The 56,897-nt window shown below is 52.9% G+C and carries 56 protein-coding genes, 1 tRNA gene, 3 rRNA genes and 1 other annotated feature (2 of these 61 cut by a window edge); of the genes, 22 read left to right on the plus strand and 38 right to left on the minus strand.

Going from position 1 to position 56,897, the window contains the following annotated elements; translation table 11 throughout:
• The 4 genes in view from tadA to murQ are tightly spaced (at most 24 nt apart) and all read right to left on the minus strand, a layout consistent with a single transcriptional unit that may run on beyond the window.
• Positions 1–193, minus strand: partial view of a tRNA adenosine(34) deaminase TadA gene (gene tadA / locus ACLHV9_RS18375; protein WP_108090923.1) — the 5' end (the start) only. It extends 347 nt beyond the left edge of the window; 193 of the gene's 540 nt are visible here — the first part of the coding sequence; it begins with the start codon at positions 191–193; its stop codon lies beyond the left edge, outside the window.
• Between the two features lie 24 nt (positions 194–217).
• Positions 218–853: a phosphatidylglycerophosphatase C gene (gene yfhb, locus ACLHV9_RS18380; RefSeq protein WP_108090924.1), complete on the minus strand. Its 636-nt coding sequence runs from the start codon at positions 851–853 to the stop codon at positions 218–220.
• Positions 854–856: 3 nt separating this feature from the next.
• Entirely contained in the window at positions 857–2,218 is a 1,362-nt protein-coding gene (locus tag ACLHV9_RS18385) for a PTS transporter subunit EIIC (protein WP_108090925.1), read from the minus strand.
• Positions 2,219–2,229: 11 nt separating this feature from the next.
• Positions 2,230–3,123, minus strand: coding sequence for an N-acetylmuramic acid 6-phosphate etherase (gene murQ, locus ACLHV9_RS18390; protein WP_108090926.1), 894 nt, complete (start codon positions 3,121–3,123; stop codon positions 2,230–2,232).
• 118 nt (positions 3,124–3,241) lie between these two features.
• Here murQ and ACLHV9_RS18395 point away from each other — a divergent pair, with 118 nt between their 5' ends.
• Both ACLHV9_RS18395 and ACLHV9_RS18400 read left to right on the plus strand, forming a co-directional pair.
• Complete coding sequence (locus tag ACLHV9_RS18395) at positions 3,242–4,090, plus strand: MurR/RpiR family transcriptional regulator (protein WP_028016063.1); 849 nt, start codon at positions 3,242–3,244, stop codon at positions 4,088–4,090.
• 46 nt (positions 4,091–4,136) lie between these two features.
• Entirely contained in the window at positions 4,137–4,397 is a 261-nt protein-coding gene (locus ACLHV9_RS18400; protein ID WP_008502177.1) for a YfhL family 4Fe-4S dicluster ferredoxin, read from the plus strand.
• Here the strand turns inward: ACLHV9_RS18400 and acpS are convergent.
• The 12 genes from acpS to rseD all read right to left on the minus strand — a co-directional run bounded on the left by acpS (position 4,394) and on the right by rseD (position 13,785).
• Positions 4,394–4,774 carry a holo-ACP synthase gene (acpS, locus tag ACLHV9_RS18405; protein ID WP_028014094.1) on the minus strand — a complete coding sequence of 127 codons (381 nt, stop codon included), beginning with the start codon at positions 4,772–4,774 and terminating at the stop codon, positions 4,394–4,396. The two genes, ACLHV9_RS18400 and acpS, sit on opposite strands and share 4 nt — an antisense overlap.
• Positions 4,774–5,505 carry a pyridoxine 5'-phosphate synthase gene (gene pdxJ / locus ACLHV9_RS18410; RefSeq protein WP_407220935.1) on the minus strand — a complete coding sequence of 244 codons (732 nt, stop codon included), beginning with the start codon at positions 5,503–5,505 and terminating at the stop codon, positions 4,774–4,776. The genes acpS and pdxJ overlap by 1 nt, the downstream gene beginning before the upstream one ends.
• 31 nt (positions 5,506–5,536) lie before the next feature.
• On the minus strand, positions 5,537–6,244 hold the full coding sequence (gene recO, locus ACLHV9_RS18415; protein ID WP_108090941.1) for a DNA repair protein RecO: 708 nt from the start codon (positions 6,242–6,244) through the stop codon (positions 5,537–5,539).
• Between the two features lie 18 nt (positions 6,245–6,262).
• The gene (gene era, locus ACLHV9_RS18420) at positions 6,263–7,168 is read right to left on the minus strand and encodes a GTPase Era (protein ID WP_049005958.1); all 906 of its coding nucleotides are present in this window, start codon (positions 7,166–7,168) and stop codon (positions 6,263–6,265) included.
• The gene (gene rnc / locus ACLHV9_RS18425; protein ID WP_003860711.1) at positions 7,165–7,845 is read right to left on the minus strand and encodes a ribonuclease III; all 681 of its coding nucleotides are present in this window, start codon (positions 7,843–7,845) and stop codon (positions 7,165–7,167) included. The genes era and rnc overlap by 4 nt, the downstream gene beginning before the upstream one ends.
• Positions 7,846–8,067: 222 nt before the next feature.
• The gene (gene lepB, locus ACLHV9_RS18430; RefSeq protein ID WP_028016059.1) at positions 8,068–9,042 is read right to left on the minus strand and encodes a signal peptidase I; all 975 of its coding nucleotides are present in this window, start codon (positions 9,040–9,042) and stop codon (positions 8,068–8,070) included.
• 15 nt (positions 9,043–9,057) lie between these two features.
• Positions 9,058–10,857, minus strand: a complete 1,800-nt coding sequence (gene lepA / locus ACLHV9_RS18435) for a translation elongation factor 4 (protein WP_028016058.1) — start codon at positions 10,855–10,857, stop codon at positions 9,058–9,060.
• Positions 10,858–11,042: 185 nt separating this feature from the next.
• Entirely contained in the window at positions 11,043–11,519 is a 477-nt protein-coding gene (gene rseC / locus ACLHV9_RS18440) for a SoxR-reducing system protein RseC (RefSeq protein ID WP_108090927.1), read from the minus strand.
• Positions 11,516–12,469 (minus strand): sigma-E factor regulatory protein RseB, encoded by a 954-nt coding sequence (rseB, locus tag ACLHV9_RS18445; RefSeq protein ID WP_028016056.1) that lies wholly within the window; start codon positions 12,467–12,469, stop codon positions 11,516–11,518. Before rseB ends, rseC begins: the two co-directional genes overlap by 4 nt.
• A complete protein-coding gene (gene rseA, locus ACLHV9_RS18450; protein ID WP_014832926.1) occupies positions 12,469–13,119 on the minus strand; it encodes an anti-sigma-E factor RseA in 651 nt (216 codons plus the stop codon). Before rseA ends, rseB begins: the two co-directional genes overlap by 1 nt.
• Positions 13,120–13,150: 31 nt before the next feature.
• Positions 13,151–13,726: an RNA polymerase sigma factor RpoE gene (gene rpoE / locus ACLHV9_RS18455; RefSeq protein WP_006176728.1), complete on the minus strand. Its 576-nt coding sequence runs from the start codon at positions 13,724–13,726 to the stop codon at positions 13,151–13,153.
• Positions 13,723–13,785 (minus strand): rpoE leader peptide RseD, encoded by a 63-nt coding sequence (gene rseD, locus ACLHV9_RS18460; RefSeq protein ID WP_229255512.1) that lies wholly within the window; start codon positions 13,783–13,785, stop codon positions 13,723–13,725. The genes rpoE and rseD overlap by 4 nt, the downstream gene beginning before the upstream one ends.
• Before the next feature lie 363 nt (positions 13,786–14,148).
• Here rseD and nadB point away from each other — a divergent pair, with 363 nt between their 5' ends.
• Positions 14,149–15,768: an L-aspartate oxidase gene (gene nadB / locus ACLHV9_RS18465; protein WP_108090930.1), complete on the plus strand. Its 1,620-nt coding sequence runs from the start codon at positions 14,149–14,151 to the stop codon at positions 15,766–15,768.
• On the opposite strand, the gene trmN is transcribed toward nadB, so the two are convergent.
• Positions 15,753–16,490, minus strand: a complete 738-nt coding sequence (trmN, locus tag ACLHV9_RS18470; protein ID WP_108090931.1) for a tRNA(1)(Val) (adenine(37)-N(6))-methyltransferase TrmN — start codon at positions 16,488–16,490, stop codon at positions 15,753–15,755. The genes nadB and trmN overlap by 16 nt on opposite strands.
• A 132-nt stretch (positions 16,491–16,622) precedes the next feature.
• On the opposite strand from trmN, the gene srmB reads away from it, so the two are divergent.
• Positions 16,623–17,951, plus strand: a complete 1,329-nt coding sequence (gene srmB / locus ACLHV9_RS18475; protein ID WP_028016053.1) for an ATP-dependent RNA helicase SrmB — start codon at positions 16,623–16,625, stop codon at positions 17,949–17,951.
• A 56-nt stretch (positions 17,952–18,007) separates the two neighbouring features.
• Here the strand turns inward: srmB and grcA are convergent, their stop codons facing one another.
• Complete coding sequence (gene grcA / locus ACLHV9_RS18480; RefSeq protein ID WP_008502190.1) at positions 18,008–18,391, minus strand: autonomous glycyl radical cofactor GrcA; 384 nt, start codon at positions 18,389–18,391, stop codon at positions 18,008–18,010.
• Positions 18,392–18,705: 314 nt separating this feature from the next.
• Between grcA and ung the strand changes: the two genes are divergently transcribed.
• Positions 18,706–19,395: a uracil-DNA glycosylase gene (gene ung / locus ACLHV9_RS18485; RefSeq protein WP_108090933.1), complete on the plus strand. Its 690-nt coding sequence runs from the start codon at positions 18,706–18,708 to the stop codon at positions 19,393–19,395.
• A gap of 39 nt (positions 19,396–19,434) precedes the next feature.
• On the opposite strand, the gene ACLHV9_RS18490 is transcribed toward ung, so the two are convergent.
• On the minus strand, positions 19,435–20,535 hold the full coding sequence (locus tag ACLHV9_RS18490) for a tRNA/rRNA methyltransferase (RefSeq protein WP_108090934.1): 1,101 nt from the start codon (positions 20,533–20,535) through the stop codon (positions 19,435–19,437).
• Between the two features lie 203 nt (positions 20,536–20,738).
• Between ACLHV9_RS18490 and trxC the strand changes: the two genes are divergently transcribed.
• The 5 genes from trxC (at position 20,739) to ACLHV9_RS18515 (ending at position 26,459) form a co-directional block, all read left to right on the plus strand.
• Positions 20,739–21,158: a thioredoxin TrxC gene (gene trxC, locus ACLHV9_RS18495; RefSeq protein ID WP_028016050.1), complete on the plus strand. Its 420-nt coding sequence runs from the start codon at positions 20,739–20,741 to the stop codon at positions 21,156–21,158.
• A gap of 69 nt (positions 21,159–21,227) precedes the next feature.
• On the plus strand, positions 21,228–21,926 hold the full coding sequence (gene tapT, locus ACLHV9_RS18500) for a tRNA-uridine aminocarboxypropyltransferase (RefSeq protein ID WP_108090935.1): 699 nt from the start codon (positions 21,228–21,230) through the stop codon (positions 21,924–21,926).
• A gap of 35 nt (positions 21,927–21,961) precedes the next feature.
• Complete coding sequence (locus ACLHV9_RS18505; protein WP_108090936.1) at positions 21,962–24,625, plus strand: bifunctional acetate--CoA ligase family protein/GNAT family N-acetyltransferase; 2,664 nt, start codon at positions 21,962–21,964, stop codon at positions 24,623–24,625.
• 110 nt (positions 24,626–24,735) lie between these two features.
• Entirely contained in the window at positions 24,736–26,091 is a 1,356-nt protein-coding gene (pssA, locus tag ACLHV9_RS18510; RefSeq protein ID WP_108090937.1) for a CDP-diacylglycerol--serine O-phosphatidyltransferase, read from the plus strand.
• A gap of 44 nt (positions 26,092–26,135) precedes the next feature.
• On the plus strand, positions 26,136–26,459 hold the full coding sequence (locus ACLHV9_RS18515) for a YfiM family lipoprotein (RefSeq protein ID WP_049005940.1): 324 nt from the start codon (positions 26,136–26,138) through the stop codon (positions 26,457–26,459).
• Here the strand turns inward: ACLHV9_RS18515 and ACLHV9_RS18520 are convergent.
• From ACLHV9_RS18520 to rluD, 8 genes are all read right to left on the minus strand, one after another.
• Complete coding sequence (locus ACLHV9_RS18520; RefSeq protein ID WP_108090938.1) at positions 26,456–27,751, minus strand: MFS transporter; 1,296 nt, start codon at positions 27,749–27,751, stop codon at positions 26,456–26,458. The two genes, ACLHV9_RS18515 and ACLHV9_RS18520, sit on opposite strands and share 4 nt — an antisense overlap.
• Before the next feature lie 210 nt (positions 27,752–27,961).
• A 5S ribosomal RNA gene (gene rrf, locus ACLHV9_RS18525) occupies positions 27,962–28,077 on the minus strand.
• Between the two features lie 71 nt (positions 28,078–28,148).
• Positions 28,149–31,049 (minus strand): 23S ribosomal RNA (locus ACLHV9_RS18530).
• Between the two features lie 192 nt (positions 31,050–31,241).
• Positions 31,242–31,316, minus strand: a tRNA-Glu gene (locus tag ACLHV9_RS18535).
• Positions 31,317–31,401: 85 nt separating this feature from the next.
• A 16S ribosomal RNA gene (locus ACLHV9_RS18540) occupies positions 31,402–32,937 on the minus strand.
• Together the 16S, 23S and 5S rRNA genes with 1 tRNA gene alongside form the textbook arrangement of a ribosomal RNA operon.
• 429 nt (positions 32,938–33,366) lie before the next feature.
• Entirely contained in the window at positions 33,367–35,940 is a 2,574-nt protein-coding gene (gene clpB, locus ACLHV9_RS18545; protein WP_023308864.1) for an ATP-dependent chaperone ClpB, read from the minus strand.
• Between the two features lie 129 nt (positions 35,941–36,069).
• A complete protein-coding gene (yfiH, locus tag ACLHV9_RS18550) occupies positions 36,070–36,801 on the minus strand; it encodes a purine nucleoside phosphorylase YfiH (RefSeq protein WP_108090942.1) in 732 nt (243 codons plus the stop codon).
• The gene (rluD, locus tag ACLHV9_RS18555; protein ID WP_028016723.1) at positions 36,798–37,778 is read right to left on the minus strand and encodes a 23S rRNA pseudouridine(1911/1915/1917) synthase RluD; all 981 of its coding nucleotides are present in this window, start codon (positions 37,776–37,778) and stop codon (positions 36,798–36,800) included. The genes yfiH and rluD overlap by 4 nt, the downstream gene beginning before the upstream one ends.
• Before the next feature lie 131 nt (positions 37,779–37,909).
• Here rluD and bamD point away from each other — a divergent pair, with 131 nt between their 5' ends.
• The 4 genes from bamD (at position 37,910) to pheA (ending at position 40,677) form a co-directional block, all read left to right on the plus strand.
• A complete protein-coding gene (gene bamD, locus ACLHV9_RS18560) occupies positions 37,910–38,647 on the plus strand; it encodes an outer membrane protein assembly factor BamD (protein WP_023308867.1) in 738 nt (245 codons plus the stop codon).
• A gap of 268 nt (positions 38,648–38,915) precedes the next feature.
• Positions 38,916–39,257 carry a ribosome-associated translation inhibitor RaiA gene (gene raiA / locus ACLHV9_RS18565; protein WP_008502470.1) on the plus strand — a complete coding sequence of 114 codons (342 nt, stop codon included), beginning with the start codon at positions 38,916–38,918 and terminating at the stop codon, positions 39,255–39,257.
• A gap of 103 nt (positions 39,258–39,360) precedes the next feature.
• Positions 39,361–39,486, plus strand: a sequence feature (Phe leader region).
• Positions 39,362–39,409, plus strand: a complete 48-nt coding sequence (gene pheL, locus ACLHV9_RS18570) for a pheA operon leader peptide PheL (RefSeq protein WP_100249759.1) — start codon at positions 39,362–39,364, stop codon at positions 39,407–39,409. It overlaps the preceding feature by 48 nt.
• Before the next feature lie 30 nt (positions 39,487–39,516).
• Positions 39,517–40,677, plus strand: coding sequence for a bifunctional chorismate mutase/prephenate dehydratase (pheA, locus tag ACLHV9_RS18575; protein WP_108090943.1), 1,161 nt, complete (start codon positions 39,517–39,519; stop codon positions 40,675–40,677).
• Here the strand turns inward: pheA and ACLHV9_RS18580 are convergent.
• The 3 genes from ACLHV9_RS18580 to aroF are packed head-to-tail and all read right to left on the minus strand — an operon-like array spanning position 40,674 to position 43,809.
• Positions 40,674–41,546 (minus strand): SMP-30/gluconolactonase/LRE family protein, encoded by an 873-nt coding sequence (locus ACLHV9_RS18580; protein ID WP_108090944.1) that lies wholly within the window; start codon positions 41,544–41,546, stop codon positions 40,674–40,676. The two genes, pheA and ACLHV9_RS18580, sit on opposite strands and share 4 nt — an antisense overlap.
• A gap of 60 nt (positions 41,547–41,606) precedes the next feature.
• On the minus strand, positions 41,607–42,728 hold the full coding sequence (tyrA, locus tag ACLHV9_RS18585) for a bifunctional chorismate mutase/prephenate dehydrogenase (protein ID WP_028016726.1): 1,122 nt from the start codon (positions 42,726–42,728) through the stop codon (positions 41,607–41,609).
• A gap of 10 nt (positions 42,729–42,738) precedes the next feature.
• Entirely contained in the window at positions 42,739–43,809 is a 1,071-nt protein-coding gene (aroF, locus tag ACLHV9_RS18590) for a 3-deoxy-7-phosphoheptulonate synthase AroF (RefSeq protein ID WP_028016727.1), read from the minus strand.
• 214 nt (positions 43,810–44,023) lie between these two features.
• Here aroF and ACLHV9_RS18595 point away from each other — a divergent pair, with 214 nt between their 5' ends.
• From ACLHV9_RS18595 to ACLHV9_RS18610, 4 genes are all read left to right on the plus strand, one after another.
• A complete protein-coding gene (locus tag ACLHV9_RS18595; protein ID WP_028016728.1) occupies positions 44,024–44,398 on the plus strand; it encodes a DUF2799 domain-containing protein in 375 nt (124 codons plus the stop codon).
• A 153-nt stretch (positions 44,399–44,551) separates the two neighbouring features.
• Complete coding sequence (locus tag ACLHV9_RS18600) at positions 44,552–45,091, plus strand: YfiR family protein (RefSeq protein WP_407220936.1); 540 nt, start codon at positions 44,552–44,554, stop codon at positions 45,089–45,091.
• On the plus strand, positions 45,084–46,304 hold the full coding sequence (dgcN, locus tag ACLHV9_RS18605) for a diguanylate cyclase DgcN (protein WP_407220937.1): 1,221 nt from the start codon (positions 45,084–45,086) through the stop codon (positions 46,302–46,304). Before ACLHV9_RS18600 ends, dgcN begins: the two co-directional genes overlap by 8 nt.
• A gap of 12 nt (positions 46,305–46,316) precedes the next feature.
• Positions 46,317–46,802, plus strand: coding sequence for an OmpA family protein (locus tag ACLHV9_RS18610; protein ID WP_049007932.1), 486 nt, complete (start codon positions 46,317–46,319; stop codon positions 46,800–46,802).
• A gap of 2 nt (positions 46,803–46,804) precedes the next feature.
• Here ACLHV9_RS18610 and ACLHV9_RS18615 read toward each other — a convergent pair whose 3' ends face one another.
• From ACLHV9_RS18615 to ffh, 7 genes are all read right to left on the minus strand, one after another.
• Positions 46,805–48,175, minus strand: a complete 1,371-nt coding sequence (locus ACLHV9_RS18615) for a PepSY-associated TM helix domain-containing protein (protein ID WP_407220938.1) — start codon at positions 48,173–48,175, stop codon at positions 46,805–46,807.
• A 38-nt stretch (positions 48,176–48,213) separates the two neighbouring features.
• Complete coding sequence (locus ACLHV9_RS18620; protein ID WP_407220939.1) at positions 48,214–48,618, minus strand: DUF2946 domain-containing protein; 405 nt, start codon at positions 48,616–48,618, stop codon at positions 48,214–48,216.
• A gap of 132 nt (positions 48,619–48,750) precedes the next feature.
• Positions 48,751–49,098 carry a 50S ribosomal protein L19 gene (gene rplS / locus ACLHV9_RS18625; RefSeq protein WP_002914145.1) on the minus strand — a complete coding sequence of 116 codons (348 nt, stop codon included), beginning with the start codon at positions 49,096–49,098 and terminating at the stop codon, positions 48,751–48,753.
• A gap of 43 nt (positions 49,099–49,141) precedes the next feature.
• Positions 49,142–49,909, minus strand: coding sequence for a tRNA (guanosine(37)-N1)-methyltransferase TrmD (gene trmD / locus ACLHV9_RS18630; protein WP_028016734.1), 768 nt, complete (start codon positions 49,907–49,909; stop codon positions 49,142–49,144).
• A gap of 31 nt (positions 49,910–49,940) precedes the next feature.
• Positions 49,941–50,480: a ribosome maturation factor RimM gene (gene rimM / locus ACLHV9_RS18635; protein WP_049007936.1), complete on the minus strand. Its 540-nt coding sequence runs from the start codon at positions 50,478–50,480 to the stop codon at positions 49,941–49,943.
• Positions 50,481–50,495: 15 nt separating this feature from the next.
• Positions 50,496–50,744, minus strand: a complete 249-nt coding sequence (rpsP, locus tag ACLHV9_RS18640) for a 30S ribosomal protein S16 (protein ID WP_003863133.1) — start codon at positions 50,742–50,744, stop codon at positions 50,496–50,498.
• A 116-nt stretch (positions 50,745–50,860) separates the two neighbouring features.
• A complete protein-coding gene (gene ffh, locus ACLHV9_RS18645; protein ID WP_008502496.1) occupies positions 50,861–52,222 on the minus strand; it encodes a signal recognition particle protein in 1,362 nt (453 codons plus the stop codon).
• Between the two features lie 166 nt (positions 52,223–52,388).
• Here ffh and ACLHV9_RS18650 point away from each other — a divergent pair, with 166 nt between their 5' ends.
• Both ACLHV9_RS18650 and ACLHV9_RS18655 read left to right on the plus strand, forming a co-directional pair.
• Positions 52,389–53,180, plus strand: coding sequence for an inner membrane protein YpjD (locus tag ACLHV9_RS18650; RefSeq protein ID WP_032666789.1), 792 nt, complete (start codon positions 52,389–52,391; stop codon positions 53,178–53,180).
• An 18-nt stretch (positions 53,181–53,198) separates the two neighbouring features.
• Positions 53,199–54,485: an HlyC/CorC family transporter gene (locus ACLHV9_RS18655; RefSeq protein ID WP_028016737.1), complete on the plus strand. Its 1,287-nt coding sequence runs from the start codon at positions 53,199–53,201 to the stop codon at positions 54,483–54,485.
• Between the two features lie 53 nt (positions 54,486–54,538).
• Here the strand turns inward: ACLHV9_RS18655 and grpE are convergent, their stop codons facing one another.
• Complete coding sequence (grpE, locus tag ACLHV9_RS18660; RefSeq protein WP_032666780.1) at positions 54,539–55,132, minus strand: nucleotide exchange factor GrpE; 594 nt, start codon at positions 55,130–55,132, stop codon at positions 54,539–54,541.
• 122 nt (positions 55,133–55,254) lie between these two features.
• Between grpE and nadK the strand changes: the two genes are divergently transcribed.
• Both nadK and recN read left to right on the plus strand, forming a co-directional pair.
• On the plus strand, positions 55,255–56,133 hold the full coding sequence (gene nadK / locus ACLHV9_RS18665; RefSeq protein ID WP_008502500.1) for an NAD(+) kinase: 879 nt from the start codon (positions 55,255–55,257) through the stop codon (positions 56,131–56,133).
• An 85-nt stretch (positions 56,134–56,218) separates the two neighbouring features.
• Positions 56,219–56,897, plus strand: partial view of a DNA repair protein RecN gene (gene recN / locus ACLHV9_RS18670; RefSeq protein WP_108090948.1) — the 5' portion only. 983 nt of this gene lie beyond the right edge of the window; 679 of the gene's 1,662 nt are visible here — the first part of the coding sequence; its start codon is at positions 56,219–56,221; its stop codon lies beyond the right edge, outside the window.

The following is a 56,897-nucleotide window of genomic DNA, read 5'->3' on the forward strand; positions in this document are numbered from 1 at the left end:
GATCGTGACGGCCAATCGGGCGATTCCAGCCTTCTCCAATCACCTGGTTGTTGTAAACCAGCACGGCACCCACGGGGACCTCGCCCTCTTCCCAGGCACGTTGAGCCAGCGTTAGCGCGTGGCGCATCCAGTATTCATGATTGTGTTCAGGATTGGACAAGGGTTGATACTCCGGTCTAAAAGCGGGCGGCATTATACACACCCTCCAGAGAGAAGACTATTCGAGTTGCTGAAGTTCTCCCACCGGCGTGACACGCCAGCGATGCTGGCAAAAATAGAGCAGCGGATTGTCCTGTTTGCTGTCACTGTAGCCGCTGTAAAGACGCAGCGGTGTACCGATGCGTTTCTCCAGTTGCACCACTTTTTCATGTCCCAGGCAACGCAGGGTGAGCACCCAACCGCCATAACCGCGAGCAATCTGTGTGGCGATAAGATTCACCCTGGGGAGCCATGGGGTATCAAAATAGACCTGCTCAACCAGCGTCTGCGGTGAACCGGTAATCAGCCAGATATCGGCATCGTTCGCATCGAGATAGCTGGTGAGACGCGCCTGAACGACAGGAAACGCGGCGACATGACCGCGAAACCAGTGTGCAAAATCCTGTTCGAGCTGTTTGAGTCGCGATTCACTGTGGCCAAACGTGCATCCCCACAGCAGCAGACTCATCGGCCATCGCGCTGCCCGGCCTTTCACCAGCAGCGCGATGCCAATCACGGGTAAGAGCGGTAATACGAGCAGTGCATTCAGAGGCTGACGCCGCAACAGGTAGCGCATAAACGTACCAAACATATCCTGCTGATGCAGCGTTCCATCCAGGTCGAAAAAGACAACGCGACGCTCATGATTTGCCAAACTTTACTCCTCTGGATCGTTGAATCCTAACAGCCAGGTAAACAGGAACCCGGCTATCACCGCTACTAAATAGCCTAACAGATAGAGCATCACTTTTCCGGTCACGATGGTCAACGCCAGCGGTAAACCGGACAGTCCAAAAGTGATAACAGTGGCGACTTTCCAGTAGCTGATGAGTGCTCCACCTACCGCACCACCCAGACAGGCAGCGAGGAACGGTTTACCCAGCGGCAGCGTGACGCCAAAAATCAGCGGTTCACCAATGCCAAGCAAACCGACAGGAAGTGCGCCTTTAATCACTTTTTTCAGGCGCATATTGCGGGTTTTCATCAGCACAGCGATGGCCGCACCAACCTGTCCCACGCCTGCCATAGAGAGGATAGGCAGAAGCGCGTTGTAACCGTGCGTCTGCACCAGCTCGACATGGATCGGTACCAGACCCTGATGCAGACCGGTCAGCACTAATGGCAGGAAAGTGCCAGACAGCACCGCCCCGACTAACAGGCCGCCGCGATCGATAGCCAAAGACGCGCCATGGGCAATCGCTTCTGAGATCCAGCCGCCCAGGGGTTGCAGTGCAACAATCGCCACACTGCCGGTGATAAGTGTCGTCAGCAGTGGATTGAGGATAAGCTCAATTGATCCGGGCAAAAGAGCGCGCAATTTTTTCTCGATCCAGCACATCAGGATCACCACCAGCAGTACAGCAATCACCCCGCCGCGTCCCGGCTGAAGCGCCTCGCCAAACAGGGTTATCTGTGCCAGTTGTGGGCTGGATAAAATCCCTGCCATCACCCCGCCCATGGCCAGCGAGCCACCAAATACTTTAGCCGTGTTCACCCCGACCAGAATGTTCATGATGGCAAACACTGCGCTGCCGAAAATCCCGAGAATACCCAGCAGATTCGGATACTGAGTGGCAAAATCCCCAACAATATCCGGGCGCTTGAGGATGTTAATGATCCCGGTGATCAAACCAGAAGCAATGAACGCTGGGATCAACGGAATAAAGACGTTTGCCAGCTGGCGCAGCGCATCGCTCATTGGGGCTTTGTATTTGGCCTTTGCCTGCGCTTTGGTGCGTTCAGCATCCTCAATCGACACGCTTGCTCTGCTGCCCATCAGTGCGCGCATGGCATCGACCACCTGTGCCGCTTTCCCCGGCCCGACGATCAACTGGTGCTGTTGCCCCTGTTTCACGTAGCCGCTGACGCCGGAAAGCTGCTTCAGACGCGGCACATCAAGCTGATCATCGTTATGCACTTCGACCCTCACGCGCGTCATGCAGTTTTCCAGACGCTGAATATTTTCTTCCCCACCAATTCCTTGCAGGATATTGCTGGCGAGCGCTGCTGTTTTATCCATACACGCCTCTGTTAGTTTTCTAATGCCGCCCGTAAGAAACCGTTATGCGCATCGAGTTTGGCTCTCGCGGCCTCAGCGTCCAGCCCACTTAAGATCATCAGAATGGCCGGTTTAACATCGTGATCGGTCTGTTTGAGCACCGCTTCTGCCTCTTCACGCCCTGCGCCCGTCGCCTCCATCACCATGCGGCAGGCTCTGTCCACCAGCTTGACGTTGGTCGCCTGCATATCCACCATCAGGTTCTGGTAAACCTTGCCGAACTTCACCATTGCACCGGTGGAGATCATATTGAGCACCAGCTTTTGCGCGGTCCCGGATTTCAGGCGCGTGGAGCCGGTCAGCGCTTCCGGCCCGACCACCGGAGAGATAGCTATAGCGGCCACCTGTGCAATCGGTGAGCCTGGGTTACAGGAGATGGCGACCGTCGTGCAGCCGGTCTGGTTAGCGTATTCCAGCCCGCCAATGACGTACGGCGTGCGCCCGGATGCCGCCAGCCCGACCACCAGATCCTTCGCTGTCAGATTCAGCGCCTTCAGGTCATCCTCGCCCAGCTGTTTGTTATCTTCCGCCCCTTCAACGGCTTTCAGCAGCGCACCTGGACCACCGGCAATCAACCCGACCACCAGACCGTGTGGAACACCAAACGTCGGTGGGCATTCGGACGCATCCAGTACGCCAAGACGCCCGCTGGTTCCGGCCCCCATATAAATAATACGACCACCCGCCTTCAGTGCTTCCGCCGCGGCATCGACAGCTTTCGCCACCTCAGGTAATGTCTCTTTCACTGCCTGCGCCACCAGCGTATCCTGTTGATTAAAACGGCTAACCAGCTCAAGGGTGGAAAGTGCATCCAGATCCATGGTTTGCGGGTTACGCGTTTCTGAAACAAGTGAGCCAAGATTCATGTTTTGTACCTCAGGAATTTTTAATTCATAATAATCACACTATAATGGAATATAAAATTCATTCAGGCGAGCAAAATTCGTATTTGCGCAGATAATCACATTTTCGCCAGGAGAACCTATGAACTGTTTAATTCGTATTCGCCAGCGGTATGCAGGCTTTGCTCAAAGCGACAAAAAGCTGGCGGATTATCTGCTTTCTCAGCCCGATCGCGCCCGCCATCTCAGCTCGCAGCAGCTGGCGAGTGAAGCCGGTGTGAGTCAATCAAGCGTGGTGAAATTTGCCCAGAAGATTGGCTTTAAGGGCTTTCCCGCCCTCAAACTGGCGATTAGCGAAGCGCTGGTGAGTAACCCCAATCCGCAGTCGATGCCCGTACATAACCAGATCCGTGGTGATGACCCGATGCGTCTGGTTGGGGAAAAGCTGATTAAAGAGAATGTCGCGGCCATGCATGCGACGCTCGATGTGAACACGGAAGAGAAACTGCTGGAGAGCGTGGCGATGCTACGTGCAGCACGGCGTATCATTTTGACCGGAATTGGCGCATCCGGCCTGGTGGCACGTAATTTTGGCTGGAAGCTAACCAAAATCGGTTATAACGCCATTGTCGAGCAGGATATGCACGCCTTGCTGGCGACTGTACAGGCGATGGATCCTGACGATCTGCTGCTGGCAATCTCCTATTCCGGTGAGCGTCGTGAAATCAATATGGCGACCGACGAAGCCCTGCGTGTCGGCGGTAAAATTCTGGCAATCACCGGCTTTACTCCGAATGCCCTGCAACAGCGGGCAACGCGCTGTTTATATACCATTGCCGAAGAGCAGGCTACGCGCAGTGCGGCTATCTCATCCACCAGTGCGCAAATGATGCTGACCGATCTGCTGTTTATGGCGCTGGTGCAGCAGGATCTGGAACACGCACCCGAGCGCATTCGCCACAGCGAAGAACTGGTAAAGAAACTGGTTTGACGCGTATAATGCCCGCCCAGTTTGTGTTGTTTCTGAGAATTTCCTGATGGCGCTGTTAATTACCAAAAAATGCATCAATTGCGATATGTGCGAACCCGAATGCCCGAACCAGGCAATTTCAATGGGCGACAGCATTTATGAAATTAACAGCGACCGCTGCACCGAATGCATCGGTCACTATGAGACGCCGACCTGTCAGAAAGTGTGCCCGATCCCCAATACTATCCTGAAAGATCCGGCACACGTCGAGAGCGAAGAGCAGCTATGGGATAAGTTTGTCCTGATGCATCATGCGGACAAACTTTAACTTTCGATGATCACCGTTGCGCTTGCATAGTGGCGTTCATCCGCGATCGTCACGTGCATGTGGTTCACGCCCAGCTTCTCAGCCAGCTTTTGCGCCTCGCCCCATAAACGCAGGCGCGGTTTACCCAGTTCGTCGTTAAACACTTCAAACTGGTTAAATGCCAGACCATTTCGAATACCCGTACCAAAGGCTTTGGCGGCCGCTTCTTTCACAGCAAAACGCTTGGCCAGAAAACGCACCGGCTGCTGATGCGCTTCCCAGATGGCCCATTCGTTATCGCTTAGCACACGCCTTGCCAGGCGATCGCCGCTACGGGCGATCACCGCTTCAATGCGGGCTATTTCAACGATATCCGTGCCTAAGCCCAGAATGGCCATTACTTGCGCGCTTCCAGCATCAGACGTTTCATCTCTGATACCGCCTCTTTCAGGCCACTCATCACTGCACGGCCAATAATCGCATGGCCGATATTCAGCTCATGCATTTCCGGCAGGGCGGCGATGGCCTTAACGTTGTGGTAGGTGAGGCCATGTCCAGCATTGACCTTCAGGCCCAGGTTTGCGGCATAAGTGGCTGCTTTAGCGATACGCTCCAGCTCTTTGGCCTGCTCAGCATCGCTTTCAGCATCAGCATAACAACCGGTATGAATTTCGATATACGGTGCGCCCGCGTCGGCTGCCGCTTTGATCTGGGCGAAATCGGCGTCGATAAACAGAGAAACCAGGATGCCGGCATCAGCCAGACGTTTGCAGGCATCGCGCATTTTGTCGAGCTGCCCTGCAACATCCAGACCGCCTTCGGTCGTCACTTCCTGACGCTTTTCCGGTACCAGGCAGCAGAAATGCGGTTTAGTCTCGCAGGCAATCGCCAGCATCTCTTCCGTGACGGCCATCTCCAGATTCATACGGGTATCCAGCGTCTGACGCAGAATACGTACGTCGCGATCGGTGATATGGCGACGGTCTTCACGCAAATGAACGGTAATGCCGTCGGCGCCAGCCTGCTCGGCGATAAATGCCGCCTGAACCGGGTCAGGATAAGCCGTGCCGCGCGCATTACGCAGCGTGGCGATATGATCAATGTTGACGCCTAACAGTAATTCAGCCATGACAATCCTCGGTTTTCTTTTGGTTCTGTCTCTAACGTTTCGGCATAAACTGCCTGAATAATTCGCGGCTCTTTAAGGGCTTGCCGCCAAGATACGGCTTGAGGGCAATGCGGGTAAAGCGTTTTGCAGCGCGCAGTGTGTCCTGATCGGGAAACTCGCGCTCATACAGCGCCCGGAGATGACGACCGGTAAATGTGCTGTTATCGATTACGATGCTGGCAATAAAACCTTTTTCTTCCCGATAACGATAGGTCATCGTGTCCTCGACCTCGTCTCCGCTCCCCGCACAATGCAGAAAATCGACGCCATATCCCAGATGTCCCAGCAGCGCCAGTTCGAAACGACGCAGCGCAGGTTCGGGGGTACCGGTGGTACCCGCCAGCGCCTGAATACAGTGCAGATAATCGAAGAAAAGTTCAGAGAAGCGAGTCTCATGTTCAAGAACGCGCGAGATGAGTTCGTTGATATACAAACCGCTGTACAGCGTGATACCAGAAAGAGGAAGTGCCAGAGAGACGGCTTCGGCACTGCGCAGGGTTTTGACCTCCCCTCGCCCACCAAAACGAACCAGTAAGGGAGTGAAAGGCTGTAAGGCACCTTTCAGGTTAGAACGTTTGGAACGTGCGCCTTTCGCAACAAGGCGCACGCGGCCCGACTCTTCCGTGAAGACGTCCAGCATGAGGCTGGTTTCGCTCCAGGGACGACTATGCAGGACAAAGGCACGCTGCCATCCATCCATCATACTCGTCGTCTTGAGTTATTGGTCTTCGCCGTAACCGAGGCTGCGCAGAGCACGCTCATCATCGGCCCAGCCAGATTTCACTTTCACCCACAGTTCCAGGTGAACCGGGGCTTCGAACATCTCCTGCATGTCTTTGCGGGCTTCAATGCCGATGGTTTTGATCTTGGCACCTTTGTTGCCAATCACCATCTTCTTCTGCCCTTCACGCTCAACGAGGATCAGGCCATTGATATCGTAGCCGCCGCGTTCGTTGCTCTGGAAACGTTCGATTTCTACCGTCACGGAGTATGGCAGCTCAGCACCGAGGAAGCGCATCAGCTTTTCACGGATGATCTCAGAGGCCATAAAGCGCTGGGAGCGATCGGTAACGTACTCTTCCGGGAAGTGATGGATCGCTTCCGGCAGATGCTTACGCACGATGCCCGCGATGGTATCCACATTCAGACCGGTCTCGGCAGACAACGGTACGATATCGAGGAAATTCATCTGACTACCGAGCCACTGCAGATGCGGCAGCAGGTCAGCCTTCTCTTGTACGTTGTCCACTTTGTTGACCGCGAGGATGACCGGTGTTTTACCGTCACGCAGTTTATTCAGCACCATTTCGTCGTCCGGCGTCCAGCGGGTGCCTTCAACAACGAAAATGACCAGCTCAACGTCGCCAATCGAGCTGCTCGCCGCCTTGTTCATCAGGCGGTTAATGGCGCGCTTCTCTTCCATGTGCAGGCCCGGAGTATCGACATAAATCGCCTGATACGCGCCTTCTGTATGGATACCCACGATGCGATGACGCGTGGTCTGCGCCTTACGTGAGGTAATAGAAATCTTCTGCCCGAGCAGATTATTCAGCAGCGTAGATTTGCCGACGTTCGGACGTCCGACGATGGCAATAAATCCGCAATAGGTTTTTTCTTCGCTCATTCCAGCTCCAGCATTTTCAACGCCTGTTCGGCGGCAGCCTGTTCAGCCTTACGACGGCTAGAACCTGTGCCCACCACCGGTTCACTCAGGCCACTGACCTGGCAATGGATGGTAAATTCCTGATCGTGCGCTTCGCCACGCACCTGCACCACCAGATAGGATGGCAGCGGGAGATGGCGACCCTGCAAATATTCCTGCAAGCGCGTTTTCGGATCTTTTTGTTTATCGCCCGGACTGATTTCGTCCAGACGGGTCTGATACCAGTTCAGGATCAGCTTTTCTACGGTCTGGATATCGCTGTCCAGGAACACGCCACCGATTAATGCTTCGACCGTATCGGCAAGAATAGATTCACGACGGAAGCCGCCGCTTTTCAGTTCACCCGGCCCAAGACGCAGACATTCGCCCAGTTCAAATTCGCGCGCGATTTCCGCAAGGGTATTGCCCCGAACCAGCGTGGCACGCATGCGGCTCATATCACCTTCATCCACACGCGGGAAACGATGATAAAGCGCATTCGCAATCACGAAACTTAAAATAGAGTCGCCTAAAAATTCGAGGCGCTCATTATGTTTGCTGCTGGCACTGCGATGGGTTAATGCCTGTTGCAACAACTCCTGATGATGAAAAGTGTAGCCCAGCTTCCGTTGAAGCCGATTAATTACGATGGGGTTCATGCGATACCAATAAATGAATGCGTCAAAAATGCAGCACACGAAACCGACCTGAGAAAACCAACGCGGTTTCGTGTGCCGTGGCACCCTTGCAGGGCCAACCTTAAACTTCGGGGGAATATTCTATACACAACGACAGGGGATGTCGTTAGTTCGAAGAGATTTATCGCTGAAATAATTCACGCAGCCGCTAATTAAAGCGGCTACGCGTTCATTTAATGAGAATTAATGGATTCCGCCAATACGATTCAGGCGTACGCCGGTCGGCCATTCACCTTCCTGCTTCTCAAAACTCATCCAGATTGCGGTCGCTTTGCCCACCAGATTCGCTTCAGGTACAAAGCCCCAGTAACGGCTGTCCGCAGAATTATCGCGGTTATCACCCATCATGAAGTAGTGTCCCGGAGGCACAATCCAGCTTGCCAGCTGCTGACCCGGTTGTTTGTAATACATACCCAGCTGATCCTGCGCAATCGGCACGGTCAGTATACGGTGCGTAACATCACCCAGCGTCTCTTTACGCTCAACCAGACGAATACCGTTCTCTTTGGTTTCACCTTTCGGTACCTGGAAGAACCCACTGGTCGCCTCGCCGCCGTTACGACGGGCAAAGGTCTGGACAAAATCACTTGGCTCAACGTTTGAGTACGTGATTGGCAGCGCGTTCTCACACGCCGTACCGGAACTGCAGCCCGGCTGAACGGTAACTTCCTTCGCAACCGGATCGTAAGTGACCTTATCACCCGGCAGACCCACCGCACGCTTAATGTAGTCCAGGCGCGGATCTTCCGGATATTTGAACACCACGATGTCGCCACGTTTCGGATGACCCGTTTCAATCAGCGTTTTCTGGTAGATAGGATCTTTGATGCCGTAGGCAAACTTCTCGACCAGAATAAAATCACCAATCAGCAGCGTTGGCATCATTGAACCTGACGGGATCTGGAACGGTTCGTAAATAAACGAACGTACAACCAGCACAATCGCCAGCACCGGGAATACCGAGGCTCCTGTTTCCAGCCAGCCCGGTTTCGGGCCGACTTTCTTCAGCGTTTTCGCATCCAGCTGATCGCCTGTGGCTGCCTGAGCGGCGGCCTGCCGCTCACGGCGTTTTGGGGCGAAGATAAACTTATCCAGACACCACAACAGACCGGTCACCAGGGTAGCAATGACCAGGATCAGGGCAAACATGTTCGCCATGCCAACTCCTTAGGGTTATTTGCTGTCTTTACCAACATGAAGGATGGCAAGGAATGCTTCCTGCGGCAGCTCGACGTTACCGACCTGCTTCATACGCTTCTTACCTTCTTTCTGCTTCTGCAGCAGCTTTTTCTTACGGCTGACGTCACCGCCATAGCATTTAGCCAGAACGTTTTTACGCAGCTGTTTTACAGTGGAACGCGCGATAATGTGGTTGCCAATGGCAGCCTGAATCGCGATATCAAACTGCTGACGCGGGATCAGGTCTTTCATCTTCTCAACCAGTTCACGACCACGATATGGCGCGTTGTCGTTGTGGGTGATCAGCGCCAGCGCGTCCACGCGCTCACCGTTGATCAGCACGTCCACACGGACCATGTTGGAGGCCTGGAAGCGTTTGAAGTTGTAATCCAGTGACGCATAGCCACGAGAGGTTGACTTCAGACGGTCGAAGAAGTCGAGTACCACTTCCGCCATTGGGATTTCATAGGTCAGCGCCACCTGGTTACCGTGGTAAACCATGTTGGTCTGCACACCACGCTTCTCGATACACAGCGTAATGACGTTACCCAGGAACTCCTGCGGCAGCAGCATGTGGCACTCAGCGATTGGCTCGCGCAGCTCGTGAATGTTGTTCAGCGGCGGAAGCTTGGACGGGCTGTCGACGTAGATAACCTCTTTCGAGGTGGTTTCAACTTCATAGACTACGGTCGGTGCAGTGGTGATCAGATCCAGATCGTATTCACGCTCCAGACGCTCCTGAATGATCTCCATGTGCAGCAGGCCGAGGAAGCCACAGCGGAAGCCGAAGCCCAACGCCGTGGAGCTCTCTGGCTCGTAGAACAGTGAGGCATCGTTCAGGCTAAGCTTACCGAGTGCATCGCGGAAGTTTTCGTAGTCGTCAGAGCTAACCGGGAACAGACCCGCGTAAACCTGCGGTTTCACCTTTTTAAAACCTGGCAGTGCTTTATCTGCCGGGTTACGGGCACCCGTCAGGGTATCGCCTACTGGCGCGCCAAGGATGTCTTTGATTGCGCAGACCAACCAACCTACCTCGCCGCATTTCAGCTCGGTACGGTCAACCTGTTTTGGCGTGAAGATGCCCAGACGATCCGCATTGTAGACTTGCCCGGTACTCATTACCTTGATTTTGTCGCCTTTACGCATGGTGCCGTTTTTAATACGCACCAGGGAGACAACGCCAAGGTAGTTATCAAACCAGGAGTCGATGATCAGCGCCTGCAGCGGGCCATCCGGGTCACCTTCCGGAGCCGGAATATCACGAACCAGACGTTCCAGAACATCGGTCACGCCCACGCCCGTCTTAGCGGAGCAGCGTACCGCATCGGTCGCGTCGATGCCGACAATATCTTCAATCTCTTCCGCTACGCGCTCAGGATCGGCGGCTGGCAGGTCGATCTTATTCAGAACCGGCACAACTTCGAGATCCATTTCCATCGCGGTGTAGCAGTTTGCCAGGGTCTGGGCTTCTACGCCCTGCCCGGCATCCACCACCAGCAGCGCGCCTTCACAGGCTGCCAGCGAGCGTGATACTTCATAGGAGAAGTCAACGTGGCCTGGGGTGTCGATAAAGTTTAACTGATAGGTTTCACCATCAGCCGCTTTGTAATCCAGCGTGACGCTCTGCGCTTTAATGGTGATACCGCGTTCGCGTTCCAGGTCCATGGAGTCCAGAACCTGGGCTTCCATTTCACGATCAGACAGGCCACCGCAAATCTGGATAATACGGTCAGACAGCGTCGACTTACCGTGGTCAATGTGAGCAATGATCGAAAAGTTACGTATGTTCTTCATATAGTTAAATAATTATGCCTTACGAATTCCTGGAGGCCGCTGTTCTTAGCCTGACGTTTTTCAGTGCGAAAACGCAGCATTCTACACTACATCCTCGCTACCTGGAAATGCACTTAGAGACAGGTATAGCGTGAAGAAAGGACGTTTTCTGTTTTAGGACGTAAATAATGATAAAGCCCGATGGATCATCGGGCCTCAGAAGAGAGCGTTTCAACACGAAGCTGGTCTGGCGCCAGCCCAACGCTGAGAATGACAGGTTGCCACTCTTCGCGGGCAGCGAGCTTCAGAGAGAAACCTTTGGCCAACCAGAATCCTCCCACGCCACCTAATGCGGCACCGCACATGGCGGCTGCATCGGTGCCAAACAGCATCTGGAATATGCCGCCCATCACAAACAACCCTACCAGCGGGGAGAGGTAAACCAGCATAGCCGAACTGAGCAGGCTACCTTCCGCAATACCCAGCTCGACCTTCTGTCCCGCCATCAACGGCTGTTCGCTTGGCACAGAAATCGTGTGCGACGTTTGTGGCCCGAGCTTATTTAGCACGCGACTGCCGCAGCCGGCTCTGGACGCGCAGCTATTACATGATGCTTTGACATCGCAGCTCACCAGCGCAATGCCATTCTGCCACGATACAACCGTAGCCCACTCTTTAATCATTGTGCGGCCCTGAATTTTATGCTGTCAGAAATGCGTTTTGCCGTCTGCGGAGGTAACTCACCCACAATCGTGATCTCTGCGTTATCGCGTACCGTGGTGCTGACCGTACGACGTCCGGTACGAAGCATTTGTTCAGAACTGTTTGCCGTTGCGCGGTTGATATTCACCGAGAAGCTGAATAATCCATCGGAATAAAGACGCGATTCAACGGGAGTCTCAATGGTTGGCAACTGACGACGGCTGCTTGAAACTTCGCTAAACCCTTGTGGGATCCAGGAAGGCACCCAGTTGAAATTAACAGAGTCACCCGCCGGAACAGAAAGCAGTGGCGGCAGACTGGCTTTAGCCAGATTCTGCATGCTGTTTCCAACCTGATTGTTCACATTGAAGGAGATAACGCGGAACTGTTCCAGCGTTTCACCGTCACGGTCAAGCAGGTCTACACGCATAGGAAGTTTAGTTTCTGCGTCAATCCAGACGATATAGCTGTAGCGTGTTCCATCCCGGGCAACAACGCGGATCACCTCACACAACCTGTCCGCAATGCGCGTACGCCCTACCGAAATAAAATCGTAGTAAGGGGCGAGCCGCTTGAAGTCGGTGTAAATAAGTGACGGCAGAGAATCAACGATATAGTCGCCATTCAGCGTGAAAGGCTCCAGACCAGGTTCGAAATAACTGATTTCTTTACCACGCTGAACAACTTCCCGACGCGGGCCATCCATCTGTAAAAGCTGGGCGAGCGGCTGGTTATCAAGACGGGCATGGCGATAGCGTAACGACTCGACACCCTGCTTATTGATGCTGATAAATGCCAACTCATAATTGAGTGACTGGCTAGCCTGATTCATTTGCTGCAACAACGCCCCGGATGAAACATCAGCCGAGGCGTTGGCAGAGAAGAACAAGCTACCCGCCATCAGAGACATGGCGAACCAAAGTTGCTTCATTACTGCGATTGCGTTCCTAAAGTTTGGTTTCCGGGCACCTGCACAGCAGCTTGCTGTGTTTGTGCCTGCTCAAACTGAAGCTGTTCAGAGTGCAGACGACGCTGCAACTCATAATCCTGCAACATCGCATTAATGCGACGGCGCTGCTCCTGAACCTGCTGTTGCTGACCGCCGCTGGCGGAGGCATCAGCCGGTACACCCAGGCTTACCGGGCTGGCTTTGCCCATCATCGGCAGTGTGTTAAACACTGGCGCTTCTGGCTGCTGATTAGTTTCAGACTGAGTATTATAGTGCTGGACGCCAACGATAACTGCAAGCGATACGCATGCAGCCACCCCCATTTGGGTGAGCTGGCTAGCCCACGGACGCACCTTTTGCCAGAACGGCATTTTCTGCCACTGGTGAGGTGCTGGTTGAGCTTCAGGAATCAGCGGAGTGGTCTGATGAACAGGCTCATTCTCAATGGCCGCCATCACGCGGGCTGAGATATCGAAATGGAGAACCTCGCCGGTGTCACCACGAAGAGTGTCACGGATGAGATGGTAACTCTCCCAGGTCTCTTGCATTTCGGGAGAATGAGACAGCTCGTTGAGCAGCTCACTATCCAGCGTTTCACCATCCATTAAAGCGGAAAGTTTTTCTTTCTGCATGCCTAATACCTTTTCCAGTATCCCGCTATCGTCAACGCCTGATAAGCGGTTGAACTTTATTATCAATAGCTTCTCGCGCACGGAAAATTCGTGAACGTACCGTACCGACCGGACAATCCATGATAGCGGCTATCTCTTCATAGCTCAGACCATCCAGCTCCCGTAACGTAATTGCCATGCGTAAATCTTCCGGGAGCGACTCGATCGTGCGAAAAACGATTTGTCTCAGTTCTTCTGACAACATTAAGTTCTCAGGGTTCGAAATTTCTTTCAATGCGCCGCCACTTTCGAAGTTTTCGGCGTCGATTGCGTCCACATCACTTGAAGGTGGACGACGTCCCTGAGCGACCAGATAATTCTTTGCCGTATTGACTGCAATACGGTACAGCCAGGTATAAAAAGCACTATCCCCCCGGAAAGAATCCAGCGCGCGATAGGCCTTGATAAAAGACTCTTGTACCACATCAGGTACATCACCTGACGGTACATAACGGGAAACCAGGCTCGCCACTTTATGCTGGTAGCGCACCACCAGTAAGTTAAAGGCTTTCTGATCTCCCTTCTGGACCCGTTCAACCAGGACCTGGTCCGTTAACTGCTCGCTCATCCGAGGTAATGTCTCCCCAAACCTAAATTCCACGCGTTATCGAAACGCCACTCTAAAATACCGCACTTTGAGCAAGCACCGAATTAGAGTGTCTGATCTTCAATAAGTTCCGTAACGCCTTTGTTTTTGTTCATCGCGCCGCAGACTGTTCATTTTCTCTCATTATAAGTCTGTTCACGATACGCACCACTTTCTGACAAGAAACATCTTTTTCCCGCCAGAAGAGTAACGCAACCCTGGCTTTATTTCACCACAAAATCTGACACTAACGATCTGCTTCGCAAAATAATTTCATTCATTTACCTCCTGTTTACGCCACCTTACGAGTTTAGTCATTGCAACAGACTTTAAAAAAAACGTGCGATATCTCGCATTCAGGTGCTATTCTGACCAAACACTGTTTAGTAAATTAAACAAAAATCATGAACACAACACCTGAACTTCATTGTGATGTACTGATCATCGGCAGCGGTGCTGCCGGTCTCTCTCTGGCGCTGCGTCTGGCCGAGCATCAGAACGTTATTGTTCTGAGTAAAGGGCCGATAAGTGAAGGTTCCACATTTTATGCCCAGGGCGGTATTGCCGCTGTGTTTGACGAAACAGACAGCATTGCATCACACGTTGAAGATACGTTGATTGCCGGTGCCGGGATCGTGGATACGCACGCCGCAGAGTTTGTCGCCAGTAATGCCCGTCATTGCGTTCAATGGCTCATCGACCAGGGGGTATTATTTGATACCCAGGTTCAGCCCAATGGCGAAGAGAGCTATCACCTTACTCGTGAAGGCGGTCATAGTCACCGTCGCATCCTTCACGCCGCGGATGCCACGGGTAAAGAAGTTGAAACTACGCTGGTCAGTAAGGCTCTTAGTCATCCTAATATTCGGGTCCTTGAGCGGAGTAATGCCGTGGACCTGATTATTTCCGACAAAATTGGCCTGCCCGGCACGCGTCGCGTCGTGGGTGCCTGGGTCTGGAATCGTAATAAAGAGAAGGTTGAAACTTGTCAGGCGAAGGCTGTCGTACTGGCTACAGGTGGCGCCTCCAAGGTATATCAGTACACCACCAACCCGGACATAGCCTCCGGAGACGGTATTGCCATGGCCTGGCGCGCCGGTTGCCGCGTGGCGAACCTCGAATTTAACCAGTTTCACCCGACCGCATTGTTCCACCCTCAGGCACGCAACTTCCTGCTCACGGAAGCGCTGCGCGGAGAAGGTGCTTACCTGAAACGCCCTGACGGTTCACGCTTTATGCCGGACTTTGATGCCAGAGGTGAACTCGCGCCACGTGACATCGTTGCCCGCGCCATCGACCATGAAATGAAACGTCTTGGCGTGGACTCCATGTATCTCGATATCAGCCATAAGCCCGCAGAGTTCATTCGCCAGCACTTCCCGATGATTTACGAAAAGCTGCTGAATCTGGGCATTGATTTAACCCGCGATCCGGTGCCCATTGTACCTGCCGCCCACTATACCTGTGGTGGCGTTATGGTTGACGACCATGGACGTACGGATGTAGATGGCCTGTATGCTATCGGTGAGGTCAGCTATACCGGACTTCACGGCGCGAACCGTATGGCCTCTAACTCACTGCTTGAATGCCTGGTGTACGGCTGGTCTGCAGCGGAAGACATCACGAAACGCATGCCGTACGCCCGCGAGACAGAGCACCTGCCTGCCTGGGATGAAAGCCGTGTGGATAACCCGGACGAATTGGTCGTGATCCAGCACAACTGGCATGAGCTACGACTGTTTATGTGGGACTACGTGGGGATTGTACGCACGACCAAACGACTTGAGCGCGCGTTGCGCCGCATCACCATGCTCCAACAGGAAATTGATGAGTATTATGCCAATTTCCGCGTATCGAATAATTTGCTGGAGCTGCGCAATCTGGTTCAGGTCGCTGAACTGATTGTACGCTGCGCGATGATGCGTAAAGAGAGTCGCGGGCTGCACTATACCCTGGATTACCCGGATCAGCTTGCTGAATCCGGCCCGTCGATACTCTCACCGCAGGTTCACATAAACAGATAAAATGCCTGGGTCAGGGCGGTGTAATCTTCGGAATAACGCTGGTCTGGCCCACGGATCACCATTCTGTCATTAAAGCATTCACCTTCTTTTGGTGATAGCGCCAGCAGTACGCGGTGCGGCAGCCGTCCTTCCGTATCCGAAATATCGGTACGCAAGCGTAACGTCCAGCCAATTTCCTGGGCGATACCGATGAACGCATTGCCCGTACTCTCAGGCAGAACGACACAGAAAAAACCTTCTTCGGAGATGAGTTCTGCTGCACTGGTGAGTAGCGCTTTATGGTTGAGGGAGCCGGTATAACGCGCCTGTTCGCGCTCCGGTGAACCGCACTCAACGCCGGGCTCATAGTAGGGAGGGTTACTGACGATGAGATCGTAACGTGCGGTTTGTTCAGGCGCCCAGGCCAGCACATCTGCGCATTCCACTTTCATCCGTTCTGCCCAGGGAGATTCGGCCGCATTTTCACGCGCCTGCTCTGCGGCCTGCGCATCCAGTTCAACCGCATCGATCGTGACATGCTCTTCTGTACGTTGCGCCAGCATCAACGCCACCAGCCCGCTGCCGGTACCGATATCAAGAATACGCTTAACACCTGCGACAGGTGCCCAGGCTCCCAGTAAAATACCGTCTGTGCCGACTTTCATAGCACAGCGATCGTGAGCGACAAAAAATTGTTTAAATGTAAAACCATCGCGGCGCAACTGCGCTTTGAGTTGAGACATGTCAGGGCAACCTTCTAAGTGAAACTGGAGTAGCATAGGGGAAAGCGAAGTGACCGAAAAGCGATATCCATACAAACAGATGAAGATTACAGCCGTAACGTCTATAATCAGCGCCCCACACAGAGGTAGAACATGACTGTAACGACTTTTTCCGAACTTGAACTCGATGAAAGCCTGCTCAATGCACTTGAGAGCAAAGGCTTTACACGCCCGACCGCCATTCAGGCAGCGGCCATTCCGCCTGCGCTTGAGGGCCGTGATGTGCTCGGTTCTGCGCCAACCGGCACGGGGAAGACAGCAGCCTATTTGCTGCCTGTGTTGCAGCATCTGCTCGATTTTCCACGTAAAAAATCTGGCCCGCCGCGTATTTTAATCCTGACGCCGACGCGCGAGCTGGCCATGCAGGTGGCCGATCACGCGCGTGAACTCGCGGCAAATACTCATCTGGATATCGCCACCATCACCGGCGGCGTTGCGTATATGAACCACGCCGAAGTGTTCAGCGAAAACCAGGACATCGTCGTTGCGACGACGGGCCGCCTGCTGCAGTACATTAAAGAAGAGAACTTCGACTGCCGCGCGGTTGAAACGCTGATCCTCGACGAAGCCGACCGTATGCTGGACATGGGCTTCGCACAGGATATTGAGCATATTGCGGGTGAAACGCGCTGGCGTAACCAGACGATGCTGTTCTCTGCCACCCTCGAAGGGGAAGCGATTAAAGACTTCGCAGAGCGTCTGCTGGAAGATCCGGTGGAAGTGTCAGCGACGCCGTCCACCCGTGAGCGTAAGAAGATCCACCAGTGGTACTACCGCGCGGACAACCTTGAGCACAAGGTCGAATTGCTCAAACACCTGCTGAAGCAGGAAGATGCGCTGCGCACAATCGTGTTTGTGCGTAAGCGCGAGCGCGTGCACGAGCTGGCAGAAATGCTGCGTAACGCCGGGATCAACAACTGCTATCTTGAAGGCGAGATGGCACAGATCAAACGTACCGAAGGCATTAAGCGCCTGACCGATGGCCGCGTTAACGTGCTGGTTGCCACAGACGTTGCCGCTCGCGGGATCGACATCCCTGACGTCAGCCACGTCATTAACTTCGATATGCCGCGCAGCGGCGATACCTATCTGCACCGTATTGGCCGTACCGGCCGCGCGGGCCGCAAAGGGATTGCTATCTCACTGGTCGAAGCTCATGACTACCTGCTGCTGCAGAAAATTGGCCGCTATGTTGACGAGCCGCTGAAAGCGCGCGTTATTGATGGCCTGCGCCCGACCACACGTGCGCCGAGTGAAAAAATGACGGGTAAACCGTCCAAGAAAGCGCTCGCGAAACGTGCTGAGAGAAAAGAGAAAGAAAAAGAGAAGCCACGCGTGAAGCAGCGTCACCGCGATACCAAAAACATTGGTAAGCGCCGTAAGCCAAGCGCTGCCGCGCAGGAAACGAAGACTGAAGAGTAATAAAAAGCCGGGGAAAATCCCCGGCTTTTTTTATTCTGCCCCCACGGCTGAAACTATTACAGGCTTTCAGTAAAGGTACGAGCGATAACGTCGCGCTGTTGTTCTGGGGTCAGAGAGTTGAAGCGTACTGCATAGCCAGACACGCGAATGGTCAGCTGTGGGTATTTTTCAGGGTGCTCAACCGCATCCATCAGCGTTTCGCGACGCAGCACGTTAACGTTCAGGTGCTGACCACCTTCCACACGTACTTCCGGTTTCACTTCCATTGGGATTTCACGGTATTCAATTTCGCCCAGCTTGCTGACTGGAACAATTTCATCTTCAGCAAAACCGGCTTTCGCGACGACACAACGTGCTTCGTTTTTCTCGCTGTCCAGCAGCCAGAAAGAGTTGAGCAGATCGTCATTTGCAGCTTTTGTAATCTGGATACCTGTAATCATGTGTTGCCTCCCTTAGGCTACATTAACTGATGTCGGCCTCTTCAGGCCAATTGGTAAAACCAATGTTTCTTGTGTGTATATATATCATTCGCACCTTGGTGATTTATTGATTTAAATCAACAAAAATACCAACCATACAAAGAGTGTGGTTTGAATTTATTGTTTTAGATCAATTTCATTGCCTTACCAATTCAATTTCACCTGCATACTTTCAAAATAAATTGAGGGACTTACGGTCAATTTCTGCCTGTGATTTTGCGCCCATGTATTTAACAGGTAAGCTAGACGCAGATTGAGATTCGCAGGAGAGCGAGATGACGACACCTTTAACCTGGCACGACGTGCTGGCCGAAGAAAAACAGCAGCCCTATTTTATTAATACTCTCAGCACCGTCGCGACGGAGCGGCAGTCTGGCCAGACGATTTATCCGCCACAGAAAGATGTTTTCAACGCCTTTCGCTATACCGAATTGAGCGATGTCAAAGTCGTTATCCTCGGACAGGATCCTTACCATGGCCCAGGGCAGGCGCACGGGCTGGCGTTCTCTGTACGCCCGGGCGTGGCTATCCCCCCTTCTCTGCTGAACATGTATAAAGAGCTTGAGGGAACGCAGCCCGGGTTTACCCGCCCCACTCACGGTTACCTGGAAAGCTGGGCGCGCCAGGGCGTGCTGTTATTGAATACGGTGCTTACCGTACGGGCGGGTCAGGCGCACTCACACGCAAGCCTGGGCTGGGAAACGTTTACTGACAAAGTCATCAGCCTGATCAACGAGCATCGTGAAGGCGTAGTGTTTTTACTTTGGGGTTCTCACGCACAGAAGAAAGGGGCGATTATCGATCGTCAGCGTCATCACGTGTTGAAAGCGCCGCACCCGTCACCGCTGTCTGCACATCGCGGCTTCTTTGGCAGTAATCATTTTGTTCTGGCGAACGAATGGCTGGAAAAACGTGGCGAAACGCCAATTGACTGGATACCTGTGTTACCGGCAGAAAGCGAGTAGTATTTAATGTGCCGGGTCTAACCCGGCACATTAAGAGGCTTATGCCTTATTCTGACGCCACCACTCGGCCAGCAGTACGCCGGTCGCAACGGATACGTTCAGACTTTCCACATTACCTGTTCCGTCGATAGAGACGCTCAGATCTGCACTGGAGAGCGCCGCGTCAGACAGACCATCGCGCTCCTGACCCAGCACCAGCACCATTTTACGCGGCAGCGTCGCTTTAAACAGCGGCGTACCAGCATGGCTCGAGGTCGTCACGATGGAATAGCCCGCTTTACGGAACTGCTCAATAGCATCCAGAACGCTATCACCGGTGATCGGCTGAACGTGCTCAGCACCACCTTCTGCAGTACGGATCGCCGCACCTGATTCCAGCAGTGCAGCATCCTGCAACAGCACGCCTTTCACGCCGAAGTGCGCGCAGCTACGCATCATCGCACCCAGGTTATGCGGGTTGCCCACATCTTCCAGCGCCAGAACACAGTCATCGGCCTCTGCCTGGCTGACCCATTGCTGAACGGTGGTGCCATTACGTTTTTTGATCAGGAAGCAAACACCACCGTGGTGTTCGGTACCGGACGCTTTGGTCAGCTCGGCATCATCTACCACGTGATAGGCTTTACGGTTCGCGGCCATCCAGCGCAGCGCTTCTTTAAAGCGTGGAGTCACGCTCTGGATAAACCAGGCGCGGACGATGCACTCAGGACGGCTCTGGAACAGCGCCTGGCAGGCGTTCTCGCCATACACGCGAGTCTCTTCAGCCCGCTGACGACGCAGCACTTCCGGGTCGATAAAGCTTTTACCGCTGATACCACCGTGATCGGCTTTTTCTGGCGTCTCATCGCCAGGCGCGCGAGAAACGGTACGCCACGGGGATGCGTTATCACGTGAGAAGTCATCGCGTGGACGGTCATCGCGTTTGCGATCGTCACGCTTACGGTCATCACGTTTGCGGTCATCACCGCGGTTATTTCTGTCATCGCGGGCGGGGCGACGGCCACCGTCTGCACGAGAAGACGCCGGACGCCCGCCACCTTTTCCGGTACGCGGATTTTGGGTGCGTTTATCAGAGTCATCATCACTGCGGACATACATCACTTTGACCTTGCCGCTTTTGTTTTTCATTTCGTCGTTCATGCTTTTCTCCACCAGCGCTGCGCGAAGCGCGCAGATTACCCGATGTGCCAGCGCATAGCCATAATTTCGTACAAAAGCCTGTGACTATTGTTCTCATTGAATAAAACGCATTGTTGTTTCAAACAGGCTCATTGATAATATGTAACATATTAGAAACATTATCGGCGTTTGCCGCTGTCCCACGGCTCTATCAGAGGTTAGTTATGAATACCGTATGTGCCAACTGTCAGGCTCTCAATCGCATTCCGGACGATCGGATTGAAGATGGTGCGAAATGCGGGCGTTGTGGTCATGAATTGTTTGATGGCGATGTCATTAACGCAACAGGTGCTACGCTGGACAAACTCCTCAAGGATGATCTTCCCGTAGTGGTCGACTTCTGGGCGCCATGGTGCGGCCCATGCCGTAGCTTCGCGCCGATCTTCGAAGATGTGGCAGAAGAGCGCAACGGGAAAATGCGGTTCGTTAAGGTCAATACCGAAGCGGAACCCGAACTGAGCGCACGTTTTCGTATTCGCAGCATCCCGACCATTATGATTTTCAAAAAGGGTGAAGTGATCGATATGCTCAACGGTGCGGTTCCAAAAGCACCTTTTGAAAGCTGGTTAAACGAGTCGCTGTAACATTCATGGGGCACATCTTGTGCCCCGTTCCCGCCTCTGCGAAAATAGGGTTTTTCCTGCATTTCGCCCATGACTGATAACGCTGTCCTTCAATTACGTGCCGAACGCCTTGCTCGCTCAACGCGTCCCTTTCTTGCCCGTGGCAATCGAATCCGTCGTTGCCAGCGATGCCTGCTGCCACTAAAGGTTTGCCTGTGCGAGACGCTGGCCCCGAGTACAGCGGAGAGTCGTTTTTGTCTGGTAATGTTCGATACCGAGCCGATGAAACCCAGTAATACGGGTCGCCTGATTGCCGACATTCTGCCTGATACCACTGCGTTTCAGTGGTCGCGCACGGAGCCACCACAGGCCCTGCTCGACGCAGTGACAAACCCGGACTATCAGCCCATGGTCGTTTTCCCGGCCTCTTATGCAGGGGCCGATCGTCAGGTGCTTTCGGCTCCACCATCAGGTAAACCACCCCTGTTTATTATGCTGGATGGCACCTGGACCGAAGCACGAAAAATGTTTCGTAAAAGCCCTTATCTTGACGCACTGCCGGTGATTTCTGTCGACCTTTCCCGGGTCTCCGCCTACCGCCTGCGTGAAGCGCATGCCGACGGGCAATACTGCACTGCCGAAGTGGCCATTGCGCTTCTGGATTTAGCAGGCGATACCGCAGCGGCAGGCGCCCTGGGCAACCATTTCTCCCGCTTTCGCGAGCGCTATCTGGCGGGAAAAACCGTTCATAAGGGCAGTGTCACAGCAACAGAGACAGAAAGCGTTTAAAATCATCAGGTCGCTTGCATTCACAGGAGGCCTGCATGAGCCAGAGAGGGTTAGAAGCGCTATTACGTCCTAAATCCATTGCCGTTATCGGCGCCTCAATGAAACCGGATCGTGCAGGCTATCTGATGATGCGTAACCTGCTGGCCGGAGGGTTTAATGGCCCTGTTATGCCTGTTACACCTGCCTACAAGGCTGTTCAGGGGGTACTTGCCTGGCCAGATGTCCAGAGCCTGCCTTTCGTACCCGATCTTGCCGTACTGTGTACCAATGCAAAACGAAATCCGGAACTGCTGGAATCACTCGGTAAAAAAGGGTGTAAAACCTGCATTATTCTCTCGTCTCCACCTGAACAACAGCCCGAGCTGCTGGCATGCGCCAGTCGTTATCAAATGCGCATCCTTGGGCCAAACAGTCTTGGCCTGCTCGCCCCCTGGCAGGGTCTGAATGCCAGTTTCTCCCCTGTACCAATCCGTAAAGGTAAACTCGCGTTTATCTCGCAATCAGCAGCGGTATCGAACACCATCCTCGACTGGGCTCAGCAGCGTGAAATGGGATTCTCCTACTTCATTGCCCTGGGTGACAGCCTGGATATTGACGTTGATGAGCTCCTTGATTTTCTGGCTCGCGACAGTAAAACCAGCGCAATCCTGCTTTACCTCGAGCACCTCAGCGATGCCCGTCGTTTTGTATCGGCTTCACGAAGCGCCTCGCGCAATAAACCGATCCTGGTGATCAAAAGTGGGCGTAGCCCTGCAGCCCAGCGACTTCTGCAGTCGCATTCCGGTATGGATCCTGCCTGGGACGCCGCCATTCAGCGTGCCGGTTTGCTGCGGGTACAGGATACACACGAGCTTTTTTCCGCCGTCGAGACGCTAAGCCATATGCGCCCATTGCGCGGTGAGAAGTTAATGATTGTCAGTAACGGCGCCGCCCCTGCCGCACTCGCGCTGGATGAACTGTGGCGGCGCTTCGGTAAGCTGGCAACGCTGGGTGAAGAGACGCTGCAACGTCTGAGAGAAGCTCTCCCGACAAGTGTGACGCCAGACAACCCGCTTGACTTACGCGATGACGCCAGCAGCGATCGCTATATCAAGGCCATCTCGATTTTGCTGGATAGCCAGGATTTCGACGCGCTGATGATTATCCACTCCCCCAGCGCGGCCGCTCCAGGTAGTGAAAGTGCGCGGGCACTCATTGATACCGTGCGCAATCATCCACGTGGAAAATATGTCACTTTGCTGACCAACTGGTGCGGTGAGTTTTCTTCGCAGGAGGCGCGACGCTTGTTCAGTGAAGCCGGACTGCCAACCTACCGTACTCCGGAAGGCACTATCACTGCATTTATGCATATGGTCGAGTATCGCCGTAACCAGAAACAGTTACGCGAAACCCCAGCGTTACCCGGTAATCTGACGGCGAACACCGTCGACGTTCACCGTCTTTTACAACAGGCTATCGAAGAGGGTGCGACAACGCTTGATACGCATGAAGTTCAGCCCATTCTCGGCAGTTACGGAATGCAAACCCTGCCCACCTGGATTGCCAGCGACAGCGCTGAGGCTGTGCATATTGCCGAACAAATTGGCTACCCGGTTGCCCTTAAGTTGCGTTCACCGGATATCCCACATAAGTCTGATATTCAGGGGGTGATGTTATACCTGCGTACGGCAACGGAGGTTCAGCAAGCAGCAGATGCCATTTTTGATCGGGTCAAAATGGCCTGGCCGCAGGCAAGGATCCACGGGTTGCTGGTGCAAAGCATGGCTAACCGCGCAGGTGCTCAGGAGCTGCGGGTGGTGGTTGAACATGATCCCGTGTTTGGCCCGCTCATTATGCTGGGAGAAGGCGGCGTTGAGTGGCGGCCTGAAGAACAAGCCGTTGTAGCGTTACCGCCGCTGAACATGAATCTGGCGCGTTATTTGATCATCCAGGCGATTAAAAGCAAAAAGATCCGCGGCCGGAGCGCGCTGCGTCCACTTGATATTGCCGGGCTAAGTCAGTTCCTGGTGCAGGTATCTAACCTGATTGTGGATTGTGCCGAGATCCAGCGGCTGGATATCCACCCACTTCTCGCCTCCGGTAATGAATTTACCGCGCTGGACGTGACGCTGGATATCGCGCCCTTTGAAGGCGACAGAGAGAGCCGTCTGGCGATCCGTCCTTACCCGCTGCAACTGGAAGAGTGGGTAGAGATGAAGAATGGGGAACGCGCCTTATTCCGCCCTATTCTGCCGGAAGATGAACCTCAGCTGCGGGCCTTTATCTCTCAGGTCACGAAAGAGGATCTTTACTATCGCTATTTTAGTGAAATCAACGAATTTACCCACGATGATTTAGCCAATATGACCCAGATCGACTACGATCGAGAAATGGCTTTTGTCGCCGTTCGTCGTTCCGATAAAGGCGATGAGATCCTTGGCGTGACGCGTGCTATTTCTGACCCGGATAATGTTGATGCGGAGTTTGCCGTGCTGGTGCGCTCCGATCTAAAAGGCCTGGGTCTGGGGAGACGACTGCTGGAAAAACTCATCAGTTATACGCGAGATCACGGATTGTTACGCCTGAATGGCATTACTATGCCTAACAATCGCGGTATGGTGACCCTGGCGCGAAAACTTGGATTTGATGTTGATATTCAACTGGACGAAGGTATTGTTGCCTTGTCCCTCAACCTGACATCAGCAGATAAACACAAGTAAGCTACTGGAAATGTTACCCACTTTGGACGGGACTGGTGGTATCATTGTCCGCTTATGTTGTTTGCATGGTACAGACAACCCTTCAATGAACAGAGAAGAAACGCACTGTGATGTTGTCAAAATTTAAGCGTAATAAACATCAACAACACCTTGCTCAACTACCGAAGATTTCTCAGTCAGTTGATGATGTAGAGTTCTTTTACGCTCCCGCTCATTTTCGGGAGACGCTTCTTGAAAAGATTGCCAGCGCCACGCGACGCATTTGCATTGTGGCACTGTATCTAGAACAAGACGAAGGCGGGCGCGGGATCCTGAACGCGCTCTATGAAGCCAAACGTCAACGTCCTGAACTCGATGTTCGCGTGCTGGTTGACTGGCATCGCGCTCAGCGCGGTCGTATTGGCGCTGCCGCTTCAAACACCAATGCTGACTGGTATTGCCGCATGGCGCAGGAGAATCCTGGCGTCGATGTTCCTGTTTATGGCGTGCCTGTTAATACTCGTGAAGCGCTCGGCGTCCTTCATTTCAAGGGTTTCATCATTGATGACAGCGTACTTTACAGTGGTGCTAGTCTGAATGATGTTTACCTCCATCAGCTCGATAAGTATCGCTACGACCGCTACCATCTGATTCGTAATCCTCAGATGGCCGATATCATGTTTAATTGGGTTGATAAAAATCTGGTTCATGGCCGTGGTGTAAATCGCCTTGACGATCCAGAGCGCCCTAAAAGCCCGGAAATCAAAAATGATGTTCGTGCATTCCGCCAGGAACTGCGCGATGCGGTCTATCATTTCCAGGGCGATGCAAACAACGAAGAGTTATCCGTTACCCCGCTGGTAGGTCTCGGCAAATCAAGCCTGCTAAATAAAACGATCTTCCATCTGATGCCGTGTGCAGAGCAGAAACTCACCATCTGTACACCGTACTTCAACCTTCCTGCCGTGCTGGTGCGTAACATCATTCAGCTGCTGCGCGATGGTAAAAAAGTGGAAATCATCGTTGGGGATAAAACGGCTAACGACTTCTTTATTCCTGAAGATCAGCCGTTCAAAATTATCGGTGCGCTACCTTACCTCTATGAGATTAACCTGCGCCGTTTCCTGAGTCGTTTACAGTATTACGTAAACACTGACCAGCTGGTTGTACGTCTGTGGAAAGATGATGACAACACTTACCATCTCAAAGGTATGTGGGTCGACGATGAGTGGATGCTACTGACCGGTAACAACCTGAACCCGCGCGCGTGGCGTCTGGATCTGGAAAACGCTATCCTGATCCATGACCCACAACATGAGTTAGCCGCAAAACGTGAGCGTGAGCTGGAGCTGATTCGCACACATACCACTGTGGTTAATCATTATCGCGAATTGCAGAGCATTGCCGATTATCCGGTGAAAGTCCGCAAGCTTATCCGCCGTTTACGTCGTATCCGTATCGACCGACTTATCAGCCGTATTCTGTAATGCCACAGCCCTGTCTTCGACGGGGCTTTTTTATGGAGTTCTTGATGCGCATCCCTCTCCTGCTAACTACTCTCGCCCTCACCGGCTGTAGCCATATGGCAAACGATAGCTGGTCCGGTCAGGATAAAGCCCAACATTTTCTCGCTTCCGCGATGTTGTCCGCAGCCGGTAATGAATATGCGCAGCATCAGGGATACAGCCGGGATCGTAGCGCGGCGATAGGGTTGATGTTCTCTGTCGGTCTTGGGGCATCAAAAGAACTGTGGGATAGCCGCCCCGCAGGGAGCGGCTGGAGCTGGAAAGATTTTGCCTGGGATGTCGCCGGCGCAACGACCGGCTATGCTGTGTGGCAAATGGCGCACTATTAAAGCCGGATGCCTTTCCCTTTGCGATGAAGCATCAGGGATACGATAAATGCCAGCGCCCCCATTGCAGTGACGTACCAGAAGAATGTCGTTTCACTTCCCCATGATTTAAGAGACAACGCAACATACTCAGCCGATCCGCCAAACAACGCATTGGCTACCGCATAAGAGAGCCCGACTCCTAAAGCACGTACCTGCGCCGGGAACATTTCGGCTTTCAGTATTCCACTGATCGAGGTATAGAAACTGACAATCACCATCGCCAGCATAACCAGCGCAAATGCTGCATACGGCGAAGTCACATGCTGAAGAGCAGTCAGAATAGGTACGGTACATAACGCCGACAGCCCGCCAAAAATCAGCATCGACGTCCGCCGGCCAATTTTATCCGAGAGTGCACCGATGATGGGTTGTATGAGCATAAAGACAAAGAGCGCTACAGTCATGACGACACTGGCGACGTTTGCGTGCATTCCGGTAGTGTTCACCAGGTACTTTTGCATATAGGTGGTGAACGTGTAGAAACTGAGAGAGCCACCCGCAGTGAAGCCCAGCACCATCAGGAAAGCTTTACGGTTACGCCATAACCCTTTGAAGGTTCCCGCCTCCTTCAGCGTTCTGACCTCTTTCTGAGAGGTTTCATCCAATTGACGGCGTAGCCAAAGTGCGACGATCGCCAGTACTGCGCCCATTGCGAAAGGAACTCGCCATCCCCAGGCGTGAAGTTGTTCGTCCGTCAGAATCTGCTGCAGGATAACCACCACAAGAATGGCCAGCAACTGACCGCCAATAAGCGTGACATACTGGAAGGAGGCGTAAAAACCTTTACGACCTTCCAGAGCAATCTCACTCATGTAGGTCGCACTCGTGCCGTATTCGCCCCCCACCGATAACCCCTGGAATAAACGGGCCAGCAAAAGTAGCGCGGGAGCCCAGGTTCCAATGGATTCATATCCTGGCAGGCAGGCGATCACCAGAGAGCCAAAGCACATCATACAAACCGAGATCAGCATAGAAGCCTTACGCCCGCGACGATCCGCAATACGGCCGAACAACCAGCCCCCGATCGGTCGCATCAGGAATCCTGCAGCAAATACCCCTGCTGTTTGTAGAAGTTGCGTCGTGGTGTTGCCGGAGGGAAAGAAAATATGTGCGAAGTAGAGTGAACAGAATGAGTAGACGTAAAAGTCGAACCATTCAACCAGATTCCCTGAAGAGGCGCTGACGATTGCCCATACCCTTCTTCGGGTATCACTGTTAGCCAGCGTCCCGTTTGATGTAATGCTTTCTGTCATTGTGATTATGCTCCTGCCATAAACTGCGGCGTATTGAGTCAGTACACTCAATTACCTCGTAAATGAAATGTTATAATTTTGTTATAATTAACATTGAGACAACGATCACACATTCCATTAGCAGGGTAAGGGATTAAGAGAAAGGCCAGGCTGGGAAAAGACAAAGAAAAAAACCCCGTACCTTACGGTACGGGGTTCTTCCTGATTGATGCCTGGCAGTTCCCTACTCTCACACTGGGAGACCCCACACTACCATCGGCGCTACGGCGTTTCACTTCTGAGTTCGGCATGGGGTCAGGTGGGACCACCGCGCTAAAGCCGCCAGGCAAATTCTGTTAAATCTGTATCAAGGCTGAAAATCTTCTGTCTCTCTTCGCCGAAACAGCTTCGGCGTTGTAAGGTTAAGCCTCACGGTTCATTAGTATCGGTTAGCTCAACGTATCGCTACGCTTACACACCCGACCTATCAACGTCGTAGTCTTCAACGTTCCTTCAGGACTCTCAAGGAGTCAGGGAGAACTCATCTCGGGGCAAGTTTCGTGCTTAGATGCTTTCAGCACTTATCTTTTCCGCATTTAGCTACCGGGCAATGCCATTGGCATGACAACCCGAACACCAGTGATGCGTCCACTCCGGTCCTCTCGTACTAGGAGCAGCCCCCCTCAATTCTCCAGCGCCCACGGCAGATAGGGACCGAACTGTCTCACGACGTTCTAAACCCAGCTCGCGTACCACTTTAAATGGCGAACAGCCATACCCTTGGGACCTACTTCAGCCCCAGGATGTGATGAGCCGACATCGAGGTGCCAAACACCGCCGTCGATATGAACTCTTGGGCGGTATCAGCCTGTTATCCCCGGAGTACCTTTTATCCGTTGAGCGATGGCCCTTCCATTCAGAACCACCGGATCACTATGACCTGCTTTCGCACCTGCTCGAGCCGTCACTCTCGCAGTCAAGCTAGCTTATGCCATTGCACTAACCTCCTGATGTCCGACCAGGATTAGCTAACCTTCGTGCTCCTCCGTTACTCTTTGGGAGGAGACCGCCCCAGTCAAACTACCCACCAGACACTGTCCGCAACCCGGATTACGGGTCTACGTTAGAACACCAGCCATTAAAGGGTGGTATTTCAAGGTCGGCTCCACGCAGACTGGCGTCCACGCTTCAAAGCCTCCCACCTATCCTACACATCAAGGACCAGTGTTCAGTGTCAAGCTATAGTAAAGGTTCACGGGGTCTTTCCGTCTTGCCGCGGGTACACTGCATCTTCACAGCGAGTTCAATTTCACTGAGTCTCGGGTGGAGACAGCCGGCCATCATTACGCCATTCGTGCAGGTCGGAACTTACCCGACAAGGAATTTCGCTACCTTAGGACCGTTATAGTTACGGCCGCCGTTTACCGGGGCTTCGATCAAGAGCTTCGCGTTACCGCTAACCCCATCAATTAACCTTCCGGCACCGGGCAGGCGTCACACCGTATACGTCCACTTTCGTGTTTGCACAGTGCTGTGTTTTTAATAAACAGTTGCAGCCAGCTGGTATCTTCGACTGATTTCAGCTCCACCCGCAGGGAGCTTCACCTACATATCAGCGTGCCTTCTCCCGAAGTTACGGCACCATTTTGCCTAGTTCCTTCACCCGAGTTCTCTCAAGCGCCTTGGTATTCTCTACCTGACCACCTGTGTCGGTTTGGGGTACGATTTGATGTTACCTGATGCTTAGAGGCTTTTCCTGGAAGCAGGGCATTTGTTACTTCAGCACCGTAGTGCCTCGTCATCACACCTCAGCGTTAATAAACGACCGGATTTACCTAATCGTTCCGCCTACATGCTTAAACCGGGACAACCGTCGCCCGGCTAACATAGCCTTCTCCGTCCCCCTTCGCAGTAACACCAAGTACAGGAATATTAACCTGTTTCCCATCGACTACGCCTTTCGGCCTCGCCTTAGGGGTCGACTCACCCTGCCCCGATTAACGTTGGACAGGAACCCTTGGTCTTCCGGCGTGCGGGCTTTTCACCACATTATCGTTACTTATGTCAGCATTCGCACTTCTGATACCTCCAGCATCCCTCACAGGACACCTTCAACGGCTTACAGAACGCTCCCCTACCCAACAACACATAGTGTCGCTGCCGCAGCTTCGGTGCATGGTTTAGCCCCGTTACATCTTCCGCGCAGGCCGACTCGACCAGTGAGCTATTACGCTTTCTTTAAATGATGGCTGCTTCTAAGCCAACATCCTGGCTGTCTGTGCCTTCCCACATCGTTTCCCACTTAACCATGACTTTGGGACCTTAGCTGGCGGTCTGGGTTGTTTCCCTCTTCACGACGGACGTTAGCACCCGCCGTGTGTCTCCCGTGATAACATTCTTCGGTATTCGTAGTTTGCATCGGGTTGGTAAGCCGGGATGGCCCCCTAGCCGAAACAGTGCTCTACCCCGAAGATGAGTTCACGAGGCGCTACCTAAATAGCTTTCGGGGAGAACCAGCTATCTCCCGGTTTGATTGGCCTTTCACCCCCAGCCACAAGTCATCCGCTAATTTTTCAACATTAGTCGGTTCGGTCCTCCAGTTAGTGTTACCCAACCTTCAACCTGCCCATGGCTAGATCACCGGGTTTCGGGTCTATACCCTGCAACTTAACGCCCAGTTAAGACTCGGTTTCCCTTCGGCTCCCCTATACGGTTAACCTTGCTACAGAATATAAGTCGCTGACCCATTATACAAAGGTACGCAGTCACACCACGAAGGTGCTCCCACTGCTTGTACGTACACGGTTTCAGGTTCTTTTTCACTCCCCTCGCCGGGGGTTCTTTTCGCCTTTCCCTCACGGTACTGGTTCACTATCGGTCAGTCAGGAGTATTTAGCCTTGGAGGATGGTCCCCCATATTCAGACAGGATACCACGTGTCCCGCCCTACTCTTCGAGTTCACAACCTGTGCATTTTCGTGTACGGGACTATCACCCTGTACCGTCGGACTTTCCAGACCGTTCCACTAACACACAAGCTGATTCAGACTCTGGGCTGCTCCCCGTTCGCTCGCCGCTACTGGGGGAATCTCGGTTGATTTCTTTTCCTCGGGGTACTTAGATGTTTCAGTTCCCCCGGTTCGCCTCGTTAACCTATGTATTCAGTTAACGATAGTGTGACGAATCACACTGGGTTTCCCCATTCGGACATCGCCGGGTCAAAGGTTCATATCACCTCGCCGGCGCTTTTCGCAGATTAGCACGTCCTTCATCGCCTCTGACTGCCAGGGCATCCACCGTGTACGCTTAGTCGCTTAACCTCACAACCCGAAGATGTTTCTTTCGATTCACCATCGACTTGCGAAAATTTGAGAGACTCGAACACACCATTAAGATGTGTCGTTTCAATTTTCAGCTTGATCCAGATTTTTAAAGAGCAAATATCTCAAACATGACTCGCAAGTCAGTTTTGAGATATGACGGCAGGTGACTTTCACTCACGAACCAGCAAGTGGCGTCCCCTAGGGATTCGAACCCCTGTTACCGCCGTGAAAGGGCGGTGTCCTGGGCCTCTAGACGAAGGGGACGTATAAGTCTCAATCGCAAGACGCCTTGCTATTTACTTTTCATCAGACAATCTGTGTGAGCACTGCAAAGGCAGGTTCTTTAAGGTAAGGAGGTGATCAACCGCAGGTTCCCTACGGTTACCTTGTTACGACTTCACCCCAGTCATGAATCACAAAGTGGTAAGCGCCCTCCCGAAGGTTAAGCTACCTACTTCTTTTGCAACCCACTCCCATGGTGTGACGGGCGGTGTGTACAAGGCCCGGGAACGTATTCACCGTAGCATTCTGATCTACGATTACTAGCGATTCCGACTTCATGGAGTCGAGTTGCAGACTCCAATCCGGACTACGACGCACTTTATGAGGTCCGCTTGCTCTCGCGAGGTCGCTTCTCTTTGTATGCGCCATTGTAGCACGTGTGTAGCCCTACTCGTAAGGGCCATGATGACTTGACGTCATCCCCACCTTCCTCCAGTTTATCACTGGCAGTCTCCTTTGAGTTCCCGGCCGGACCGCTGGCAACAAAGGATAAGGGTTGCGCTCGTTGCGGGACTTAACCCAACATTTCACAACACGAGCTGACGACAGCCATGCAGCACCTGTCTCAGAGTTCCCGAAGGCACCAAAGCATCTCTGCTAAGTTCTCTGGATGTCAAGAGTAGGTAAGGTTCTTCGCGTTGCATCGAATTAAACCACATGCTCCACCGCTTGTGCGGGCCCCGTCAATTCATTTGAGTTTTAACCTTGCGGCCGTACTCCCAGGCGGTCGATTTAACGCGTTAGCTCCGGAAGCCACTCCTCAAGGGAACAACCTCCAAATCGACATCGTTTACGGCGTGGACTACCAGGGTATCTAATCCTGTTTGCTCCCCACGCTTTCGCACCTGAGCGTCAGTCTTTGTCCAGGGGGCCGCCTTCGCCACCGGTATTCCTCCAGATCTCTACGCATTTCACCGCTACACCTGGAATTCTACCCCCCTCTACAAGACTCTAGCCTGCCAGTTTCGAATGCAGTTCCCAGGTTGAGCCCGGGGATTTCACATCCGACTTGACAGACCGCCTGCGTGCGCTTTACGCCCAGTAATTCCGATTAACGCTTGCACCCTCCGTATTACCGCGGCTGCTGGCACGGAGTTAGCCGGTGCTTCTTCTGCGGGTAACGTCAATTGCTGAGGTTATTAACCTCAGCACCTTCCTCCCCGCTGAAAGTACTTTACAACCCGAAGGCCTTCTTCATACACGCGGCATGGCTGCATCAGGCTTGCGCCCATTGTGCAATATTCCCCACTGCTGCCTCCCGTAGGAGTCTGGACCGTGTCTCAGTTCCAGTGTGGCTGGTCATCCTCTCAGACCAGCTAGGGATCGTCGCCTAGGTGAGCCGTTACCCCACCTACTAGCTAATCCCATCTGGGCACATCTGATGGCAAGAGGCCCGAAGGTCCCCCTCTTTGGTCTTGCGACGTTATGCGGTATTAGCTACCGTTTCCAGTAGTTATCCCCCTCCATCAGGCAGTTTCCCAGACATTACTCACCCGTCCGCCGCTCGTCACCCGAGAGCAAGCTCTCTGTGCTACCGCTCGACTTGCATGTGTTAGGCCTGCCGCCAGCGTTCAATCTGAGCCATGATCAAACTCTTCAATTTAAAAGTTTGATGCTCAATGAATTAAACTTCGTAATGAATTACGTGTTCACTCGTTGAGACTTGGTATTCATTTTTCGTCCGAGGACGTTAAGAATCCATGTCACTTTGAGTGCCCACACAGATTGTCTGATAAATTGTTAAAGAGCAGTGCCGCTTCGTTTTCGCTGCGGCGCGGGGTGTGCATATTACGCTTTCCCGCTACAGAGTCAAGCGTTTATTTTGCTTTTCTCTGCTGACCCGGCGGCGTGTGTGCCGTTGTTCCGTGTCAGTGGAGGCGCATTATAGGGAGTTATTCCGAAGCCGCAAGGATAAAGTGAAAATTATTTTCCAACCGCTCACTTTCCAGGCGAATCACATTCCAGACCTCAATTTTCGCCTGGTTTTTAAACAAAAACGAGCCGCAAGCGGCTCGTTTTTTGGTTTTGTGACTTACTGCACTGCCACAATGCGATCGTCGTTGGCTTCCAGACGGATAACTTTGCCTGGAATTAACTCTCCGGAGAGGATCTGCTGCGCCAGCGGATTTTCGATCTGCTGTTGGATAGCACGTTTTAATGGACGCGCACCATACACTGGATCGTAACCATTTTCGCTCAGCAGCTTCAGTGCCTCGTCGGAGATGTGAATTTCATATCCACGCTCTTCCAGACGTTTGTACAAACGCTGCAACTGGATCTGCGCAATCGACGCAATGTGTTTCTCACCCAGAGGATGGAATACCACCACTTCATCAATACGGTTGATGAACTCAGGACGGAAGTTATGGCTCACGACACCGAGCACCAGATCCTTCATATGGCTATAGTCCAGCTCACCGAAACGTTCCTGAATCAAATCGGAACCCAGGTTCGAGGTCATGATGACAACCGTATTACGGAAGTCGACTGTTCTCCCCTGCCCATCGGTCAGACGACCATCATCCAGCACCTGAAGCAGAATGTTGAAAACATCCGGATGCGCTTTCTCTACCTCGTCCAGCAGAATGACGGAATAAGGACGACGGCGCACCGCTTCTGTCAGATAACCACCTTCTTCATAACCCACGTATCCCGGAGGTGCACCGACCAGACGCGAAACAGAGTGCTTCTCCATAAACTCGGACATGTCGATACGCACCATCGCATCATCGCTGTCGAACATAAAGTTAGCCAGCGCTTTACACAGCTCGGTTTTACCGACACCGGTTGGCCCCAGGAACAGGAACGAGCCAATTGGGCGATTCGGATCGGACAGCCCTGCACGGCTACGACGAATAGCGTTGGAAACCGCTTCAACCGCCTCGTTCTGACCAATCACCCGGTTATGTAAATCCTGCTCCATACGCAGCAGTTTTTCACGCTCACCTTCCAGCATGCGTGCCACTGGGATACCGGTCCAGCGCGCCAGCACTTCGGCAATTTCCGCATCCGTCACTTTATTACGCAACAGACGCATCGTTTTGCCTTCGGACTGCGTAGCAATCTCAAGCTGTTTTTCCAGCTCAGGAATTTTGCCATACTGCAGCTCTGACATCCGCGCCAAATCGCCCACACGGCGGGCCTGCTCAATGGCAATTTTTGCCTGTTCGAGTTCCGCCTTTATGGTCTGAGTGCCGGAAAGGGATGCTTTCTCGGCTTTCCACTCTTCTTCCAGCTCAGAATACTGGCGTTCTTTATCGTCCAGTTCTTCATTGAGCATATCCAGGCGTTTCTTACTGGCTTCATCAGACTCTTTCTTCAGCGCCTGCTGTTCCAGCTTGAGCTGGATGATACGGCGGTCGAGCCTGTCGAGCTCTTCCGGTTTCGAGTCAATCTGCATACGAATGCTCGAAGCCGCTTCATCGATCAGGTCGATTGCTTTATCCGGCAACTGACGATCGGCAATATAACGATGCGAAAGCGTCGCCGCCGCAACGATGGCCGGGTCAGTGATCTGCACGTGGTGGTGCAGCTCATAACGCTCTTTCAGACCACGCAAAATCGCGATGGTATCTTCAACGCTTGGCTCAGCCACAAACACTTTCTGGAAACGACGTTCAAGTGCAGCATCTTTTTCAATGTACTGACGATACTCATCAAGCGTAGTGGCACCAACGCAGTGAAGTTCACCGCGCGCCAGCGCAGGTTTCAGCATGTTCCCGGCATCCATCGCGCCGTCCGCTTTACCCGCACCGACCATAGTGTGCAGTTCGTCGATAAACAGGATAACGTTGCCTTCCTGCTTCGCCAGGTCGTTAAGCACGCCTTTGAGACGCTCTTCGAACTCGCCGCGGTATTTCGCACCGGCCACCAGCGCGCCCATATCCAGCGCCAGTACGCGGCGGCCTTTCAGGCCTTCCGGCACTTCCCCGTTGACGATACGCTGCGCCAGCCCTTCAACAATGGCGGTTTTACCGACACCCGGTTCACCAATCAGCACCGGGTTGTTCTTGGTACGACGCTGCAATACCTGGATAGTACGGCGGATCTCTTCGTCACGACCAATAACCGGGTCAAGTTTGCCCTGTTCAGCACGTTCGGTCAGATCGACCGTAAATTTTTTCAAAGCCTGACGTTGGTCTTCGGCTCCCTGATCGTTCACGCTTTCACCTCCGCGCATTTTCTCAATCGCCTGAGTCACATTGGCGGTGGTCGCACCGGCAGATTTCAGCAGGTCGGTCAAGGTACCGCGTGATTCAAGCGCCGCCAGAACAAACAACTCTGACGAAATAAAGTTGTCCCCACGTTTTTGCGCCAGCTTGTCGCAAAGGTTCAGCACACGCACCAGATCCTGCGACGGTTGAACGTCGCCGCCGGTACCTTCTACCTGCGGTAAGCGGCTCAGCGCCTGATCGATGGCTGTGCGTAACTGGCCAGCATTAATGCCAGCGGACGTTAATAAAGGACGTACCGATCCCCCTTCCTGATTCAGCAAGGCGCTCATTAAATGAAGAGGTTCGATAAATTGGTTGTCGTGCCCCAGTGCAAGGGACTGGGCATCGGCGAGAGCAAGCTGGAATTTATTAGTAAGACGATCCAGACGCATAACTCCTCCCATAACAGGTCAAATTTGCTACTGGAGATTAAATGAGGTCATCCCTCAATTATTCAAGGTTAATGACCTGAATTATGTGAAAAGAAAACGGCACGTGCCGGATCGTCTTGATTCTTTAGGTTATATCAGCCAAATAAAACTTGCCATACGACCCGTCGTCTTGTCGCGGCGATAAGAGAAAAAATCACCCTTTTCGGTGAAGGTACAGCGATTGCCACCGAAGATCTGCGTCACACCGACATTATTCAGACGCTGGCGAGCAAGCTGGTAAATATCAGCCAGATATTTATCCCCCGAAGGCAGGAAGGCGTCCACTGCTTGCGGATCTTTATCCATAAATGCTTCACGGACCTCAGGCCCCACCTCAAAAGCGCGAGGGCCAATGGCCGGGCCAAGCCAGGCCATGATATTGGCTGGTTCATCTTTAAAGCAGGAGACGGTCTCCTCCAGCACGCCTTCACACAGGCCGCGCCATCCCGCATGTGCTGCTGCGACCTCAGTACCTGCACGGTTACAGAACAGCACAGGCAGACAATCAGCAGTCATTACGGCACAAACCGTTCCCGGAATATTACTATAAGAGGCATCAGCGCGTTTTGAAGCGTAGGGTTCTCCCGTCAGCTTCAGCACCGTTTTTCCATGAACCTGTTCCAGCCAAACCGGTTTTGACGGCAAGTTCCCCGCAGCAAACAGACGCTTGCGGTTTTCTTCAACGTGCTCCAGGTTGTCGCCACAGTGTGCACCGAGGTTCAATGACTCCCACGCGCCCTGGCTCACACCGCCATTACGGGTTGAACTGCAGGCGGCCACGCCTGCAGGCAATGGCCATTCCGGGACAATCAGTTTGGTCATAACCAGTCCACTTGATCCTTATGTTCTTCGAAATCGGCACGCATGGCGTCAATAAGTTCCACCATATCCTGCGGGATAGGTGCATGCCACTCCATCTGAATACCAGTGATAGGATGGTAAAGACGCAGCATGGTCGCGTGTAGCGCCTGACGATCGAATTTACGCAGTACGCTGATGAACTCATCCGATGCGCCTTTTGGCGGACGTGGACGGCCACCGTATACCTGATCCCCCACCAGCGGGTGGGTAATGTGGGCCATATGCACGCGGATCTGGTGAGTACGCCCGGTTTCCAGACGCAGACGCAGACGCGTATGGATACGGAAGTGCTCCATGATGCGATAGTGCGTCACCGCGGGTTTACCCATCGGATGCACCGACATATGAGTACGTTTGGTTGGGTGACGGCTGATTGGCTCTTCCACTGTTCCACCAGAGGTCATATGCCCAATGGCTACCGCTTCATACTCTCGAGTGATTTCGCGCAGCTGCAGCGATTCCACCAGACGGGTCTGAGCTGGAACGGTCTTCGCCACCACCATCAAACCGGTGGTGTCTTTATCCAGACGGTGAACGATTCCCGCGCGCGGGACATCTGCGATCGGCGGATAATAATGGAGAAGTGCGTTAAGAACTGTACCGTCAGGATTCCCCGCCCCCGGATGAACAACCAGGTCGCGCGGCTTGTTGATCACCAGAATGTCATCATCTTCATAGACGATGTCCAGTGGGATATCCTGCGGCTCGAAGCGGATTTCCTCTTCGATTTCAGCATTGATGGCGACAGCTTCCCCACCTAACACTTTCTCTTTTGGTTTGTCCCAGATCTTGCCGTTTACCAGCACGCGCTGGTCAAGGATCCATTCTTTTATGCGTGAACGCGAATAATCAGGGAACAATTCGGCCAAAGCCTGATCTAAGCGTTGACCGAGCTGATTTTCGGAGACTGTTGCGGTGAGTTCTACTCGTTGTGCCATAAACTGCTTCTTCGTTTAACGTTGGGTTTTACGGCTTTGCCGTTTAATATAGTGTGCTATTGTAGCTGGTCTTAATCGGGAGCAGGAACAGAGTTTCTCCCGGACAAACATTTGAGGAAAGTCAAAACGTCATGACGCGCATGAAATATCTGGTGGCAGCGGCCACGTTGAGCCTGGCTTTGGTGGGCTGCTCCGGTTCAAATGAACAGGTCCCTGACAATCCGCCGAATGAAATCTATGCGACTGCACAACAAAAGTTGCAGGACGGTAACTGGAAACAGGCGATAACGCAACTGGAAGCGTTGGATAATCGCTATCCATTTGGTCCGTATTCGCAGCAGGTACAGTTAGATCTCATCTACGCATACTACAAAAATGCCGATCTGCCGCTGGCTCAGGCAACCATCGATCGTTTCATGCGTCTGAACCCGACTCATCCTAACATCGACTATGTGATGTACATGCGCGGCCTCACCAACATGGCGCTGGACGACAGTGCGCTGCAGGGCTTCTTCGGCGTGGATCGTTCCGACCGCGACCCACAGCACGCACGTGATGCCTTCAATGACTTCTCCAAACTGGTGCGCGGCTATCCGAACAGTCAGTACGTGACTGACGCGACCAAACGTCTGGTGTTCCTGAAAGATCGTCTGGCAAAATATGAATACTCCGTGGCGGAATACTATACCCGCCGTGGCGCATGGGTTGCCGTGGTTAACCGCGTAGAAGGTATGTTGCGTGATTATCCGGATACTCAGGCAACGCGTGATGGTCTGAAGCTGATGGAAAATGCTTACCGTCAGATGCAGATGACCGCTCAAGCTGAAAAAGTAGCGAAAATCATCGCCGCAAACAGCAGCAACACCTGATATTGCCTCAATGTAAAACGGCAGCCCGAAGGCTGCCGTTTTTTTATTCATTCTGGATATAAGCTGAAGCGGTTTAGCCTCAACACATCCTATCAACTATGACCGCAATTTTTACCTTCCACAAGGTAAATCTCACCTCTTCCTGCCCTGCCTCACAAAAAAGATTCCCTGACAAAAACCGACAAAATAACGTGATCTAAATCACACATTTTGACATTAGGTCGGGTATGCTGGAATCACCAAGACGGAAAGACAAGAGGTAAAATTTATGACAATGAACATTACCAGTAAACAAATGGAAATTACTCCGGCAATTCGCCAGCACGTCGCAGACCGTCTCGCCAAACTGGATAAATGGCAAACTCATTTGATTAACCCACATATCATCCTGTCCAAGGAGCCGCAGGGTTTCATCGCTGACGCAACTATCAATACTCCAAACGGCCATCTGGTCGCCAGCGCAAAACATGAAGATATGTACACCGCAATTAACGATTTGATCAACAAGCTGGAACGGCAGCTCAATAAAGTGCAACACAAAGGTGAAGCCCGTCGCGCCACAACATCGGTGAAAGACGCCAGCTTCGCGGAAGAAGTTGAAGAAGAGTAATCCTTTAAATTGAGTGTACCGCCAACGCGCCTTCGGGCGCGTTTTTTATTGACAGGGTGAAAACAGTACGGGTACTTTAACGGTATCAAGCACAGGATGATTTCATGAAACTAACGCCGTTTTTCTTCGCATTCTTTTTTACCTTCCCCTGAATGGGAGGCGTTTCGTCGTGTGATAAAGAATGCGAAGACGAACAACAAGGCCTCCCACCCCGGGAGGCCTTTTTTATTGATAACGATAAAACGAGACAGGCAACACTATGACACCGGAAAACCCGTTACTGGATCTACGCGTTAAAATCAGCGCGCTGGATGAGAAATTACTGGCGCTGCTGGCAGAACGCCGATTGCTCGCCGTCGAAGTGGGTAAAGCTAAACTGGATTCCCACCGCCCGGTACGTGATATCGACCGCGAGCGTGACCTGCTGGAGCGCCTGATTCAGCTCGGCAAAGCGCATCACCTGGATGCGCATTACATCACCCGCCTGTTCCAGCTCATCATCGAAGATTCCGTTCTGACCCAGCAAGCGCTGTTGCAGCAGCATCTGAACAAAACCAATCCGCACTCTGCCCGTATCGCGTTTCTGGGTCCGAAAGGTTCGTATTCACACCTGGCGGCACGTCAGTATGCAGCCCGCCATTTCGAAGAGTTTATTGAAAGTGGATGCGCGAAGTTTGCCGATATTTTCAATCAGGTTGAAACCGGCCAGGCTGATTACGCCGTGGTCCCGATTGAAAATACCAGCTCCGGTGCCATCAATGATGTCTACGACCTGCTGCAACACACCAGTCTGTCGCTGGTTGGTGAGCTGACCATTCCAATTGACCATTGTGTCCTGGTCTCTGGCTCCACTGACCTGAGCAAAATCGAAACGGTGTACAGCCATCCGCAGCCGTTCCAGCAATGTAGTCAGTTCCTGAACCGCTATCCGAACTGGAAAATTGAGTACACCGAAAGCACCTCTGCGGCGATGGAAAAAGTGGCGCAGGCAAATTCCCCAACCGTTGCTGCACTGGGTAGCGAGGCCGGTGGCGCGCTGTATGGCCTTCAGGTACTGGAACGAAACCTGGCAAACCAGACGCAAAACATTACCCGCTTCGTGGTGCTGGCCCGCAAGGCAATCAATGTGTCCGATCAGGTACCCGCGAAAACCACGCTGCTGATGGCCACCGGCCAACAGGCTGGTGCGCTGGTTGAAGCTCTGCTGGTACTGCGTAACCACAACCTGATCATGACCAAACTGGAATCGCGCCCGATTCACGGCAACCCGTGGGAAGAGATGTTCTATCTTGATATTCAGGCCAATCTGGAATCTGCACCAATGCAGAAAGCCCTGCGTGAGCTGGGGGAAATCACCCGCTCAATGAAAGTCCTCGGCTGCTATCCAAGCGAAAACGTTGTCCCGGTCGACCCGGCCTAACGTTCGATAAAGCGGCTTTTCTTCATCCCTGCCACGCTGACTGGCAGGGTGAAGATGGCCCCGGAAAGCGGATATTGCGCTATCTCCGCTTCGTCCATATTTTCCCGGGTGGTCGTTATAAATAACGTCTTCATATCGTCACCGCCAAAGCAGACCATCGTCGGGCAACGAACCGGTAGTCTGTATTCCTCGAGCTGTTCGCCCTCAGATGAAAATCTGGCGATACGCCAGCCATCAAACAGCGCGGTCCAGTAACAGCCTTCCTCGTCCATCGCTGCACCGTCAGGTATCCCCTCACCTTCCTGAAACCGTCGGAAAACGTCTCGCTTGCCAGGCTCTCCCTGTTCATCCAGCGGCGTACGATAGATAACGCCGTTTGGCGTGTCAGAGGTAAACATCCATTGTTTATCCGGACTAAACGCTAAACCGTTGTGCCCGTGAATATCGCACTGGATCACTTTCGGTGTCAGGTCGTTGTCGATACGCATCAGCAGGGCACCGTTGTAATCTCCTGGCCCCCAAAACGTTCCTGCGTAGAACCGCCCCAGATAATCGGTGCCGCCGTCGTTAAAACGTGCGAGCTGCGGGTTAGAGGGGTTATCACACACCTTGCGGCGCAGCAGGCCGTGTTTATCGGTCAGCCAGATACCCGTTCGCATCGCAACAATAAAACCACCCTGCTCACGCAGAGCAAAACAGCCCACCTCTTCATGGAATGAAAGCACGGTGTGTTCAGCCGTCAGCAGATGATATCGGTGGATCTCGCCTTCCAGAATATCAGCCCAGTAGAGCGCACTCTCTTCTGCACTCCACGTTGGGCACTCAGGCAGATGTCCGGTGTAATTCAACAGTAGCTGCGGTTCAGCCATGACAGTTCCCCAAAATGAAAAAAGCCAGCGTTGCTGGCTTTTAGTATATACATCATCGCATTACTGGCGACTGTCATTTGCCTGACGCAACAACGTACGGCTCTCACTCTGGAAACGCTGTGCGTAATCGCCAAACCAATGCTCCACTTTGCGGAAGCTGTCGATAAACGCCTGCTTGTCTCCGTGTTCCAGCAGCGTAATGGCTTCACCAAAACGCTGATAATAGCGCTTAATCAGTGCCAGGTTGTTCTCAGACGACATAATAATGTCGGCGTAAAGCTGGGGATCCTGCGCAAACAGACGCCCGACCATCGCCAGTTCCAGACGATAGATGGGTGAAGAGAGTGCCAGCAGCTGTTCAAGCTGCACATTCTCTTCCGCCAGATGCAGCCCATAAGCAAAGGTCGCAAAGTGGCGAAGCGCCTGAATAAACGCCATGTTCTGATCGTGCTCAACCGCGCTGATACGGTGCAACCGTGCGCCCCATACCTGAATCTGCTCCAGGAACCATTGATAGGCTTCCGGCTGACGACCATCACAGTAAACAACTACCTGCTTCGCCAGACTACCGCTGTCCGGGCCAAACATAGGGTGCAGACCCAGCACCGGGCCGGTATGCGCCGCCAGCATCGCCTGAAGCGGACCATTTTTAACAGATGCCAGATCGACCAGGATGCAATCTTTCGGTAATGGAGGAAGCTTCCCGATAATCTGTTCCGTCACATGGATCGGTACGCTGACGATCACCATTCCGGCATCTTTCATGAGTTCCGGAGCTTTTGCCCAATCCTCTTTTTCCAGAATGCGCACCTGGTAACCAGAAAGCGCCAGCATTTTTTCAAACAGACGTCCCATCTGGCCGGCACCACCCACAATGACCACCGGACGCAGGGACGGACAAAGGGTTTTGAAGCCCTTGTCATTTTCACTCGAATAAGATTCCCGCATCACACGACGCAAGACATCTTCAATCAAATCCGGAGAGACACCCAGCGCCTGAGCCTCTTTGCGACGAGAGGCCAACATTGAGGCTTCACGCTCCGGCACATAAATCGGCAGGCCGTATTTGCTTTTAACCTCACCGACTTCAGCAACCAACGCCATGCGGCGTGCCAGCAAGTCCAGCAGCGCCTTATCCACTTCATCTATTTGATCGCGTAATGCGGTCAATTCAGCAACCATACCTAACCTCTTAAGCCAGACGCGTCGCCAGCTGGCCGTTTAAATCTTTATGGATCTCACGCAGCAGTGCATCGGTGGTTTCCCAACTGATGCAGGCATCCGTCACGGATACACCATGCTTCATTGCGCTGCGCGGCTGTTCAGATGATTGATTGCCTTCATGAATATTGCTCTCAATCATCAGACCGATAATAGAACGGTTGCCATCTTTGATCTGCGCGACCACCGATTCCGCAACCGCAGGCTGACGACGGTAATCTTTGTTCGAATTACCATGACTGCAATCTACCATCAGTGCAGGACGCAGTCCCGCCTGCTCCATCTCTTTTTCGCACTGCGCCACATCCGCCGGGCTGTAATTTGGTGCTTTACCCCCGCGCAGGATCACATGACCATCCGGGTTGCCCTGCGTTTGCAGAAGACAAACCTGTCCTGCCTGGTTAATACCGACAAAACGGTGCGGCATTGCGGCGGCGCGCATCGCGTTGATCGCGGTAGCCAGGCTGCCATCAGTACCATTTTTAAAACCAACCGGCATCGACAGGCCTGACGCCATCTCGCGGTGAGTTTGTGATTCCGTGGTGCGCGCACCAATTGCGGACCAACTGAACAGATCGCCCAGGTATTGCGGGCTATTCGGATCCAGCGCTTCTGTCGCCAGCGGCAGCCCCATACTGACCAGTTCCACCAGCAGGCGACGCGCAATCTTCAGACCCGCTTCCACATCAAACGAGCCATCCATGTGCGGATCGTTAATCAACCCTTTCCAGCCAACGGTGGTACGTGGCTTTTCAAAATAGACGCGCATCACCAGATAGAGGCTATCGCTGACCTCCTCCGCTAATGCTTTAAATCGATGAGCGTACTCAATGGCGGTTTCAGGATCGTGAATGGAGCAAGGACCACAGACCACCAGCAGGCGCGGATCGCGGCCAGCGATGATGTCAGAAATGGTCTGGCGAGAATGCTCAATCTGAGCCTCCTGCGCAACGCTCAGCGGGAACTCCGCTTTCAGTTGATCCGGCGTAATTAAAACCTGTTCGTCAGTGATATGTACGTTGTTCAGCGCGTCTTTTTGCATGATGGCGATCCTGTAAAACTCGTTTGCGATAGTTGTTTTCCTCTAAGAGGTGAGACCACCATACCATAAAAAGTAAACATTTCAATCCAAAATTCGTACACTATAATTTACACAAGCCAATTTATTGCCATAATCATAGTACAAAAACGTAAACTTTAAATTACACGGCAACTTTCTTTAGCCAGGCTATGCTGAAGAAAAAAGGAGAATGGCTATGCGTTCAATTGCTCTCGCGCTGTTGTCGCTGTTTTTATCGGGCTGCCAGATCAATCCTTACACCTTCCAGCCCGACTGGACCAGTCCATCCTGGTTTGATGCAGGTAAAGAAGACGCCATGAACGGCCTGCCGGTTAAAGATAACCAGACCCTGGCCGATAGTTTTAACGACCCACACGTTGATCGTAGTGAATATCTCCGTGGCTATGCCGATGGTCAGAAGAAAGTCTGTGAAGAAGGTTTTATTCACGCCTGGGGATTAGCAGGCAAATCTTTTCCAGCCAGTTGCGATACTGCCGAAAACGCAGCAAAACTGCATGAGTCATGGCAAAAAGGGATGGATGAAAGTATGCGTTCCAGCAGACTAAATTAAGTCTGTTTTTATCCATCGGAAAATAAACAACAGTAGGATTTAGCTTAGGTCGGCCTCGGGTTATTTCTGACATAATGACGGCTTTGATAAACAATGGTATTCTGCCCGCAACTCTCAAGGACATCTATTTCCGGAGCGATGTGGCGGATTCTGGTGAGAAATTCATTCTTGATCTCTTTTTTCCGACTCACTCTGGCACTAATGCTGTTCCTTATGGTGGGCCCAGCGACGGCAGGCGCGCTTACGGAAACGGATAAATCGGTACGCTCGATTGTCTCAGGTATTGTGAGCTATACGCGATGGCCATCACTATCCGGGCAGCCTAAACTCTGCGTTTATGCCTCTTCTCACTACACTCGTGCACTCAGCGACGAAGAGGGGCAAATCAGCGGGTTACCTTATACTCCTGTCATTGTACGTAACGATCAGGAAGCCCTGGCCAAAACGTGCGATGCTATTTATTTCGGGTCTGAATCGCCTGCAAAACAACTTGAATTAATAAGTCAATATCAGGGCAGAGCATTGCTATTAATCTCAGAGCAAAATCCGGAATGTGCTATTGGCAGTGCCTTTTGCCTGATAATCGATCACGGTCAGGTACGGTTTTCTGTCAATCTTGATGCGTTGGCTCGAAGTGGCGTGAGAGTCAATCCGGATGTATTAATGCTTGCACGGAATAAGCAGCATGGATAAAGATTTCACATCAACGCCACGCCCAACGTTTAAAAGAACATTGAGGCGAATCAACATGATAAGCGTCATTATAACGATGACGTTAATATGGCTTTTGCTCTGCTTTGCATCCGTCGTGACATTAAAGCAATACGCACAAAAAAATCTCGAATTAACCGGCGCAACGATGAGCCATAGCCTTGAAGCCTCCCTGGTTTTCAACGATTCACTGGCAGCCAACGAAACACTTGCCACTCTGGGTAAACAAGGGCAGTTTGCCGTGGCAGAAGTCATCAACGCACATAAAAAGCGGTTTGCTTACTGGTCATGGAACCCGGAAGATAACAACGACACGCTGGGTGCGTTGGTCAGCCGCTGGCTTTTCCCCGAACCGATTTCACAGCCCATCATGCATAATGGTGCGATGATCGGCGAAATTCGCCTTACCGCACGTGACAACCTCATTAGCCATTTCATCTGGATGTCATTTGCCGTTCTCACTGGCTGTATTCTTTTTGCTACCGTCGTCGCACTCACCATTACACGATCATTGCATCATGGCATGGTTACGGCCCTGCAAAACATTACCGACGTCGTTCATGACGTTCGGACGAACCGCAACTTCTCTCGCCGGGTAAGAGATGGTCGTATCGAAGAATTTCACCAGTTTGGTGAAGACTTCAACAGTCTCCTGGATGAGATGGAGGAATGGCAGTTGAAGCTGCAGGCGAAAAACGCCCAGTTGCTGCGTACCGCCATGCACGATCCATTGACCGGTCTTGCCAATCGGGCGGCTTTTCGTAACAGCATCGCGGCATTAATGAACGACATCTCCGCGAAAACAAACTCTGCTCTGTTGTTCCTCGACGGCGATAATTTCAAATTTATTAATGACACCTGGGGGCATGCCGCAGGCGATTGCGTGCTAATTGAAGTTGCCAGCAGGATGGTTGAATTTGGCGACAAACGTTATCAATCATACCGCCTCGGCGGTGACGAATTCGCCATGGTGCTGTACGGCGTGCATTCTGAACTCGAGGTTCAACACATTTCTGCTGCGCTATCGCAGCAGTTTATCCGTCCGTTTGATCTGCATAATGGGCACACTGCATCAATGTCACTCAGCATTGGTTATGCTCTGGCGTGGGAAAATACCTCAGTAGAGGCATTACTGGAGCATGCCGACCGCAATATGTATCTGGTGAAAAACCAGCGTTCGAAAACAATATCCTAAAAGGAATACGATATGTTAAAGCGATACTTCGCGCCGTTGTTACTGGCATCACTTGTCCTGGCTGGCTGTCAGACTCCGCCAAAAGGGAAATTCACTCCAGAGCAAATCGCGGCAATGAAGTCATACGGCTTTAACGAATTAAACGGCGACTGGTCTCTGGGGCTGTCGGACAAAATCCTGTTTGATAAAAATGACGCCACACTGCGCCCGGAAAGTGAAACCCAGATCCAGACGATGGCCTCACGTCTGGCAGCGACCGGCTTAAACCATGCCCGCATGGATGGTCACACAGATAACTATGGCGAGGATGGCTATAACGAGGCGCTTTCATTAAAACGCGCGAACGTCGTGGCAGACGCGTGGGCCAAAGGGGCAAATATCCCGCGCAGTAATCTCACCACGCAGGGATTAGGTAAAAAATATCCGGTTGCGAGCAACAGTACCCCGCAAGGGCGTGCTGAAAACCGCCGGGTGGCCGTGGTTATCAGCACGCCATAAGGTTATTTAGCGGATGATTCGGCGAGCGACACGCCAGTTGCCGCTCGCCAGCGCAGCCAGTCAACCAGAACAAACAGAGCCAGACTCACGCCCATTACTGGCAACGCCAGCCCCAGCAGTATACTGATTATCGCCGTGACGACTTTTCCCCATCCCGAAAGCGCAAGCCAACTCTGACAAAGCGTCTGGACCGGATTTGCCGTCGATTGCGCTGGACGACGCATCCACCACATCCGGTATCCCCAGAGAATTAGCACACACAACGCCAGGCCAAACGCCACAAGCAGCAGCTGATTAACCAGCCCGAATAAGATCCCCATATGGAAATCCACACCCCAGCGGGTGAGCTTCGCCATCAACGGGAAATCCTCGAAGCGGGTTCTGTCCAGAATCTGCATCGTATTGGGATCAACCGCCACGGCGTCGACCTGAGTCGGCCAGCTGCGATCGATTTCCGTCACAGTCCAGGCTTGACTCTCTGCTTTCGCCGGGCGGATCTCCAGCTTATTGGCCTCAATCCCTGCGTTACGTGCAGCGCTTAACACACCGTCAAACAACGTCAAATCCATCGCCATTTCAGGCATCATCATTCCGCCGTGATGACCATGATGTTCAGCATGCTCATCCACGATCTCCTGCTGACCGGAAAGTGTCGTGTTCACCTGCGGAGTTAGCCAGTTCATCTCAGCACGCAGCTTATCAACGTTTCCCCCTGCCCACTGAGACCAGGTCAGGCCAGTCACTGAGAACAGCAGCATTCCCCCCAGCAACGTCCAGCCTAACGTCACATGCACGCGACGCCGATTCTGGAAACGATTGTTAATTCGGCGTTTTGGTCGGGTATAAAACCACAGGGCAATCCCTCCCAGCGCGGCAACCCACATCCACGAGGCCGCCAGCTCGCTATAGAGCCGCCCGACATCACCCAGCATCAGCGAGGTATGCAGATAATCAATGGTCTGGCGGAGCGGTAAAATTCCGCTGGTGCCATACACCGTCATATCGCCACGCACCGCAAGGCTGACTGGATCGATAAAAATAGCGCGGGTCTCCGATGGGCCAAGCGCAGAGTCAGCAAACATCACGCGGGTGGTTTCACCCGCCACCAGGCCAGGACGAACGGCGTGTAGACGCAGATCGGTGCCAACGGTTTTTTCAGCCACGGCAATTTGTTCCGCCAGCGGCTGCGGCTCGCCCACGGAATTCGTGTGGAGCGCATGCTGGTAGAGCGCATTCTCCAGCTGTGGCGTTGCCACATACAGCGTACCTGTCAGAGCAGCGAAGAAGATAAACGGGCCGACAAACAGCCCGATATAGAAATGAAGGCGACGCAGCAGGTTTCCCCATGCCGCGTGCGAGGTGCAGGTAGTCATACTTTTCCTTTTTAAGGTAAAAAGTTATCGATATTTTTTTAAAGGGAAAAAGCAGACTGATGCGGCGGCGCGCGGGTATCAGGATAAAGCCAGGGGAAAAAGTGCCAGTGACTGACCGCCTGTCGCGGTGGTTTAACACGAAGCCTCTGCAGCACCACACTGAGCAGGACGATCAGAGCCAGCATCACGCCCGGAACATGGGCTAATAGTACGCAGTAGCCGCACGCTTCCGCATGGTCGACAGGCATCGTGTGGGGCATATCACCATGATGTGCATCCATCGACATCATGCTCATGTCATGATGCATGCCCGGCATGGCACTCATGGGAGCTTTTTGCAGCGAGACGGAGATAAGCGGCGCCACCACGATCAGCAGGATCGCAAACAGTGCGGTCAATGCCGCTGCGCGTTTCCAGTTGTGCTGATGCAGTACGTTATCCACTTACCCTCCACGGAAGAGGCAAGCATTGTAAATGATTTATGACAAAAGAGTTAACGCGAGAGATGCGATGAGATAAAAAAAGGGCCAGCCTTTCGGCCAGCCCTTTTTAACAGGATGTCGCTTAAGCGAATCTTAGTTCAGACGCTCTTTAATACGAGCAGACTTACCAGTACGCTCACGCAGGTAGTACAGTTTAGCTTTACGTACAGCACCACGACGTTTAACAGCAATGCTGTCAACTACCGGAGAGTGAGTCTGGAAGACACGCTCAACGCCTTCGCCGTTGGAAATTTTACGAACAGTGAATGCAGAGTGCAGACCGCGGTTACGAATAGCGATAACCACGCCCTCGAATGCCTGCAGACGTTTTTTGGAACCTTCAACAACCCATACTTTCACTTCCACGGTGTCACCTGGACGGAAGGAAGGTACGTCCTGCTTCATCTGCTCTTGTTCAAGTTGCTTAATAATGTTGCTCATAATTTAATCTCTTATCCTGGGTAAACTGATATTCGGGAGCGTATTACGCATTCCCATCATGTTCATGCTGCTGTTGCGCGTGTTCAGTTTTGAACTCGGCCAGCAACTTTGCTTGCTCTTCAGTCAGAGCCAGGTTTTCCAGAAGTTCAGGTCTTCTAAGCCAGGTTCGGCCCAGCGACTGCTTCAAACGCCAGCGACGTATCCCGGCATGGTTTCCAGACAGTAACACTGCCGGTACTTCCATCCCTTCTAACACTTCAGGACGAGTATAGTGTGGGCAGTCCAGCAATCCATCAGCAAAGGAATCTTCCGTTGCCGAAGCTTCGTGACCCAGAACCCCCGGAATAAACCGGGCGACGGAGTCAATCAGCGTCATTGCGGGTAACTCACCACCGCTGAGAACGTAATCGCCGATAGACCATTCTTCGTCAATCTCGGTTTGAATTACGCGCTCATCTATCCCTTCGTAGCGCCCACAGACCAGAATCAGCTTTTGATTCGTCGCCAGTTCGCTCACGCCCGCTTGATCAAGCTTGCGTCCCTGAGGTGACAGATAAATCACCTTTGCGCCTTCACCTGCCGCGGCTTTTGCTGTGTGAATGGCGTCCCGTAAGGGTTGCACCATCATTAACATCCCCGGTCCGCCACCGTAAGGACGATCGTCCACGGTACGGTGCCGGTCATGAGTAAAGTCACGAGGACTCCAGCTCTGGATGCTCAGCAGGCCATTCTTTACTGCCCGGCCAGTTACCCCGTAATCGGTAATCGCGCGGAACATTTCAGGAAACAGGCTAATTATGCCAATCCACATAGCGCCGTCTTTTACCGTTTATCCGGAGAATTTAAAAACCAGGATCCCAATCTACTTCAATGGTTTGAGTAGTGAGATCGACTTTCTTGATAACCTGTCCATCGAGGAACGGGACCAACCGCTCCTTGATGCCAAATGCATCTTTCAGGTTTGCCTTGATGACGAGAACGTCATTTGACCCGGTTTCCATCATATCGATGACTTTCCCCAGGCTGTAGCCTTCGGTGGTAACGACCTGGCAACCCATAAGGTCTTTCCAGTAGTAGTCACCCTCTTCCAGCGCCGGCAACTGCGACGAATCCACGACAATTTCACAATTAGTCAGCGCATTCGCGGCATCACGATCATCAACGCCTTTCAGCTTGATGATGATGTCCTGATTGTGGTGACGCCAGCTTTCCAGCTCGACCTCTTCCCACTTACCGCCTTTCTGGATAAACCAGGGCTGGTAATTAAAAATGCTATCAGCGTCTTCAGTGGAGGAAAACACTCTGAGCCAACCACGGATACCGTAGCAAGAACCCATTTTTCCCAATACGATCGGTTCAACAGGTGCTTTATTGCTCATCATGACCACCGTGACAGATTAAGCTGCTTTGTTTGCTGCTTTGATCAGCGTAGCAACGCGATCGGAAACAGTAGCGCCCTGGCCAACCCAGTGAGCGATACGATCCAGATCCAGACGAGTTTCTTCTTCTGCGCCAGCGGCCAGTGGGTTGAAGAAACCAACGCGCTCGATGAAGCGACCGTTGCGTGCATTACGGCTGTCAGTCACAACAACCTGGTAGAACGGACGCTTTTTAGCGCCGTGACGTGCTAAACGAATAGTTACCATAACATCCTCTTGTGTGAATAAAACAACCGGGCCCCATCGAGGAACGGAGCCCGGGTGTCATATTAAAAGCCCGAAAATTTTACTCATTTTCGGGCAAAAAGCAATCTCAAAAGCGATTAACGCCCTGGAAAACCGGGAGGCATCATCCCTTTCATCCCGCGCATCATCTTCGCCATGCCGCCTTTCTTCATTTTCTTCATCATGCGCTGCATGTCGTCGAACTGTTTCAGAAGGCGGTTAACGTCCTGCACCTGCATGCCACAACCGGCTGCGATACGGCGTTTACGGGAACCTTTGATGATATCCGGGTTAGCACGTTCTTTAAGGGTCATCGAGTTGATGATCGCCTCCATACGCACCAGCACCTTGTCATCCATCTGCGCTTTCACATTGTCAGGGATCTGGCCCATGCCCGGCAGTTTGCCCATCAGGCTGGCCATGCCGCCCATGTTTTTCATCTGACGCAGTTGCTCAAGGAAGTCGGTCAGATCGAAACCGTCGCCTTTTTTCAGCTTGCTCGCCAGCTTTTCAGCCTGCGCGCGGTCAACCTTGCTCTCGATATCTTCGATCAGCGACAGCACGTCACCCATGCCGAGAATACGGGAGGCAATACGATCCGGATGGAACGGCTCCAGCGCTTCAGTTTTTTCGCCCACGCCGAGGAATTTAATCGGCTTACCGGTGATATGACGAATCGAGAGGGCTGCACCGCCACGGGCGTCACCGTCCACTTTGGTCAGCACTACACCGGTTAACGGCAGCGCTTCATTAAACGCTTTCGCGGTATTTGCCGCATCCTGACCGGTCATGGCGTCGACAACAAACAGGGTTTCTACCGGATTGATAGAGGCATGCACCTGCTTGATTTCGTCCATCATCGCTTCGTCAACGTGCAGACGACCGGCGGTATCCACCAGCAGCACGTCGTAGAATTTCAGCTTCGCTTCTTTCAGCGCGGCATTAACGATGTCGACAGGTTTCTGAGCCACGTCTGACGGGAAGAAATCCACGCCAACCTGCTCTGCCAGCGTTTCCAGCTGTTTGATCGCCGCCGGGCGATAAACGTCGGCAGACACCACCAGCACTTTCTTCTTGTGCTTCTCGCGCAGGAATTTACCCAGCTTACCGACGCTGGTCGTTTTACCCGCACCCTGCAGACCCGCCATCAGCACCACGGCCGGTGGCTGAGCCGCGAGGTTAAGCACCTGGTTCTCTTCACCCATCGCCGAAACCAGTTCGTTACGAACGATTTTGACGAACTCCTGACCCGGGGTCAGGCTCTTGTTAACTTCATGACCAACCGCTTTCTCTTTAACGCGGTTGATAAAATCACGCACAACCGGCAACGCCACGTCTGCTTCCAGCAGCGCCATGCGCACTTCGCGCAGCGTTTCCTTGATGTTGTCTTCGGTAAGGCGTCCTCGGCCGCTGATGTTGCGCAGCGTGCGCGACAAACGATCGGTTAAATTATCAAACATTGTCTCTCGCCTGAGTAGAAACGTTGGGCCGCCATGAGCGACACATACACAGAATTTTGCCGGAGTATAACATGAAGGCGCCTTTGTTGTTATGCAACGGTTGGAGCAGGCGTCACGTAACGTTATACTGCTTCTCTTTCTTATTAAGACAACTGTCGATGCCTATATGCCTGTTTTCGCACTGATCGCCCTTGTTGCCTACTCTGTCAGTCTCGCGCTGATCATTCCCGGACTGCTGCAAAAAAACAGCGGCTGGCGGCGCATGGCTATTCTTTCCGCGGTGATCGCACTGATAAGCCACGCCTTTGCGCTGGAATCACGCATCATTCCCGGCGACGGCAGCGTGCAAAACCTGAGCGTCCTCAACGTCGGCTCGCTGGTCAGCCTGATGATTTGCACGGTGATGACCATTGTGGCCTCTAAGAATCGCGGCTGGTTACTGCTGCCGATTGTCTATACCTTTGCGCTGATCAATCTGGCTTTAGCCACCTTTATGCCCAATGAGTTCATTACGCATCTGGAGGCGACACCGGGTATGCTGGTGCATATTGGCCTGTCGCTTTTTGCCTACGCGACGCTGATTATCGCTGCGCTCTACGCCATGCAACTCGCCTGGATTGACTACCAGCTCAAAAACAAAAAGCTGGCGTTTAACCACGAGATGCCACCGCTGATGGTCATTGAACGTAAAATGTTCCACATCACCCAGGTGGGCGTGGTTCTGTTGACGCTCACGCTCTGCACGGGCCTGTTCTACATGAAAAACCTGTTCAGCGTGGAGAATATCGATAAAGCGGTACTCTCTATCGTTGCGTGGTTTGTCTATATTGTCCTGCTATGGGGCCATTACCATGAAGGCTGGCGCGGTCGCCGCGTGGTCTGGTTCAACGTCGCGGGTGCGGGCATTCTCACCCTTGCCTATTTTGGCAGCCGCTTCATACAGCAATTTGCTGGCTAAGAAACAAAGGAGTTCCCCCTGGAACACATCTCTACCACCACGCTGATCGTTACGCTGATCGTCATGGTGGTCATCTCCGCCTATTTCTCTGGCTCGGAAACCGGCATGATGACCTTAAACCGCTACCGGTTACGTCATCGTGCTAAGCAAGGTAACCGGGCTGCCCGTCGCGTTGAAAAACTGCTCCGCAAGCCGGATCGCCTGATAAGCCTGGTGCTCATTGGCAACAACCTTGTCAACATTCTTGCCTCTGCGCTGGGCACCATCGTCGGGATGCGACTGTACGGCAATGCCGGGGTGGCGATTGCCACCGGCGTGCTGACGTTCGTGGTGCTGGTGTTTGCCGAAGTGCTACCGAAAACCATCGCTGCGCTTTACCCTGAGAAAGTCGCCTACCCGAGCAGCTTCCTGCTGGCACCGCTGCTGATCCTGATGATGCCGCTGGTCTGGCTGCTGAACATGGTGACGCGCCTCTTGATGCGGATGGTGGGTATCAAAGCAGACGTCACCATCAGCAGCGCGCTCAGCAAAGACGAACTGCGCACCATCGTGAATGAATCCCGTTCACAGATCTCCCGACGTAATCAGGACATGCTCCTGTCGGTGCTGGATCTGGAGAAGGTGAGCGTGAACGACATCATGGTGCCGCGTAACGAAATCGTGGGTATCGACATCAACGATGACTGGAAAGCCATCGTCCGCCAGCTGACGCACTCCCCGCACGGGCGTATTGTGCTCTATCGCGACTCTCTCGATGACGCCATCAGCATGCTGCGCGTGCGCGAAGCTTACCGCCTGATGACCGAGAAAAAAGAGTTCACAAAAGAGGTGATGCTGCGTGCCGCCGACGAAATTTACTACGTGCCGGAAGGCACCCCGCTCAGCACACAGCTGGTGAAATTCCAGCGTAACAAGAAGAAAGTCGGCCTGGTGGTTGATGAGTACGGCGATATTCAGGGGCTGGTGACGGTCGAAGATATTCTGGAAGAGATTGTCGGGGACTTTACCACCTCAATGTCTCCTTCTCTTGCGGAAGAAGTGACCCCACAAAACGACGGCTCGGTGCTGATTGACGGTAGCGCCAACATTCGCGAACTCAACAAAGCCTTTAACTGGCATTTACCGGAAGATGAAGCGCGAACCATGAATGGCATGATTCTGGAAGCACTGGAAGAAATCCCGGCTGCGGGCACGCGGGTGCGAATTGAACAGTACGATATTGATATCCTGGACGTGCAGGACAACATGATTAAGCAGGTGAAAGTCCTTCCCGTTAAACCCCTGCGCGAAAGTATCGCGGAATAATGTTGTAGTGCCGGGCAAGGCGAAACCACCACCCGGCACTAGAGGGCGGCAAATTACGCTTTCGCTTTCGCCACGGTCACCATCGCTGCGCGAATGGTACGGCCGTTCAGGGTGTAACCTTTCTGCATCACGCCCAGCACTTTACCGGCTTCCACCTCTTCGGACTCCACCATCGCAATCGCCTGGTGAACGTTTGGATCCAGCGGAACGTTGGTATCGGCAATCACTTCCACGCCAAACTTACGCACCACGTCGAGCATGGATTTCAGCGTCAGTTCGATACCCTCGATCATCGCCGCGTTGTCCGGATTCGCTTTATCCGCTACTTCCAACGCGCGATCGAGGCTATCAATCACCGGCAGCAGTTCGTTGACGAATTTCTCCAGCGCAAATTTATGCGCTTTTTCAACGTCCAGTTCGGTACGACGACGCAGGTTTTCCATTTCAGCCTTGATGCGCAGAACACCATCGCGTTCGCGATTCTGTGCTTCTACCAGCTGGGCTTCCAGATTCGCAATTTTTTCATCGCGCGGGTCCACCTGCTCAGCAGATGCGTCTGGCTCTACAGCCTCAACTTCATCGTGCTGTTCCGTGATAATTTCTTCAGGGGCTTGCCCCTCAGGCGTTTTCTGTTCTTTACTACTCATGAATTTCTCCGCGTTTTTCTGCATTCATCTCGCTAACTTCGCTTATTATGGGGATCAGTTTCCGGGATTCAAGGGAACAAGACAGATTGTCATCATTCATCAGGCACAAGGACCTCCAGAAAATGAATAATCATTTCAGGTGTATTGGGATCGTCGGGCATCCGCGTCACCCTACCGCATTGACGACACATGAAATGTTGTATCGCTGGCTGTGTAGCAAAGGCTATGAAGTGATGGTTGAGCAGCAGATTGCACAGGAGCTGCAGCTGAAGAGCGTCAAGACCGGCACGCTGGCGGAAATAGGCCAACAGGCGGATCTCGCCGTGGTGGTCGGCGGTGACGGCAACATGCTCGGCGCGGCCCGCACGCTGGCGCGTTATGACATCAAGGTCATCGGCATCAACCGTGGCAATCTCGGTTTTTTAACTGACCTCGACCCGGATAATGCCCAGCAACAGTTGGCTGACGTTCTGGAAGGCCACTATATCAGCGAAAAACGCTTCTTACTGGAAGCGCAGGTATGCCAGCAGGACTGCCAGAAGCGCATCAGCACCGCGATTAACGAGGTGGTCCTTCACCCCGGTAAAGTGGCGCACATGATCGAGTTCGAAGTCTATATCGACGAAATCTTTGCCTTCTCCCAGCGTTCTGACGGGCTGATTATCTCCACCCCGACCGGCTCAACCGCCTACTCGCTTTCTGCCGGTGGCCCGATCCTGACCCCTTCCCTGGACGCCATTACGCTGGTGCCAATGTTTCCGCACACGCTTTCCGCCCGTCCGCTGGTCATCAACGGTGACAGCACCATTCGTCTGCGCTTCTCCCACCGTCGAAATGACCTGGAGATCAGCTGTGACAGCCAGATAGCGCTGCCGATTCAGGAAGGGGAAGACGTGCTGATTCGTCGGTGTGATTACCACCTGAATCTCATTCACCCGAAAGACTACAGCTATTTCAACACATTAAGCTCGAAGCTTGGCTGGTCAAAAAAATTGTTCTGATTTTGCATCCAGCGCTTTACTGTATATAAAACCAGTTTATACTGTATGAAAACACAGTTATGGTTTTTCATACAGGAAAACAATTATGCTGGCACAACTGACCATCAGCAACTTTGCCATTGTTCGTGAGCTTGAGATCGATTTCCACAGCGGCATGACGGCGATCACCGGGGAAACCGGTGCGGGTAAATCCATTGCCATTGATGCCCTCGGCTTGTGCCTTGGCGGCCGTGCCGAGGGAGACATGGTGCGCATGGGCGCAAACCGTGCCGATCTCTGTGCCCGCTTCTCCCTGAAAGACACCCCTGCCGCCCAGCGCTGGCTGGAACAGAACCAGCTTGAAGATGGACGTGAGTGTTTACTTCGCCGCGTGATCAGCAGCGACGGTCGTTCACGTGGCTTTATCAACGGTACGGCGGTTCCACTCTCCCAGCTCCGCGAGCTCGGCCAGTTGCTTATCCAGATCCACGGCCAGCACGCACATCAGCAACTCGTCAAACCAGAACAGCAGAAAGCCCTGCTTGATGGCTATGCGGGTGAGTACGCGCTTACTCAGCTTATGGCAGAACACTATCGCCAGTGGCATCAAAGCTGCCGTGAGCTTGCCCAGCACCAGCAGCAAAGCCAGGAGCGCGCAGCACGCGCCGAGCTTTTGGAATACCAGTTAAAAGAGTTGAACGAATTCAACCCGCAGGCGGGTGAGTTTGAGCAAATCGACGAAGAGTACAAGCGTCTGGCCAACAGCGGTCACCTGCTTTCAACCA

Source organism: Enterobacter sp. CPE_E890, assembly GCF_046521475.1.
Lineage (GTDB): Bacteria > Pseudomonadota > Gammaproteobacteria > Enterobacterales > Enterobacteriaceae > Enterobacter > Enterobacter adelaidei.

Excerpts from the sequence above, each read along its gene's own strand:
- ACLHV9_RS18385 (WP_108090925.1), bottom strand. The coding sequence starts at position 2,218 with ATGGATAAAACAGCAGCGCTCGCCAGCAATATCCTGCAAGGAATTGGT.
- murQ (WP_108090926.1), bottom strand. The coding sequence starts at position 3,123 with ATGAATCTTGGCTCACTTGTTTCAGAAACGCGTAACCCGCAAACCATG.
- ACLHV9_RS18395 (WP_028016063.1), top strand. The coding sequence starts at position 3,242 with ATGAACTGTTTAATTCGTATTCGCCAGCGGTATGCAGGCTTTGCTCAA.
- ACLHV9_RS18400 (WP_008502177.1), top strand. The coding sequence starts at position 4,137 with ATGGCGCTGTTAATTACCAAAAAATGCATCAATTGCGATATGTGCGAA.
- acpS (WP_028014094.1), bottom strand. The coding sequence starts at position 4,774 with ATGGCCATTCTGGGCTTAGGCACGGATATCGTTGAAATAGCCCGCATT.
- pdxJ (WP_407220935.1), bottom strand. The coding sequence starts at position 5,505 with ATGGCTGAATTACTGTTAGGCGTCAACATTGATCATATCGCCACGCTG.
- recO (WP_108090941.1), bottom strand. The coding sequence starts at position 6,244 with ATGGATGGATGGCAGCGTGCCTTTGTCCTGCATAGTCGTCCCTGGAGC.
- era (WP_049005958.1), bottom strand. The coding sequence starts at position 7,168 with ATGAGCGAAGAAAAAACCTATTGCGGATTTATTGCCATCGTCGGACGT.
- rnc (WP_003860711.1), bottom strand. The coding sequence starts at position 7,845 with ATGAACCCCATCGTAATTAATCGGCTTCAACGGAAGCTGGGCTACACT.
- lepB (WP_028016059.1), bottom strand. The coding sequence starts at position 9,042 with ATGGCGAACATGTTTGCCCTGATCCTGGTCATTGCTACCCTGGTGACC.
- lepA (WP_028016058.1), bottom strand. The coding sequence starts at position 10,857 with ATGAAGAACATACGTAACTTTTCGATCATTGCTCACATTGACCACGGT.
- rseC (WP_108090927.1), bottom strand. The coding sequence starts at position 11,519 with ATGATTAAAGAGTGGGCTACGGTTGTATCGTGGCAGAATGGCATTGCG.
- rseB (WP_028016056.1), bottom strand. The coding sequence starts at position 12,469 with ATGAAGCAACTTTGGTTCGCCATGTCTCTGATGGCGGGTAGCTTGTTC.
- rseA (WP_014832926.1), bottom strand. The coding sequence starts at position 13,119 with ATGCAGAAAGAAAAACTTTCCGCTTTAATGGATGGTGAAACGCTGGAT.
- rpoE (WP_006176728.1), bottom strand. The coding sequence starts at position 13,726 with ATGAGCGAGCAGTTAACGGACCAGGTCCTGGTTGAACGGGTCCAGAAG.
- nadB (WP_108090930.1), top strand. The coding sequence starts at position 14,149 with ATGAACACAACACCTGAACTTCATTGTGATGTACTGATCATCGGCAGC.
- trmN (WP_108090931.1), bottom strand. The coding sequence starts at position 16,490 with ATGTCTCAACTCAAAGCGCAGTTGCGCCGCGATGGTTTTACATTTAAA.
- srmB (WP_028016053.1), top strand. The coding sequence starts at position 16,623 with ATGACTGTAACGACTTTTTCCGAACTTGAACTCGATGAAAGCCTGCTC.
- grcA (WP_008502190.1), bottom strand. The coding sequence starts at position 18,391 with ATGATTACAGGTATCCAGATTACAAAAGCTGCAAATGACGATCTGCTC.
- ung (WP_108090933.1), top strand. The coding sequence starts at position 18,706 with ATGACGACACCTTTAACCTGGCACGACGTGCTGGCCGAAGAAAAACAG.
- ACLHV9_RS18490 (WP_108090934.1), bottom strand. The coding sequence starts at position 20,535 with ATGAACGACGAAATGAAAAACAAAAGCGGCAAGGTCAAAGTGATGTAT.
- trxC (WP_028016050.1), top strand. The coding sequence starts at position 20,739 with ATGAATACCGTATGTGCCAACTGTCAGGCTCTCAATCGCATTCCGGAC.
- tapT (WP_108090935.1), top strand. The coding sequence starts at position 21,228 with ATGACTGATAACGCTGTCCTTCAATTACGTGCCGAACGCCTTGCTCGC.
- ACLHV9_RS18505 (WP_108090936.1), top strand. The coding sequence starts at position 21,962 with ATGAGCCAGAGAGGGTTAGAAGCGCTATTACGTCCTAAATCCATTGCC.
- pssA (WP_108090937.1), top strand. The coding sequence starts at position 24,736 with ATGTTGTCAAAATTTAAGCGTAATAAACATCAACAACACCTTGCTCAA.
- ACLHV9_RS18515 (WP_049005940.1), top strand. The coding sequence starts at position 26,136 with ATGCGCATCCCTCTCCTGCTAACTACTCTCGCCCTCACCGGCTGTAGC.
- ACLHV9_RS18520 (WP_108090938.1), bottom strand. The coding sequence starts at position 27,751 with ATGACAGAAAGCATTACATCAAACGGGACGCTGGCTAACAGTGATACC.
- clpB (WP_023308864.1), bottom strand. The coding sequence starts at position 35,940 with ATGCGTCTGGATCGTCTTACTAATAAATTCCAGCTTGCTCTCGCCGAT.
- yfiH (WP_108090942.1), bottom strand. The coding sequence starts at position 36,801 with ATGACCAAACTGATTGTCCCGGAATGGCCATTGCCTGCAGGCGTGGCC.
- rluD (WP_028016723.1), bottom strand. The coding sequence starts at position 37,778 with ATGGCACAACGAGTAGAACTCACCGCAACAGTCTCCGAAAATCAGCTC.
- bamD (WP_023308867.1), top strand. The coding sequence starts at position 37,910 with ATGACGCGCATGAAATATCTGGTGGCAGCGGCCACGTTGAGCCTGGCT.
- raiA (WP_008502470.1), top strand. The coding sequence starts at position 38,916 with ATGACAATGAACATTACCAGTAAACAAATGGAAATTACTCCGGCAATT.
- pheA (WP_108090943.1), top strand. The coding sequence starts at position 39,517 with ATGACACCGGAAAACCCGTTACTGGATCTACGCGTTAAAATCAGCGCG.
- ACLHV9_RS18580 (WP_108090944.1), bottom strand. The coding sequence starts at position 41,546 with ATGGCTGAACCGCAGCTACTGTTGAATTACACCGGACATCTGCCTGAG.
- tyrA (WP_028016726.1), bottom strand. The coding sequence starts at position 42,728 with ATGGTTGCTGAATTGACCGCATTACGCGATCAAATAGATGAAGTGGAT.
- aroF (WP_028016727.1), bottom strand. The coding sequence starts at position 43,809 with ATGCAAAAAGACGCGCTGAACAACGTACATATCACTGACGAACAGGTT.
- ACLHV9_RS18595 (WP_028016728.1), top strand. The coding sequence starts at position 44,024 with ATGCGTTCAATTGCTCTCGCGCTGTTGTCGCTGTTTTTATCGGGCTGC.
- dgcN (WP_407220937.1), top strand. The coding sequence starts at position 45,084 with ATGGATAAAGATTTCACATCAACGCCACGCCCAACGTTTAAAAGAACA.
- ACLHV9_RS18610 (WP_049007932.1), top strand. The coding sequence starts at position 46,317 with ATGTTAAAGCGATACTTCGCGCCGTTGTTACTGGCATCACTTGTCCTG.
- ACLHV9_RS18615 (WP_407220938.1), bottom strand. The coding sequence starts at position 48,175 with ATGACTACCTGCACCTCGCACGCGGCATGGGGAAACCTGCTGCGTCGC.
- rplS (WP_002914145.1), bottom strand. The coding sequence starts at position 49,098 with ATGAGCAACATTATTAAGCAACTTGAACAAGAGCAGATGAAGCAGGAC.
- trmD (WP_028016734.1), bottom strand. The coding sequence starts at position 49,909 with ATGTGGATTGGCATAATTAGCCTGTTTCCTGAAATGTTCCGCGCGATT.
- rimM (WP_049007936.1), bottom strand. The coding sequence starts at position 50,480 with ATGATGAGCAATAAAGCACCTGTTGAACCGATCGTATTGGGAAAAATG.
- rpsP (WP_003863133.1), bottom strand. The coding sequence starts at position 50,744 with ATGGTAACTATTCGTTTAGCACGTCACGGCGCTAAAAAGCGTCCGTTC.
- ffh (WP_008502496.1), bottom strand. The coding sequence starts at position 52,222 with ATGTTTGATAATTTAACCGATCGTTTGTCGCGCACGCTGCGCAACATC.
- ACLHV9_RS18650 (WP_032666789.1), top strand. The coding sequence starts at position 52,389 with ATGCCTGTTTTCGCACTGATCGCCCTTGTTGCCTACTCTGTCAGTCTC.
- grpE (WP_032666780.1), bottom strand. The coding sequence starts at position 55,132 with ATGAGTAGTAAAGAACAGAAAACGCCTGAGGGGCAAGCCCCTGAAGAA.
- nadK (WP_008502500.1), top strand. The coding sequence starts at position 55,255 with ATGAATAATCATTTCAGGTGTATTGGGATCGTCGGGCATCCGCGTCAC.